Here is a 49214-nt window from a genome sequence, read left to right as displayed (position 1 = left end):
TACATGTAACGTTATTCAATAGGAATTGACGTTTTTTTGCGTAATAACTAGACTTGTCCGCTCTGGAAAAACAGTTGTGTTCATCAGGCAATACACCTGATATAACCAAGTACTTTTCCTTGACAGTCTAAATATCGCTTTGCTAAGATGGCAATAATAAATTTTTCAGAAAACGTATTTTCGGCGTAAAATACAGCCTGGAATCTTCGGGTTTTGGACCGTAAAGCTGAGCAAACATAAGGAGGAACACTTGCGTGTGGGAAGATAAATTTGGTAAGGAAGGCCTCACCTTTGATGATGTATTGCTAGTGCCACGGAAATCCGAGACACTGCCTAAAGAAGTAGATGTATCTATTCGTTTGAGCGATACTGTAAAGCTAAATATTCCTTTGATCAGTGCGGGTATGGATACGGTAACTGAAGCGACATTGGCTATTGCCATTGCACGTGAAGGCGGTATCGGTATTATTCATAAAAATATGTCGGTTGAACAACAGGCAGAAGAAGTAGATCGTGTTAAGCGTTCGGAGAGTGGTGTTATTACGAATCCATTCTCACTGACGGCAGATCATCTGGTATCTGATGCGGAAGCAGTAATGGCGAAATATCGGATCTCCGGTGTACCTATTATTGAAGGAGATCAGAAGTTGGTTGGTATTTTGACCAACCGCGATTTGCGTTTTATCCATGATTACGGCATCAAAATTAGCGAAGTCATGACTCGTGAGAATCTGGTTACCGCTCCTGTAGGTACTACACTGCAAGAAGCTGAAGGTATCCTTCAGAAGCACAAGATTGAAAAACTTCCATTAGTTGATGAGACAAACACGTTAAAAGGTCTTATCACGATTAAAGATATCGAGAAAGCCATTCAATTCCCTCATGCAGCCAAAGATGCTCAAGGACGTTTGTTGGTTGGTGCAGCGATTGGTATTTCAAAAGATACATTTGAACGTGCAGATGCTTTGGTACAAGCTGGTGTCGACCTGATTACGGTAGACTCGGCTCACGGACATCACATCAATATCATTGAAGCTGTACGTCAGCTTCGTGAACGTTTCCCTAGCCTGACCATCGTTGCAGGTAACGTCGCTACTGGTGCAGCCACTCGTGACCTGATCGAAGCAGGGGCTTCGGTAGTCAAAGTGGGTATTGGTCCAGGTTCGATTTGTACAACACGTGTTATCGCTGGTATTGGTGTACCTCAAGTAACTGCAGTCTACGATTGTGCAACGGTGGCACGTGAATATGGAGTTCCGATTATCGCGGACGGCGGAATTAAATATTCTGGTGAAATTACGAAGGCACTGGCTGCAGGCGCACACGCGGTGATGCTGGGAAGTTTGTTTGCCGGCACAGCAGAAAGCCCGGGAGAAACTGAAATCTTCCAAGGACGTAGCTACAAAGTATACCGCGGTATGGGTTCAATGGCTGCAATGAAACAAGGTAGTAAAGATCGTTACTTCCAAGATGATGACAAGAAACTGGTTCCGGAAGGAATCGAAGGTCGTGTCGCTTACAAAGGACCATTGTCTGATACGATCCACCAACTGATTGGTGGTCTGCGTTCGGGTATGGGATACTGTGGTACAAGTAACTTGGAGCAACTTCGTAACGATACAGGCTTTATCCGAATTACAGGTGCGGGACTGCGCGAAAGTCATCCCCATGATGTACAGATTACGAAAGAAGCACCTAACTACTCGTTGTAATCTGAAGAGAGTTAATCATTTCCAGGACAGGCTCGGTGATTTTCACCGGGTCTGTCTTTTTTTGCAGATACCCCTGTGATAGAATAGAACAAGCGGTGACGATCCATGGATGGATTAAGGCGTTGCGGCGGCTTTTTGACGTGAATCTATGAATATGGTTTTGAAAAGCAAATGCAGTGCCAGAAAAGGCTGCCAGTTAAACAGAAGCGCGGACGTCCTTTTACATAAGCATTCGCAAAATGCGGACGAAGTGACAATCGATAACGAACTTTAGGAGCAATAATATTGCTCGTTCGATACAGCGCATATAGTACACATCTCATACATTAAACACGCAGGTTAGGGAACAAGAAATTCGCAGCATAAGCTGCACTGAAGCAATTAACAATGCTTTGGAACGAAGGGAGTATTCATCAATTGAAAGCCAAACACATGAATAAAAAGAAACGCCAAATGCTCAAAAAGAGCGTAGCCTCGGTAATGCTAATTAACATGCTTTGCATGTCTGCAGTCATGCCGGTCATGGCTGCTGCGGACAACTCCGGTCAGGTTCTGACTGCTGCAGCAACAACAACGAAGACGGAGAAAGCTGTACAGGTGCCTGGGGTAGACTCGCTTGGGCTTGAGGTTAGATCAGCGGTGCTAATGGAGGCTTCAACAGGGCAGATTCTACTGTCTGTTGATGCGGATAAAGCGATGCCACCTGCCAGTATGACCAAGATGATGACAGAGTACATTGTCGCAGAGCAAGTCAAACAAGGAAAATTTGGCTGGGACGATATTGTACCTGTTAAAAAGAATGCTGCACAAAGTGTCGGATCACGTATTTTCCTGGCAGAAGGTGACGAGCACACAGTTAAGGATCTTTATATTGCTATGGCTGTTGGCTCTGCTAATGATGCTACGGTTGCTTTGGCAGAGTATGTTGCGGGTTCGGAAGAAGCTTTCGTGAAAATGATGAATGATGAAGCGAAGCGCATGGGCATGAAGGATACGTTCTTCATCAACTCTTCAGGTCTCGACCGAGCAGATATGCCTGCCGACTTCCGTCCGGCGGAAGATAAAGAAACAGTAATGTCCGCTCTGGATGCTGCGATTCTGTGCAGATATATCATTATGGATCACCCGGACTACACAGAATTTACAACTATTCAATCTTATAAGTTCCGTCCCAATGATAAAGCTCCAATTATCAATTACAACTGGATGCTGGAAGCGAATAAAAATATAACCAATTTCAAAAGCTATGCCTATGAAGGTCTGGATGGAATGAAAACAGGCCACACCACGAACGCAGGTAATAACTTTACAGGTACAGCAGAACGTAACGGTATGCGTCTAATTAGTGTTGTTATGGGCACAGATTCGGAATCCGCACGTTTCAGAGAAACTAAAAAGGTATTGGACTATGGATTTAACAACTTTGAAGTGAAACAGGCTGTCGCAGGCAAGACCAAAGTGACGGGCTGGGAAGCAGTACCTTTGAAAAAAGGGAAAGAAACAACCGTTCCTGTTGTAACAGATAATGCGGTAAGTTTTGTTGTTCCCAAAGGTACTCAGAACCTGGATGTGACGTTCAAAGCTAACGTAACTGAGGCTGACAAGCTGGTAGCACCAATCAAAGCAGGTACGAAGGTTGGTACAGTAACGTACACGTATAAAGCAGATGGAATTGAGCCACAGGAAAAAACAGTGAACTTGATCACTGCGGAAGAGGCTGAAAAAGGTGGATGGTTCCGTTTGTTCTTCCGTGCTGTGAAGGATTTCTTCGTGGATCTTTTTGACGGGATCAAAAATCTCTTTTAGTCCATAGCGTATTTCATGAAAAACGTATGATTATCAATTTAATGCTGATTTGGTCATATCATTGACAAAATACAAGTTATTCCGACTGGATGGATTGTATATTTACAATTTTTCCGGTAAAATATCAAGTTAGAATTCACGTATGATGAAGTAAAAAAGTACAATGTTCGTTTACCATATGCAAGATCGTGGCTGGTAAGAGAAGGGGAATGAGCGTATGAGGATCGGCGTTTTAGCACTTCAAGGAGCTGTCACAGAGCATATTCGAAGTATTGAACGTGCTGGAGCAGAAGGTATAGCTATCAAACAGGTTCAGCAATTGGAGGACTTGGATGGTCTTATCCTTCCTGGCGGGGAAAGCACGACGATCGGTAAACTGATGCGCAAGTATGGGTTTATGGATGCCATTAGGGCGTTTGCTGCTGAGGGCAAACCGGTATTTGGTACCTGTGCTGGCTTGATCGTTATGGCTAAACACATTGCAGGGCAAGAAGAAGCTCATTTGGAGCTAATGGATATGACTGTATCCCGAAATGCATTTGGACGGCAGAGAGAGAGTTTTGAGACGGATTTGCCAGTCAAAGGTATTGAGGAAACGGTAAGGGCTGTGTTTATACGGGCGCCTTTGATCGAGAGTGTTGGAGACCAGGTGGAGGTTCTCTCCACATACAAGGATGAGATTGTTACCGCTCGTCAGGGGCATTTGCTGGCTTGCTCCTACCATCCGGAATTGACGGATGACTATCGTCTGCATACTTATTTTGTAGACATGGCCAGATCCTACAAACACACGGTAGACTCTAAATAATGCATGATGTACAACCTATGATCTCCCGGTCATCGGATCACTTCCCCAGAAGCCGTGTAAGGCCGCTGGAGGGCAGTTGCATCTGAACGGATGCCTAATGTTGCCTGTATCTGCTTCATAGCGGGAATCGCAGCAGAGGGTGACACCGGGGATATAGGTTGTTTTTTGGGTTACAGGTTCCGATAAGTATATAGTAAGGTATATACAGTAGATTTTTGATAATGGATTTAACATAAGGCTTCACGTTGTGAGGTTATTTAGGAGGGGTATATCGTGCTTGATGTGAAAATATTGCGGAATGAGTATGCGCGTGTAGAAGAAGCATTGACTAAACGTGGCAAATCGCTGGATCTTATCGCTGGATTTACCGAGATGGATGCCAAGCGTCGGGAATTGCTTCAAGAGAGTGAAACGCTGAAGAGTCGTAGGAATACGGTCTCTGCGGAAGTTGCTAGACTGAAGAAGAATCGTGAGAATGCTGATGATCTGATTGTGGAGATGCGCGAAGTCTCTGATCGAATCAAAGCCATGGACGAAGAAGTTCGGGAACTGGAAGTGAAGATCAATGATCTCACAATGGCGATTCCGAACATTCCTAACGAAAGCGTACCTATTGGAGCTTCTGAAGACGACAATGTTGAGATTCGTCGTTGGGAAGAGCCGAAGTCATTTACTTTTGCACCAAAAGCACACTGGGAAATTGCGCAGGATCTCGATATTCTTGATTTTGAAGCGGCTGCCAAAGTAACGGGTTCCCGTTTTACCTTTTATAAAGGTCTGGGTGCGCGCCTGGAACGTGCATTGATCAACTTCATGATGGATCTGCACAGCGATCAACATGGATATGAAGAGATTCTACCTCCATACATCGTTAATCGGGACAGCTTGTTTGGAACAGGTCAACTGCCTAAGTTCGAAGAAGATCTGTTTAAGTTGAAAGATACTGAGTATTATCTGATTCCTACTGCTGAAGTTCCGGTAACGAACTACCATCGCGAAGAGATTCTGAATGTAGATCAATTGCCTAAGCACTTTGTGGCATACAGCTCTTGTTTCCGCTCTGAAGCCGGTTCGGCTGGACGGGATACACGCGGATTGATTCGTCAGCATCAATTCAACAAAGTAGAGCTTCTCAAGCTCTCTACTCCGGAGACTTCGTATGAAGAGCTGGAGCAAATGACTCAAAATGCGGAGCGTGTGCTTCAATTGTTGGGCTTGCCGTATCGCGTCCTGACATTGTGCACGGCAGATATGGGCTTCACCTCAGCTAAAACGTATGATATTGAAGTATGGTTACCTGAGAGCAATACCTATCGTGAGATTTCTTCGTGCTCCAACTGTGAGGACTTCCAGGCACGTCGTGCCAATATCCGTTTCCGCAGAGAGCCAAAAGCCAAACCGGAATTTGTTCATACATTGAACGGGTCAGGATTGGCTGTTGGACGGACGGTAGCCGCTATCCTGGAGAACTATCAACAGGAAGATGGTACGGTTGTTATTCCTGAAGCATTGCGTCCTTATATGGGCGGTGCAAGTGTGATTGCACGTCGCTCTTAAGTAAGAGTTAGCTAACCATCCTCATCAAGGGGAATACAAATTCAATCCGTCATTTTGGAATGGCGGATTGGAGTGTTTTGTATAACGGAGGCAGTTGTCTGATACGGGATCATCAATTTTAATATAAAAAGGTTGCATTATAATGTCGAGATGTGGTATGATACTTTTCGTGGCAAGTTTATAAAAGTTAATTTCCCTGGAGAGGTACCGAAGCGGTCATAACGGGGCGGTCTTGAAAACCGTTAGGGGGCAACTCCACGTGGGTTCGAATCCCACCCTCTCCGCCATACTACACTTATAACAAGGATTCGAGCGTTCTCGCTCGGGTCCTTTTTTGCGTTTATGCGTGCGAAATGTCTGAACTTACAGGTTCGTGGCCGATGTATACGTTGCACAGTACAACGTTATATTTTTAATAAGGTTAATATGTATAAAAACATCTTCATCGCCGCACTTTATAGGAGTGGAGGTGGTAAGATGAACCGCGAGTTAGACATCGATCAGACAGAGCTTGTAGGGGCTTGGCAAGAACGTTTGCCTCAAGTCCTGAATGTTGGAGATCAGGCTCATGTAATGGCCGATGAAGCCGATCAGCAGGCGATTCGGATACACATTGCTACAGCAGGGCACGAGATGTACTCTTTTGATTTCAAATGTGCATATGTCGATTCCCGTGAAGTCAGCGTACAGCTGATTGATGTGGAACGGGATGGACGAACGACGGATGAGCGTACAGAACCGATTCAGGAACTGGCTCACGATTATACACGGCACATTCATGAATGCGCCCAGTCGTTACAATCCCAGACGAGATAATAGCCTGAAATCTGAAGGAGTGAACTCAATTGACTAAAGCCAAAGCGGGAGTAGACAAAAACCTGCAAAATGTAGTCGATGATCTGGAGCAGCCTGCCGTAAACAGTCATCATGCCCAGCAAATTCAGCAAGATATTAATGATCGCCGTCATCAGGATGCACTGAATCATGACAAAACGGAAGATAGGGACCCATCCCATTCCTAACAATGATGAGGGGGCAATAATATGAGCAAACCAAAAACAATTCCCGTACCGGAAGCGGAAGCATCCGAACAGCATCGTCATTCATCCAAACGCTCTTCCATGCAGGAACCATTATCCGGTTCCAAAAAAGTAAAAAATCAAAATCATGTGGATCATTTGAATCCCCAAGGTTAATAGAAGAAACAGATTCACGCAAAAGTCCCTTGTTACCTAACAGGGGGCTTTTGCGTATTCATACATATATAAAGACAGGCACATGCTTATTCCCAAAGCTGTCATAGGTCTTTGTAGCCATTTTAAAGAGGAAAGATCACATTTTTCCCAAATTAGGTTTCGGTATCTGGTGATATGGTATATCATTGATATTGAATTACTTTTTTTTGGGGTTATCACGAGAGGAGAGAAACAAATGACTAAACGTATGGGGGCGCTTCTTCTCACGTTGCTGTTGACCGTATCTATGGCATTGACAGCATGTAGCAGCAAGCAGGAACCAAAAGAGGCATTGAAGACGGCTGCGGCCAATGCTTCCAAATTGACTTCGTATGAAATGAGTTCTAATTTCACTATTAATGAATTGAGCTATAAACCTGGGGATGCTTCACAAACTGATCCTACTATGACTCAGTTTATGAGCATGCTGAAGGATGCTCAGTTGAATGTAACGGGTGTATACCAAAGTGAGCCAATGCAGACCGAGATGACTCTTGGAATTGAGCTTAAAGGCGACATGGGTATGACCTTTAACATCCCAATGGTGATGACGGCAGAGAAACTCTATGTGAAAGTGCCGAATATTCCGTTCTTCCCGATTCCGGAGAATGTTGTTAACAAGTTCCTGGAACTTGACCTGAAAGAACTGGCTGAGCAAGAGGGTACAGAATGGAACCCTGATGCTATGGACGCAGCCAAAACGCAAAAGCTGAGCAACGAAGTCATGGACGCAGTGCTGAGCGAGTACGATCAAGCTAAATTCTTCAAAAATCTAGACACCAAAGATGCACAACTTCCTGAAGGTGTAGATGCGAAGCAGGTTGTACAATTCTCGGTGAATAATGACAATGTTAAAGAAGCAGTTACTGTACTGGTAACAAAAGCTATGCCTAAAGTATTGGATATTCTGTCCAAAGAGGAATATCGTGAAATGCTGCAAATGGATCAGGCTGATATCGACAAAGCTAAAGAAGATCTGAAGATCACTGAAGCAGATCAGGCTGAAATGGCTAAAGACTTGGATAAATTGAAAGATGTTCTGACAATCAACCAATTCAACATCGATTTCGCATTGGACAAAAACGACTTCCCTGTATATCAAAAGATGGTCGCTGATGTGCTGATCAAGCCAGAAGGTACAAAAGACGAGGTGAAATTGGCATTTACCGGTTCCAATACGTACACCAAGATTAACGAAAAAGCAGCATTCAAAATCAACATCCCTACTGGCGATGACGTAATTACTATGCAAGAGTTCGAAGAACTGATGAACGCTTCATACGGATACTAATCTCGCTGAGTTCAAACCGTCTGTGATTCAAGTGAAGGATAATCTCCTTCCGCTTGGGTACAGGCGTTTTTTTTTGCTACACAGCGCAAGAGGGGATATCCGCAAAATAATTGATCTTTGAAGTTGAATCGTGGCTGGTAATCTATACAAATAAAACCGCACTCTCTCCTACATAACTAGGGTAGTGCGGTTTTGAATATTAAATTTGTATATTGTTGAATTGGAAATACAGACGGTCGTGAGGATACGTTTCTTCTTAATTAGTTTGCAAGTTCGTCCAAGTCTTCAGCAAGTACAGCATAGATCTGATGATCCTGATATTTGCCGTTGATCTTGAGGTATTTGCGAGCAGTACCTTCAAACTGGAATCCGTTCTTCTCCAGTACGCGCTGTGAGCCTTTGTTGGAGGGTAATACCGCAGCCTGAACCCGATTTAACTTCAATGCACGGAAGCCATAAGCTACGGCCAGTTTAACCGCTGCTGTCATTCGTCCGCCACCCTGATAATCCGGATGGATAAAGTAACCCATATCCGCATAATTGGCAACGCCCAATACGACATTGTTGATACTTACTTGTCCAATCAACAGGCTGTCTTTAATGGTATAGATTCCAAATTGATATCCTGTACCATCTTCTGCTGCCTTGACCCGATCCTCAATCCGCCGAGTCTGAGCATTCAGTGTATAAAATTCATCGTCTCGCACGGGTTCTACAGCCTGGTATGGGACGCGTGTGATCTGAATCAGGTCCAAATAGGACTGTGTATCCTGGGGTGTGAGCAACCGAAGGCTTATGCCATTGGCTGTATCATAGAGTGTTAGTGCCATTACAGCACACTTCCTTTCTAATTGGGATGTTTGTAGTCGGTGACTACTTTAACTTTTGGCGCAGACTTCTGAAAAATTGAGTTAGCATCGTGGAGCATTCAGGCTGAAGGATATCCGGAATCACCTCGGTGCGATGGTTAAAACGAGGCTCCTGTAACAGGTTCATCAGTGTACCTGCACAGCCTGCCTTGGGATCAGCCGTACCATAGATTACGCGGGGGACCCTGGATTGTACAATTGCACCTGCACACATTGGACAAGGTTCCAGTGTGACGTACAGAGAACAATCCAACAAACGCCAAGCTCCGATGGTCTCGCTGGCCTGACGAATAGCCACCATCTCTGCATGGGCGGTGGAATCCAGTGTAGTTTCACGCAGATTGTATCCCCGACCAATAATTTGGTTATTTTGTACGATTACAGCTCCAATCGGCACTTCCCCAAGAGCCTCAGCTTTGTAGGCCTCGGCAATGGCCTCTCGCATCCAGTGCTCATGTTGAGCCTCTTCAGATAAATGCGCAAGATCGGTCTGAAGAAAATGGTCAGTCATTACTATATAACTCCTTCCAAAATCGTTTATTCAGCGAACAAATATTCGGGTTGTTAACATGTTGTGTATAGAATTGTGGATAACCGTGTAGTTGCTCACATAGTTATAAACAAACTATCCACAAGCCTGTGGGTATGTGGATAAATATAGTGATTAATTTCATTGTAGAGTTCGAAAATGCAAAAAACAACGAATTTCGAGCTTTTCAGTCATTCGGTAACTTTTGGACACAGGTCAATTATCCTTTTCAAAAAGACATACAAGCGTTATGATGGAGATAGGTTTTGCCATATATCGCCAGAGGGTACAAGCCGAGAGGTGAACAAAAAAACTTGTCTATTAAAACGAAATTATCCATGATTATGTCGTGCTCAGTGCTCGTTATTTTAGTGTTGAATATCGCACTGAGTTATTATACTACAGAAGAGAATCTAAGGCAGGACAGTGAAACCAAGATGGTGCTCACTGCAAAGCAGATTGCAATTGCTGTCGAACAGAATCAATACAGTTCGGATTATGTAAAACGGCAGATTGGAAACAATCTGTGGCTTGCTGCTGTCATGGCAGCGGAAGAATTGGACCCGGATATTAATAATATCACAAATGAAGAACTTGTACGCTTGAGCCAAAAGGTCGGCGTCTCACATATTTCGTTAATGGAGCAGACGGATGATGACATCGTTGTTAGCCGCTCCTCAGATCCGAGAGAAATCGGGCTGTCCACCAAATCCATGACTTATTGGTATCAGGCATTTAAGCAGTTGTTTGAAAAACAACAGGTGACGATTCCCCAAGGGCAGAAGTTGGAGCATTTCTGGTCAGATGGATTCGAATATTCGACATCCAGTCCTTCGGATATTGATATCTGGGGTTACTACCATGATGGAAAGAGAAACTACATAATCAATCCCTTCTATAATAATACGGAAGTTGATGACTATGTGAAAATCTCTAGTCCGGATGAGATTTTAAATAAAATTCGTGAGGTCAATCCCTCCATTCTGGAGATTACAGGCATCAATCCGTTGACTTTTGGCAGCCCGAACATGGGTGATGACGGAAGAGATTCGAACTTTAGCAAGTTGAATAACAGACCGATTCGTTTTGGTACATACCAGTATGGTTCTACGGATGAGGATCATCGTGCTGTGGTGCGCGCCATTCGAACAGGACAAAATGTATCTTTTGTCAGTGAAACGCACGAACAGAAGGTACTGAAGAGTTTTATTCCCATTTTCACACCCAATCAGTCTTCCTATGTGATCAGTATTGTCATGGACTATAAGCAAATATCCTCCATGGTATCTGAGCAGTTGGTGAGCCATGCCTCCATATCGTTGGTTTTGCTGGAGATTGTGATCTTTGGCAGCTATTTGCTCGCAGGGTATATTACACGTCCGATCCAATCCATACTGGGCAAAGTGAATGATGTAGCGGATGGGCACTTTGATTTCCGGCTGAAAGTCCGGAGGAAGGATGAACTTGGCCAGCTGGCCAATCGTATTAATGCCATGATTCGTAATCTGGGCCATTATACGAGCCGTCTGAAACAGATGTATGAAGAGAATCGGGCGGTGAAAGAACATCTGGAGTCCATTATCAATCAGACAGCGGATGCCATTCACATTACGGATCTTGAAGGAAAAGTGCTGCGGGTTAACCGCGCATTTGAACAATTATATGGCTTTCGAAGTCGTGAGGTGGAAGGTCGTAATCTCAAGATCATCCCGCCAGAGGCAGAAGAAGAAATGAAACGTCAGCATGCCCAACTCGTTGAGGGGATGTCCATTACGTCCAACGAAACCACCTGGATGAAGAAAGACGGGACCCGAGTTGAGGTCAGTGTCAGTACGGCTCCGGTACGAGACGAGGCTGGAGAGATTACCGCGCTCATTAGTGTCTCCAGGGACATTACAAGCCGTAATCGGATGGAAGAGCTGCTCAGACGTTCTGAGAAGCTAACAACCGTGGGCCAGCTTGCAGCAGGTGTGGCACATGAGATTCGTAATCCACTGACCACGCTGCGCGGATTCCTGCAGTTACAGCAAGAGAGCAACAAGCTGAATCATCGTCATCTGGATCTGATGTTATCGGAGCTGGATCGCATCAACCTTATCGTTGGTGAATTTCTGATTCTGGCGAAACCGCAGGCGGTTCATTTTCAAAATCGGGACATTCGTTTTATTCTTGGCGATGTCATCTCGTTACTGGATAGTCAGGCGCATCTGCATGGTGTAGAATTTGTACTGCGTGCCTCATCCGATTCGGCTATGGTACACTGTGAAGAGAACCAATTGAAGCAGGTATTCATCAATTTGCTGAAAAATGGTATGGAGGCCATGCCAAATGGAGGAAGCATCCATATCAAGCTCAAGCACGACGAGCAGTCGAAACGCGTCAGAATTGAGATCAGGGATGAAGGGATCGGTATCCCGGAAGAGATGATGCCCAAGCTTGGGGAGCCTTTCTTTACGAATAAAGAGTCTGGAACAGGGCTTGGCCTGATGGTCAGTCAGCGCATTATTCAATCACATAAGGGCATGATGGATATTAAAAGCGTCATGAACAAGGGAACAACGGTTATCATTGAACTGCCTGCATCCGAGCAACAACCGGAAGTCATTGAGGTAGATCAGGTAACGGATGAACCACTTACAGATGAAGAGAAATAGATGAGGTGAGATTACCTTTTGCGTATTAATAAATTTATTAGTGAAACAGGTTATTGCTCCCGGCGTGAAGCCGACAAGTTGGTGGATAGTGGTCAGGTAACCATTAATGGAGTTAAGGCTGAACTGGGCAGTCAGGCAGAAGAAGGCGACGATGTAAGAATTAATGGCAAACCGATCAAGGAAAAGAGAAAACACGTATATATCGCGCTGAATAAACCGATCGGGATCACAAGTACAACCGAGCAGCATATTCAGGGCAATATCGTTGATTTTGTCGGGCACGATGAACGTATCTTTCCAATCGGACGTCTGGATAAGGACTCGGAAGGTTTGATCCTGATGACCAATGATGGTGATATCGTTAACCGGATTCTTAGATCAGAAGGACGCCATGAGAAAGAGTATATCGTTACTGTTGATCGATCTGTAACCCCGAGTTTCCTTAGAGGCATGAGCACCGGGGTTAAGATTTTGGGTGAAATGACACGGCCTTGTACCGTGACCCGGATGACGGATCGTGTATTCCGTATTATCCTGACTGAAGGAAAGAACCGTCAGATTCGGCGGATGTGTAGTGCCTTTGGTTACGAGGTTCGTAAGTTGAAGCGTATTCGGATCATGAACATTCATCTTGGAGAAATGGCGACAGGTTCTTGGAGAGAGCTTACCGCTGCTGAAAAAACGGAGTTGGGCGGTCTGTTGGACTATTCACTGGAATAGTTGATTGGACTTTGACTAATTTAACCGATTTAAGCTCTGCTTTCCGTAAGGGAGTGCAGGGCTTTTTGGTATAGGTTCAATGACGACAGGTGAATCTCGCAAATAGTGTGAAAAATGTAGAGATAAACCAAGCATAAGCCTTATATAAACCAAAAAGACCGTTCTCCTTGTACCTGGAGAACGGTCTTTGGTTAATGAATCGCTGCAGGCCTCTAGTTTCCTCCGCCAACGGCTTTTACATTTGTATTGTTACTTTGATACTTCCGAATGATAGATACCTCTACACGGCGATTCTGTGCCCGTCCGGTATTGGTGTCATTGCTGGCAATCGGGTGATACTCTCCATAACCACTTGGTGTGAATTTGGAAGGGTCCAATCGCGAGTTCAGCAACAGGATTTTCAGGAAGTTGAGCGCACGATCTGCGCTTAGATCCCAGTTATCCTTATATTGGTTGTTCGAAATGGGAATATTATCGGTATGACCGGATACAACCACTTCATATTCAGGGAACTCCTGCAGCATGCTTGAGATTGCTTTGGCCAGGGATCGTGATTCAGGCTTCACATCTGCTCGGCCTGAGGAGAACAGGGCGTTATCACTGATGGTGATCTTCAATTCAGACTGATTCAGCTTAGTGTTCAGCTGATCCGAAAGTCCGTTCTTCGAGATATATTTGTCGAGTCGCTCTTTGAGTTTCTCCAGGTCTTCTTGTTCTTTTTGAGCCATCTGTGCATCCGTAATCTGAGCTGGTGTTTTCTTGGTGATTTCTGTAGGTTCCTGTTTGTTCTTACCCAGATCGGCACCTGGCGTATCCGGATTCATGGACGTATGATCCAGAACACCGGAGCCTCCATTCAATGCACTGCTTAGCGCGGAAGCCATCTGCTCGAACTTGGCTGCATCGATTGAACTCATGGAGAACAACGTGATAAACAGGGCAAGCAACAAGGTCATCAAGTCAGAATAGGGAAGCAACCAGCTCTCGTCTATATGTTCTTCATGTGGTTCGTGCTTTTTAGCCTTTTTCACCTGATGATCCCTCCTTCTCTTCCAGTTGTTTACGTTCGGAAGGTGTCAGGAATACGGATAACTTTTGGTTGATGGCGATGGTGGATACACCAGACTGTATGGATAACAATCCTTCAACCATCATCAGCTTGATCTCCATTTCTTGCTTGGACATCCGCTTCAGCTTGTTAGACATCGGGTGCCATAACACGTAACCACTAAATATACCAAGGAGTGTTGCGATAAATGCTGCCGCAATCGCATGGGAGAGTTTCTCCATGTCACTGAGATCGGCAAGTGCTGCGATGAGACCTACAACGGCCCCGAGAACCCCGAGCGTTGGCGCGTACATCCCCGCCTGAGCGAAGATCAAGGCACCGCCACGGTGGCGCTCCTCTGTAGCATGAATATCTTCCATCAGTACATCACTTACAAATTCCTGATCGTTGCCGTCGATAATCATACGCATACCGCCACGAAGGAACTGATCGTCGATCTCTTCTACTTTTGATTCCAGTGCAAGCAAACCTTCACGACGGGTAGTGGAAGCCCAGTCCATAAACGTGCCGATCAGAGACACTCGATCAATAAGTACTTGATTTTTGAAAATAATCCCGAAAAGCTTAGGGATTTTCTTAACTTCGGACATTGGAAATGCGATAAAGATAGTTCCTGCCGTACCAACAAAGATAATAACGTAGGCTGCCGGATTGTTAACCAGGTTGATTAAGGGCGCACCCTTCAGGAACATACCGAGTACAAGGGAGACCAGTCCAAAAACTAGTCCAATAATCGTTGAAATGTTCATCATACACCTCATCCATGAGATAAAATTGAATCCTTTCAAGCGGCTGTATTCGGGCTTCCGGACGAATTTTTGGCCGCAATCCGTTCAATGTTAGGCATTCCTTACGGTTGCTAAAACAGTTAAAACGGTCATATATGTATTTATCGACCAGAAGGCCTTTTTTTTTAAGGGCTATTTTCAGGTATAATAAGATCAAATCCGCTCCTTAGGGGCCGAATAGGAGTGAAAAGCCAATGGGCGTAAAGCATGGACGGGATTATGAAGGAATTTTGACAGATCTGACAACGGCAATCGGACGCATACCGGATCGGTATGTTTTCTTTGAAATGGACGCTGAAGAGTGGGAGAGACTGGCTGCATCTGACCAACTTGAAGTGGATGAGGCGCTGGCGGAGGATTTGTTTTATGCGCTGGGCGAGGATTCTGTTATTCCGGTTGGAAGTGGCGTGGTCATCCATGATAAGGAACAGCACCGCATTCATATTTTGATCGGGGAAGAAGAGTTGACATTTGTACCTTTAATTTAGTGTGTTTACATGTATTTTCAGGGGTATGAATGGAACTGGAATTGTCCTCAAAGCCTTATGGTTAGTGGTTCTATGCCATGTAGTTGATTGGATTTTGAATCTTGTCCGTGGTAAGATGTTAGTCGTGAAATGGGCCAACCGCATGGCGGTGAGCCTGGCCTTTGAGGTTGCGTTGATAGCGCCGAAGGTGTCGGTGGTTATACGGACTCACGTCTGTAATGTACCATCCTATGGGGAGGAAGATAACGCATGGTTTTTTCGCAAGAGGAAGTCGAAGCTCATCTGGGAAGGCTGGAAGGCTGGGAACTGGAAGAGGGACGGTGGATTGTACGTAAATTCGTGTTCTCCAACTACATGAAAGGGATTGCATTTGTGGATGAGGTCGCTGCGATCTCGGAAGCATTCAATCATCATCCTTTTATTACGATTGATTATACAACGGTTACGCTGCGTCTCACATCATGGGATGCGGGTGGTATTACATCTGTAGATATCAAGGAAGCAGGGCAATATAACGAAGCTTATGACAAAATGAGGTCGCAATAACGAGGTCGGTTATTATCGCGCGGCCAGAAGTGAGTGAACCATACATGCCAGACTATAATCAGAAACAACCTCTTATTGCTGTCGTAGGCAGTCTCAATATGGATCTTGTGGTGAAGACAGACACGATTCCGGAAGAGGGAGAGACGGTGAGCGGTGAGGAGATGCATTATCTCGCTGGTGGCAAAGGGGCGAACCAGGCTGTTGCTGCTGCGCGTCTGGGTGGACAGACGACGATGATTGGTGCGGTGGGATCGGACGGTTTTGGCGAACGTCTACTGCAGAGTCTGACGGAAAGTGGTGCAGATGCCTCGCAGGTTCGCATATTGGAAGACACGGTTACAGGGACGGCTTCCATCTGGCTCTCTCGGGGAGACAACCGGATTATCGTTATTCCTGGTGCGAATGGGCAAGTGGTGCCTGAGATGCTGGAAGAGGCGGATACGGTAAAAAGCCTGACTGCAGCCGCAGCGGTGCTGCTACAGCTGGAGATCCCGCTGCCAGCGGTTACCCGCGCCGCCCAACTGGCGGCTGAAGGCAGCGCACTGGTGGTGCTCAACCCGGCTCCCGCGGTGCCGGGTCTGCCCCAGGAGCTCCTGCGGTGCGTCGACGTTGTCACGCCGAACCGCAGTGAGCTTGCCGTGCTTACCGGCCGGGATCATCTCCGGCCGGAAGACCTGGATGCGGCGGTCGCAGAGCTCGCCGCATCCCTCGGGGCCGCTGTCGTCACGACGCTCGGCCCCGAGGGGGCTGTGTACGCGGCGGCGCCTGGTGGCCGCGTACAAGCAGGGCGTGCCGGCGCTTGCCGTGCGCCCGGCTACGCCGTAAGCGCCGTCGATACGACCGGCGCTGGCGATTGCTTCAACGGCGCGCTGGCGGTAGCAATCGCGCGCGGTGAGACTTTGGACGCGGCCGTAGGCTTCGCCATGGGTGCGGCCGCGTTATCCGTGACGAAGCTCGGCGCCCAGTCCGGGATGCCGTCCGCACGTGAAGTTGAGGCCTTTCTGGCTGAGCATGCCGCAGAGGCCTGATAATTGGTATAACGAAGAGGCTCTTATTCTCCCAAAAGGGGATTAAGGGCCTCTTCGTATATGTTATGCGCGTGCAGAGATTATTTCTTCTCTGACAGCCACATGGCGATATTTGCAATCTCTTCGTCCTGCAGTTTACCCTTGAAGGAAGGCATACCACCTTTACCTTTGACAATCGTAGAATAGATCTTCTCCAGATCATCCTGGCTGCCGATGTTGGCCAGAGCAGGTCCTACGCCACCTTGAAGCTGATCCCCGTGACAGGAGATACAATTGGCTTTGACCAGTGCTTCAGCCTGTCCGGCATCCAATGTTACTTCCGGCATGCTTGGCTTGGCTTCTTCAGCTACTTCTTCTTTCCCTGGAAGCGTAAACATTAAAACAATAGCTAAAGCGCATGCTGCAAAAAATACTCCGCTCATGATCCATTTGTGCATCCCTTATGTCCCCTCCAGAATGAAAGATCATCTAACCTGAAACTATCCATATCATTATAACGGAACCTGTACTGACATCATAGCATTTTGTGGGAATTTTTTGAACTAATCACATAACAAGGGGCAAATTTGGTTGTTTTGCAATGGATTCTAACCGCGAGGCCCTTCATAAACCATACAGTGAAAGGGCTTCAAGCCGCTTGGGGTCTGTCGTTCGTATGTATCCTGGGTGACAAATCCACTCTTCAGATAGACTTGAATGGCACGAGCATTCCAAGTGAGTACTTCCAGATCAATCGCATTCGTGGGATTTCGGCGAATAGCTTCTTGTACAATGGCAGTGACAAAAGCTGTCCCTTGACCCTGACCACACAGCTCTGGATGCATGCCAAGGCCAATCCGGGTTACCCCTTGAAGTGGGAAGTATTGAGCAAACCCACATATACGATCGTTCTGATCCAGGACGATCGCATATTGCTCCTGCCGCAGCTGTGCATCTCCGAATTCCACTTCCAGAGCTTTCATCTGCTCCCAGGGGAGCCAGCTGTAGATATTGTAAGGCGGATCATACTGCCAACTGCAGATAAGCTCCGCATGTTCTTCTCGCATGGGTACAACGTGAAACGTCACAGGGGTTTCCTTCATACACCTGCATGCTCCTTTCCTTGAAACAGAACTCTTTGTCCACTCTACAAAAGTGATGTTCATTTAGCAAGTCTTCCTTCCCAAGAAAAAAAATGAAACAAAAGTTCCGGTAATTTCGTTTATATTATAACGGGATGGGTAAAAACATCATAAGGGCACGGACGAACGAACGCAAAATGAACCTGTTGATGTCGCAGGATATGCCCCGAGTATAACTTGCAACATGAATAAGGATTGAAGCACAAAAAAACCGCCGGATACATTCCTGCGGAGAATGTACCGGGCGGTTCTGTTATGCTTCTTGCTTCGTTCCAGTATGTTTAATGGTTACAGCATCATGTTGCTCAGCTTGTCCCTAGTCAAGGGCCAGTGATTCATATGCGTCCGTGCTCATAATCCGTTTTGCGCCAACATAACGATTGGCCCAATAGTTTTCACTCAATGCACTGATCGTAACGCCTTTGGAAGAAGAGGAGTGTGCGAACTTTCCATCCCCTACAAAGATTCCTACATGGGATACGCCTTTACCTGTTGTATTAAAGAACACCAGATCGCCAGCTCTCATCTCCATGCGGGATACGGAATCGCCCATGTCGAATTGGGAACTGGATTGGCGTGCCAAATCAATACCCAACTTGTCGAATACATACCGTGTAAATCCGGAGCAGTCAAAGCCGTTGAGCGTTGTTCCTCCACTTTGATATGTAGTTCCCATTGCTGAATCAATTACTTTGTCCATCTTTGAATCTGCGAATGCGCTACCTGCACCAAGCGATAAAGCGAATGTGATGCTAAGTACAGCTGCGGTTAATTTCTTCTTGAACAAGAGATATTCCCCTTCCAACGCCTGCGAGGTTAGCTTAAGGATTCGGTTGAAGGTCCCCTATGATCCCTCTGTAGCAAGATCAATTCACCCATAACTGGTTCCCCCGCTTCCCAGGTGCCAGGAATTTGGCTATGCTAGTTATGCACCTGCGAAATCAAGAAATGACGATTTAATTTTAAGTAGTTACAAATATGAATGTAAATATTACAAAGTTGTTACTAAAAACTCACTGCGATTATTGTAACAGAGGAGTACGGCTTTGGCAACGTTTAGCAACAAATTTAGCAAAAAAAACCTCGACCTTTGACGGGGAAAGGTTGAGGTTTGCCTATTTATAAGTACATATTAGGCCATGAGTTTAACATGTGATGGTAACAATTTTTAAACTATCTGCTCTCACCTTTGGATATTTTGGACTGCCATAATCGGAAATGGCTGCATATTTTCCACAGACTCAATAGACATCTGGCAAGTGGATACGTCTGTTGTAGTATAAGTCCGGTAAGTCCCGTTAATAACCATGAGGCTGAAGTGAATGCCCCGAAGATAAGCAGGTGTACTCCGCCCAGCAGGAGTGCAATGCCGATTACAGTGATGAGATGGCGCAGTGCAATCCAGACTGCTTTGAGGGTGCCGTGAGCCCCGCCTTCTCCTTCTGGTGCCGAAACACCGAACTGCATGTAGAGTATGACATGGTGGATGATCCAACCATATACAATCCAGGCAGCAACATAAGGTATACCAGGCAAAAGTAATTGAAGGGAATGAAATCCGTCCATGAGAATCGAGTAGAGCTTCGGTATGAGCCAGTAGGCGGGCAGAAGTATCAATAATGTACGTATGGTGTGGAGCAGCAGCATCGGTTTCCACAGATTTTTGATTCCGCGGACGAAGGGGATGCGCTCTTCTGTAGAATTAAAGTGCTGAAGTGAGTAGAGCAGTCCTGCCTGAATGAGGGGGCTGATCAACATGCGAACTAGCAGCATGCCCCCTAGAATCCAAAGATAACGATGAACCTCCGGATGGGTAGACAGGTTAAGTTGACTTTCCATTTTGAACAAAAATGTACTCAGCTCACCGGCATCAGCATCTGGATAGCGAAGGAGTAGTGGGATGACCGCCGATTGTACCATTCGATAGAAGAAATATCCCCAAATGAGTTGATAAAGAAATAAGAGTGCGGCAATGAACATATGCTGACGGACGAGAAACCAGCCTTCACGTATTTTCGCTTTCACCGTTTCCACCTCACCATGACAGACCTCCGAATATGGCTTCTATTAGTTTGGTTACACTCATGCTCCAGCGGGACTTCGCCTGCTCATCCAGTCCGGATTTCAGGAAATTGTTCATATGGCGGTTCTCCAGCACGATCGAGTACAGGGGATCGGTCATGGCCCAGGATACGGGTGATGTGTGAGTTAATTTATACGTGATGCGATCTTCTTTGCCATTCCATTGCTTGGTGAGGATATGCCCGTCTTCAAAAGCAATGCGAACAGGAACGGCGCTGTAATCACTCCCTTTTTTTGCGATCGTCACGGATGACTCGTACAATGTTTGACCGTCTTTCTGTACGGGCGTAACACGAATCTTCTCTACAGCAAAGTCAGCCATCCCGTCACTATAGACGTATTGATCAAAATAATCAGACCAGGAAGTGCGGGTCACTTGTTCCACAATTTTCTGAAAATCAGCCGAAGTGGGATGTTTGAAACGGTACTTCTTCACATAGGTAGAGAGGATACGTTCCATCTTTTTGGCACCGACTTGATGTTCGATACCAAGCAATACAAGTTTGCCACGTGTATAGACATTGGCTGCATACTCATTCTGTGAATCGAACTTCCAGGATTCTTGTGTTAAAGATGAAGGAGATGTAATCAGTCCCGATTGTACTGGCAGGTTCGGAATCAGTCCGTATTCCTGCTCCATCAGTTTATCTTCCGCATAAGAGGTGAATCCCTCATCTAGCCAGGCTTCCTCGAATTCGTTGCTGGCAACCATGCCATAGAAGTACTGGTGTCCGATCTCGTGGACTACGGTACGTTCCAGGTCATAACCTGGCGTAGTATCATCGGCTCCAAAGGCTGTAACTAGCGTAGGATATTCCATGCCTCCGGCACCGTTCCCCGTTTTGGGTGGAACAACGATGGATAAGGTAGCGTAAGGATATGGGCCAAACCATTTGCTATAATTGGCTAGTGCGGCCTTCGCGGCGTAAAAATAACGTTCTTTCAGATCCTGATGAGCAGGGTCCAGATATAACTTGATTCGTACACCAGGCACATTGGGTGCAGAGAAGGGTTCCTCGGCGTAGACAAAATCCGGTGAGGCTGCCCAGGCGAAGTCATGCACATCATCGGCGTAAAATTGATAGACCTTTTCTCCATTCTTCACCACGGCTTGCTGCGTCGGAAATCCGGTAGCAGCTACTTTGTATGTTTCAGGCACCCGAATACGCACACTATATATACCGAAGTCGGCATAAAACTCTGAATTGCCATGGTATTGGTGCAGATTCCAGCCTTCCGTTGTTCGTCCACGCCTGCCTACAGGTTCATAGGCACTGATTTTGGGAAACCATTGACCCGCCATGACAAAGTCATCGGCTGTGCCCATCCGGGCAAAAATCTTAGGCAGATTCACTACAAATCGGGTGTGGAGTGTAATGCTCTCTCCACCTTTGACAGGTTTGGGTAATCGTACTTTAATGAGAGTAGTGTCTTTGATATTTCCGTCATCTGGTTGCACATACTGCATCCGGTGTAGCAGAGAGAGCCCGTCCTCCGTTTTCATTTCGGTAATGTTCATGGAGCCGTAGCCATTGGTAGGCATGACATCACCCCGAAGCTTTCCACCGGATTCCTTCATAAAGGTGGTGTCAGCAGAAGAGAAGGCGTTGGGATACATATGAAAGTAAAGCTCGCTGACGGTTTTTTTACCTGGATGTGTCCAGGTAATCGTCTGAGTCCCTTCCAGTACATTCCCTTCGACCAGTTTTACATTCATGTGATATTCCACAACACGGTTGCTGTACACTTCGGCGGTAGGGGTCTGTACACTTTCTGGAGGTGCTGGCGTTGGGGCTATTGCCTTGGGCTTGCCCGATTCCGGGGCGAGTACTGGCAATTCGGAATGAGTTGAGCGATTATAACCCAGAGTGATCCATATCCCTCCGGCAAGTACACACAGGGCCAGGGATGCAGTGAGCCAGCTCTTGGCGCGTCGTGGAATCATCGTTAAATACCTCCCGTTGACAAGCATCTACAGCATGTATATGTTTGCAATGGGGCAATTATTAGTTAAAATATTTGTATCAACCCTTGGAGGTTATAAACATGGACCAAAACGAGCAAAACGGCAAAAAACAGATTGCCTTGAATATCGTTAGTGCAAAAAGCAAGCATAAAGGCTTCGGTGCAGGCTCCATTGAGCTGAATAACCTTTCCCCGGTCATTATTGATAATGGCGAAGCCAAAATCGATATCGGTGCGATGCATGCGAAGAGCAAAGTGGAACGCAATATCAAGTTCTCAACCAATCGTGAAGATGTACCCAACGGACGCCAGGTATGGCTGGTATGGGTAGCTGTAGATCGCACGGAGGAAGGCCAACTGTATGGTGGAGCAACGGCATGTGAGATGTGGATTGATACAGAAGCAAGACGTGGATGGAAACTGCTGGCGGAACATGTGAATCGCATGGATTATGCCTTGAAGCGTCGCTTCATGTTGGATGAGCTTGGACCTGAAGCTCGGGCCGCACTCAAGACACTGTTGATCTCACACAACGAAGACTGGTGGAATGCTTCTCCAGATGTATTGAAGGAAGCACTCGCCTAAGGCAGATCATTTTCAACAAAGTATAAAAGCAAAAAAGCAAAAGGCCCCTTGACCGGAAAGTTCGGTTGGGGGTGTTTTGCTTGTGCATTAATCGTATTCATCGATCTGAATAATTATGAGTTTTCATCCGAAGTGAATTTCCAATTGTTCAATATAACCAGGGGTTATAGGTGACGCAACTAAGTCATCGCCCATTTGCGTCATTCTACCCACCAACGTTTGAAATCTCCCCACCATGAATGTTTCTCTTCCTGTATGCCTTGTTGATTCTGTACCTGACGGGTTTTCTCATCTTCTCCAGAATCCGAATCATCCGTCGTACCATGACATACCTCTGTCGGTTCAGTACCATCAATAAAAACTTCCAGCCGTTTCTCTTCACAACCGTTGCCTGCCAGCTTGCCGGATTCCGGGTCGATATAGACACTTACGACATGATCAGGTACGGTAAAAATTTTGGGTGGTACGCTCGCAAGAGCCTGCTCTGTGAACTGGGCAAAGATCGGCGCTGCCCGGCGGCCATCCGAAGTCGAGATGGCTTTGCCTTGGTCGTACCCAACCCATACCGCGGTGGAGAGCTCCGGTGTGAATCCAACGAGCCAGGCATCCATGTTGGTTGTTCCCGTTTTTCCCGCTACCGGACGTTTGATCGCCTTAGACACCCGGTTTCCCGTTCCTCCATTTTCGAAGACACTTTCCATTAAACGAGTCAGTACATAAGCTGCCGCAGGTTCCACAACGGTCTCAGCCTTCGTCTGAGGCGATTCATAGAGCACACGTCCTGCGGCATCCGTCACTTGCAGAATGGCTACAGGTGGCGTCCGTTGTCCAGCGGCAGCAATGACGGAAAAGGCCGACGCCATCTCCAGCGGGCTGACAGGTGACGTTCCCAGTGCAAGAGAAGGTACAGCGCTCAGGTTGCTTGTAATGCCGAGATTTTTTGCCATACTCACAACCTGCTCAGGACCGATCTGCATAATGGTGTTCACCGCATAAATATTGTCTGAAGCGGCGATCGCCTGTCTTAGATCAATCTCTCCCAGATACTTGTCTCCAAAGTTGCCGGGTTTATAGGTTTTGCGGTCATTGTCATAGTGAAACAGGGTAGGTTCACTGTTAAATATGGATGCACTGGTGAGCTGCTTGGATTCCAGGGCTGCCAGATACATAATGGGTTTAAACGCCGAACCTGGCTGGCGCGTTGTCGCCAGTACATGGTTAATCTGATTGGCGCGGTAATTCTTGCCGCCCACCATAGCTTTGATGTAGCCCGTGCGAGGGTCGATGGACACTAGAGCCGTCTCCAGCTCGCTTTTGGCATCCATACCCTTCGCTATGGCATCTTCAGCAGCTTTTTGCACACGCAGATCCAGGGTGGTGTAGATATTCAATCCCCCATGATCCAGCATCGCTTCACTGATTCCCAGCTCTTGGATGGCCAGATTCCGGATATAGTCACGGAAATACGGGGCACTTTCCACCGTTTTACGCTCACTTTCCGGTTTGAACGAAAGCATTTTCTCATAGGCCTTATCCGCTTCGGCCTGGGTGATCTTGCCGATATCAGCCATGGCATTCAGCACAATCTTCTGTCGGTCTTTGGCATTCTTCATATGGTTATAGGGTGAATAGTAGGTAGGTCCTTTCGGGATTCCTGCCAGCATGGCACTCTCTGCAAGATCCAGCTGTTTGGCTGATTTGCCAAAATACATTCGTGAAGCCGCTTCGATTCCGTACGCACCATGCCCATAATAGATTTCGTTCAGATACATCTGCAAAATTTCATCCTTGCTGTATTTCATCTCCAATTGCGCCGTGTACATGGCTTCCTTGGCTTTGCGAGTCCATGTTTTCTCATGAGATAGATATAGGTTACGCGCCAGCTGTTGAGTCAATGTACTCGCACCCTGCGACATCTGCATATGTTCGAGGTTAACGAGCACAGCCCGTCCCATCCCTTGCACGTCGAACCCGTAGTGATTATAGAATTTGCGGTCCTCTACAGCCAGAGTGGCATTGACCAGATCTGGAGCGATATCCTCCAGTTGAACGGGTACAGAGTCTTTGCCACCTGCGGAGAAGGTAGCGATGACTTCACCCTGACTGTCCAGTAATCTGGAATTCCGGTCAGAGTCTGCGAGAGGCAGGCTGGTTGCGTATAGATAGACCAATCCTGCAGCGGTAGCAAGTATAGCGAGCACGGCGAGCAGAGACAGGTTTTTAATGAATTTTTGTACAGGGAACCCGCGTTTGCGGGTCTTTTGATTTGGCTTGGTCATGGAACGGGCTCCTCTCTTTTCTTCCAGTATGGGACTTGATTGGCAGGGATATTCAATCGGGTGCATAAGCGAACAAAATGTAGCATTTCCGCCTTGAAAACCGTTTTGCAGTATAAACGTCAATCGCGTATAATGCAAAAGGGTAATGAAAAGGTAAGATTCGGCACAAGATACTATCTATATAATGAAGTGAACCGCGGACCTTTCCCGCAGGCCAGCAATGATAACGCGATATGGCGCCGAACGCTGGACGTGCTTGGGCGAACCGATTATAGTGCACAGCGCTTGATCGGGTATGGCTGATCATTAACTTTACGGAAAGAAGGTAGAGATTATGGAATTGTGGTTTACGGAGAAACAGACCCCGGTATTCGGGATCACCGCGAAGATTAAGCAGACCTATGTTACAGAGAAAACGGATTTTCAAGATTTGGCCATGGTAGAGACCGAAGAATTCGGTAACATGTTGCTTCTTGATGGCATGGTGATGACGACTGTAAAAGACGAATTCGTATATCACGAAATGGCGGCACACCCTGCGCTGAACACTCACCCGAATCCGAAAAAAGTTCTGGTTGTCGGTGGCGGCGATGGCGGAGTCATTCGTGAAGTCATTAAACATGCTGCTGTAGAAAAAGCAGTTCTCGTCGAAATTGACGGTAAAGTTATTGAATACTCTAAAAAATATTTGCCTGAAATCGCCGGCAAGTTGGACGAGCCTAATGTTGAAGTGCTCGTAAACGACGGCTACATGCATATTATTGAACATAAAAATGAATACGATGTGATCATCGTAGACTCCACGGAGCCTGTAGGCCCGGCTGCGCCATTGTTTGAGCGTGGGTTCTACCAAGGCATCTACGAAGCATTGAAAGAAGACGGAATCTTCGTTGCCCAAACGGACAACCCTTGGTTCAAGGCGGATCTGATCCAGAAGGTGAACAAAGACGTCAAAGAAATCTTCCCGATCGTACATGTGTACGGCTGTAATATTCCAACCTATCCAAGTGGTTTGTGGACATTCACCATGGGTAGCAAGAAACATGACCCGCTTGAAGTGGATGAGACTCAAATCCCGGAGATGGATACCAAGTATTACTCTCCGCGTCTGCACAAAGCAGCATTTGTACTTCCTAAATTCGTGGAAGATTTAACGAAATAAAAGGGGAAATCATTAATGAAACTGGATCAAGCTTATTCAGGAAACGTATTTATTTGCAGCTCTGAGGATTACGAGAACTCCAAAGCAGTTATCTATGGCATGCCGATGGATTACACCGTCAGCTTCCGCCCGGGTTCCCGTTTCGGCCCATCTCATATCCGTCAGGCATCGGTTGGACTTGAAGAGTACAGCCCATATCTCGACAAAAGCATTGTAGACATGACATACTTTGACGCTGGAGACCTGCTCTTGCCTTTCGGTAACGCGGGACGCAGCCTTGAGGTAATTCATGAATACATCGGCAGTCTGCTCGCTGACGACAAATTCCCAGTTGGTCTCGGTGGCGAGCATCTGGTTACTTGGCCAGTCATCCAACAGATGTACAAGAAATACCCGGATCTTATCCTGATTCATATTGATGCACACGCTGACCTTCGTGAAAACTATGAAGGCGAGCCATTGTCCCACTCCACACCAGTGCGTAAAGCGGCTGAGTTGATGGGTGGCCAAAACATCTATCAGTTCGGTATCCGTTCCGGTTCCCGTGAGGAGTTCCAGTATGGGCGCGAGAACATCAACTTCTATCCATTTGAAGTGGCAGCTCCGATGAAGGAAGCTCTTCCGAAGATGGGCAACCGTCCGGTGTATGTGACCATCGACATCGATGTGCTTGATCCGTCAGCAGCACCAGGAACAGGTACAGCAGAAGCGGGCGGCATTACGTCCAAGGAACTGCTGGAAGCCATTCATATGATCGCAGGATCGGATGTAAATGTAGTTGGTTGTGACTTGGTTGAAGTTGCACCAATCTATGATCCAACACAACAGACACAGATTGTAGCTGCGAAGCTGATTCGTGAAATGCTGCTTGGATTCGTGAAATAATTACAGAATAATCGATAAGTATAACGCTCTCTGTCTGCGCGGTTTCAAATTTGCGCAGGGGAGGGCGTTTTGTATTGTTAACTTTTGTACAGAGCTGTGCTATACTGACTACATAAGTATTCAGTAGTATATTAATTGATATATTACATTCGTGAAGTATATGGTGATTGGGTTCGGTCATATACTAAAAAGAGCCTTTACCGTTGGAGCGGTAAAGACTCTTAGGACCCGAAAGGCTGTGGATTGCCACGGCGCGCATGAACTAAATAATGCTATTCAAGCAAAACCCACCGTTAGGCGCCAACCTTATGAGGTGGGTTTTCGCTTGCTACGAAACTTTTTGCGCAACCAACGGTAAAGCTTTCGCCCACTCAGTACAATACTGAGGATCGCAGCAATCCATCGGATTACATCAAGCAACGCCACAAGTTTGACCATCGACGTCACCCCCTTTCGGGAAGCGGCGCCGTGGTCTGAAAAACATCCACCGTTATTCAAAAGTCCATAAGACTGATTATAGCACGTCTGTTCTCATTCCACTACCATTTGTTGTATATGTTAGTACCGGCATTGTTATGTAAATGACCATGCTTTAGGGTTCCTTCTATCTTAATATTTGTTTATAATATGGAAATAGAGGAAGGGAAAGGTGAATATGAATGCGTGTGATTCGGGCTCAATTGAGTATGTATCCCAGGTGGCTAACTGCAGTTTTTATAGTGTTTGTCATCAATTTTGTATTAGCAGTGACGATATTTCTCAACTTCACGTTGATGGTGGCTGATCTGGCCATGCTTTTTGCTGCATATAGTATTCGTGAATATAAATACAACAAAATATATTTTAGTTTATGCCTTTTATTAAGTATCAGTTTTGTTATCCTTGCTGTGGTGACGTATCCCCTTTAACTTAGAGTACACAACGTTTGGTGATGAACCACCCTTGCCTACATGATCCAATCATGGGTAAAGGTGGTTTTTTTCTTGCGAAATTGTCATCAGGGTTCATCAGATTGTTACGTTAGAACCATCATATTTGGGTAAAACCATAGAAGGAGGTGTTACGATGACAACCAAAAGTACAATGACATGGAAACGGATTGGTGCACTCGCATTATCGTTAACACTGGCTTGGGGGATGGGACCGGTACATACGCTATCAGGTGCTAACGCTGCATCTTCACAGGCATGTGGAAAGGGAGATCATGGACTATCTGTTACATTGAAAAAGGGCAGCGGTGTGGAAGAGCAACACCTGCAATTTACTGACATTGATTTTCTTAATGATACGACTGGACGAGCTGGGGGTGAAGGCTTCCTGATCGGTACCTCGAATGCAGGATGTACGTGGCAGTCCATATATACCGGGCAGTGGCAATTCACACAGCTTGATTTTCCGAATAATGTGAACGGATATGCGCTGGCGCGAGTGAAGGATTCACCTGCAACCTATCTGATCCGTACCCATGATGGGGGATCGCACTGGACGCGGCTCGATACGCCGGGCATTCAATTCAAGCGAATCGATTTTCGCAATAAAGATGTAGGTTATGGTTACACCTATAATGGTGCATATCAGACGAAGGATGGCGGTGTAACCTGGAGTAAAATGAATACGCCTGCCAACACGCGTGCAGCTGCCTTTGCAACAGAGAAACAAGGGTATGCCGTCGTGGTTGTACCTGGATCGGGATATCATTTGAAGCAAACGAGTGATGGCGGCAAGAACTGGACAACCTCTCTTCGAGTTGTCTCAGACACATGGAGCGGAGCGGATCTGTATGCACATGGCCAACAAGTATGGGCCCTTCTATATGGTGATGCAGGCATGTCCCAACAATCGTACTCCCTCTATGCGAGCGGTAATCAAGGCAAGAACTGGACCCAAGTATTTGCGCAATCCACAGCAGGGGGCGGTCCTGCACCAGGTACAAACAGTACGGGCAAAGGAAACGGACCAGCCAACCCGGGTGGTCATCCCGGCAACATGGCGTTGATTGGTAATCAGACGGCGTATCTGTCTGCAGGTTCACCCGCAGCTGGCAAAGTGGGCATTGGACGTTCATATGATACTGGTTCCACGTGGAAAAATATTGACCTGAAAGATCCGGGGTATAGTTCCCGTATCTCGTTCCCATCTGCCAAGACAGGATGGCTCGTAGTAACAAGTGATAACTCTCCTGCAATTTATCAAACTACAGATGGTGGAACGACGTGGACACAAAAAATGTTGTTGCCTTCAGAGCAGGATTAAATAGCCTGTGAATCTGAAATAACAACGGAGCAAATCCAAATTAGAAATGAATGAAAATCAATATAGTAAGTCTCTGCATGAATTTCTATAACAAACAAGCCTCTTCCTAATCAATTACACAGGAAGAGGCTTGTTTGTGTAGAAATAAAAACGGTTGAAACCTACTCTAAAACGAGTTATTGTAAGCGATAACAATATAATTTATGGGGGTTGAAATAATGGTTGATGTTATTTTAAAGGAAAATTCAGATCAAGGATTAATAAATCGCAATATATATGGTCACTTTTCCGAACACTTGGGACGTTGTATTTATGAGGGTCTGTGGGTAGGAGAAGATTCACCCATTCCGAATACGGATGGGCTTCGAAATGATGTATTAACGGCCTTACAGAAGCTTCATATTCCAGTACTTCGCTGGCCAGGCGGTTGTTTTGCCGATGAATATCACTGGAAAGATGGTGTAGGCCCGAAGAGTGAGCGTGCTCGTATGATCAATACACACTGGGGCGGTGTGGAAGAGAACAATCACTTTGGTACACATGAATTCTTGAGATTATGTGAGTTGCTCGGCACGGAACCATATATTAGTGGCAACCTGGGTAGCGGTACAGTGCAGGAGATGCAGGAATGGGTGGAGTACATCACGTTTGACGGCGAATCCCCGATGGCGAACTGGCGTAAGAGTAACGGTAGGGAAGAACCGTGGAAAATGAAGTATTTTGGCGTGGGAAATGAGAACTGGGGATGCGGCGGCAATATGCGTCCTGAATATTATGCGGATGAATATCGTCGGTATGCTACATATGTACGTAACTATTCCGGGAACGAGATTTATAAAATCGCTTGTGGACCCAACGAAGGCAACTATGAGTGGATGGAAGTCCTGATGCGAGAGGCTGCTCGTTTTATGGACGGAATTAGTCTTCATTATTACACCATCCCTACAGGAGAGTGGAATGATAAAGGCGCAGCTACAGGATTTGGCGAGTCTGAATGGTTCACCACCTTGAAAAAGACGCTCCATATGGATGAATTACTGGTGAAACACTCCGAGATTATGGACAAATATGATCCAGAGGGCAGAGTCGGCATTATTGTGGATGAATGGGGCACGTGGTATAACGTTGAACCGGGAACCAATCCAGGGTTCCTGTATCAACAGAATACGATGCGGGACGCTGTGCTTGCAGGCGTTAACCTGAATATTTTCAACCAACATAATAAACGGGTACACATGGCAAATCTTGCGCAGATCGTCAATGTGCTTCAATCGCTTGTGCTCACGGAAGGGGACAAAATGCTCCTGACCCCTACGTATCATGTATTTGATATGTATCAGGTTCATATGGATGCGCAGCGACTGGATTTGAATTATGAAAGCCCGGGATACACATTCGGAGAAGAGACCATTCCGCAGCTCAGCTTATCAGCTTCCCGCAACAAGGATGGGGTCATTCATGTGACAGCTTGTAATCTGAGCCATACCGATGAGTTGGAAGTTGTGTGTCAACTGGACGCAGCTCAAGCGGCCAAAGTATCTGGGCAGATTCTGCACCATACTGATTTTGGTGCATTCAATACCTTTGAACAGCCGAATCGTGTTCAGCCTGTGGCTTGGGAAGGACTCACACTGGAAAATAACACCTTGCGTTTTGTTCTTCCTCCAGCATCGGTTGGGGTCATCGCTGTCGAGGGTTAATGATGAAAAGGCAGGAACCTTGCAAGGGCTGTAATGATCAGTACGATGTGAAGATTAGCGATGCCAAAATGGCTAGACTTGTGGAGATTGTCTCGCGTTCGCGTCCGACGGTACAGGATGAGGAATATGAACGTCGGCTATCCATATGCTCTGCTTGTCCGGAATTGCAATATGGCACAACTTGTCGGCATTGTGGTTGTCTCGTACAGGTGCGAGCGAAGCTTAGTGAGTCGACATGTCCTTTTCCTTATGAATCGCAATGGGCCTGATCGGATGAACAAATCTTATTATAATGAAGCAAAAGGGAGTTGCACTTTACAGGTGCGGCTCTTCTTTTTTGGCTTGATGAGGAAAAAACTCTGAATTTGGATTTGAATTGAGCGAGGGAACTGGATATAGTTATACAGTAGAGTGTAGGATAGCGAGCTATCCGGGAATATGAGCGCGTATAGCGACACAACAATACGGGAAGGGCTGTTCTCACCAGCCGTGCCTGATTTTGCGTCGCCTCGAATATAATGGAGGTTAACATTCATGTCGAACATGCGACCGGTACACATCCGGCTGCACAGCCGTTATGAAGGTGAAGATGTGCTGCAGGAAATGCAGGGTGAAGCCGTGTTAAAAGGGTCTGTTCTTTATGTTCGTTATGAAGAACCGCAGGTTGGACCTGAGGGAGGTACTACCCGTACAACATTGAAGCTGGGCGGACAATCCATCAAGATTATACGTCATGGTGAGGTGGAATCGGAGCAGACTTTTGAATTGAATCGGAAGCTTCCTGGTTTCTATCGATCACCATACATGTCGTTTGCCCTGTCCACGCATACACAGAAGCTGGAACTTTCCATTCAGGGATTGAGCGCACGCGCAGCGTGGAGCTACGACTTTTACCGCTTTGATGAAGAATCTGGACATTTCGCGATTAGTTTGCATATACAGGAGGAACCAATTTCATGACACGTAATCCACTAGATACGATTAACGAACGGGTAAGCACGGCCATCGGCAACGCCATTGTGACGGCCGGAATTGTTACGCAGGACGAATTGCCAGCCATCACATTGGAAGTGCCGCGTGAGAAGACACACGGGGACTTGGCGACCAATGCTGCCATGCAGCTGACCAAGATTGCCAAGCGCAATCCGCGTCAGATTGCTGAAGAGATCATTGCCAATCTGAATCTGGCTGAAGCCGGAATCGAGAAGGCTGAGATTGCGGGCCCAGGATTCATTAACTTCAAATTGGACAAGAGTTACCTTTATCCAGTACTTGCGCTTGTGCAGGAGCAGGGTAAAGATTACGGAAGAATTAACATCGGAGAAGGACGCAAAGTCGAGATGGAGTTTGTCAGTGCCAACCCGACAGGCAGCCTGCATCTGGGCCATGCCCGTGGAGCAGCTGTAGGTGATGCACTATGTAACATCCTTGACTACGCAGGATATGATGTAACCCGTGAATACTACATTAATGATGCAGGTAATCAGGTGTTTAATCTGGCTCGTTCCATTGAAGCTCGTTATCTGCAAGAGCTGGGTCAGGATGCTGAGATGCCTGAAGACGGTTATCACGGTGAAGATATTAAAGGTTTCGCCAAGCAGCTTGTTGCTGAAAAGGGTGACGAATTGCTGTCCATGCATCCGGGTGACCGTGCGGCTTATTTCCGTGACTTTGGCCTGGAGAAGGAACTGGACAAGATCAAACGTGACTTGAATCGCTTCCGTGTTAACTTTGACATCTGGTTCAGCGAAACTTCCCTGTACGACAACGGAGAAGTGCTACGAGTGCTTGATGAATTGCGTGACCGCAATGAGATCTATGAGCAAGATGGAGCAACTTGGTTGAAAACGATGCAGTACGGTGACGACAAAGAACGTGTATTGATCAAGAACGATGGCACGTATACTTACCTGACGCCAGATATTGCGTATCACCGCGACAAATATGCTCGTGGATACGACACGATGATTAACATCTGGGGTGCCGATCACCATGGATATATTCCACGGATGAAAGCCGCGATGCAAGCACTGGGTAATGACCCTGAGAAACTGGTGGTCTTGATTGCACAGATGGTGAGCTTGTTCCAGAACGGTGAAAAAGTGAAGATGTCCAAGCGTACAGGTAAAGCTGTAACGATGGAAGACCTGATGGATGAAGTCGGCATTGATGCGATCCGTTACTTCTTCACAATGCGCAGCATGGACTCCCATCTGGACTTTGACATGGACCTTGCGATCTCGACATCCAATGAGAATCCGGTATTCTACGTACAATACGCGCATGCACGTGTATGCAGCGTATACCGTCAGGCTGAAGAACAAGGTATTGAACTGCTGCCACTGGCACAGATTGACCTGTCCAAGCTGACAACAGAGCACGAGTATGACCTTCTTCGCAAAATGGGAGAGCTGCCTGAGGAAATCTCGGCAGCAGCAATAGGATATGCGCCTCATCGTATCATCCGTTATGTATACGAGCTGGCATCCCTGTTCCACAGCTACTACCGTGCAGAACGTGTCATTACGGAAGACGCGCAGCAAACTCAAGCACGCCTGGTACTGATCGGTGCTGTACGTACCGTTATCGCAACGGCGCTTCGTCTGGTAGGCGTAACCGCTCCTGACAAAATGTAAATTCCAGGCTCGCGGCCTGCCGCCGCTCTGCCTAAGGAAAAAAGTCTCCATGTCCACGTTGCAACTTCAACGTGGTACATGGAGACTTTTTTTGTTGTGTACCCTAGCTGCAGAAAACGAAATGCCTGGTCCAAGGCACACTAGCCTGCCCTGACATCACAGCGGGCGTAACCTAGAGTCTCAGCAACTACATAATACTCCCTCGTGCGTACTGCCTGGGCTGGCTACTGTGTTTCGCCACGAGCCTCAATCAAGTTCTGCTGACGGCTGGTAGAGCTGGCTCACTCCCCGCCCTCCTGCATTAGCTTCAGGGCATCAATCTCACCACCACGCACCTTGCTCTTTGCGGTGGTGGTCTTGCGGGCGCGCAACGGGATCGTAGCACGTTTGACGAGTGTCTTGATTTCACTAGGGGATAACCCCGGATGTTTGGAGAGCAGCAAGGCGATAGCGCCACTCACATGGGACGTCGCCATGGAGGTGCCGCTCATCTCGTGATGCTTGCCTTGTACCCAGGAGGAGACGATTTTATCACCGGGTGCATAGACATCCACATATGCGCCACGATTGCTGAAGGACGCAATACGTCTGTTTTTGTCGGTTGCCCCAACAGATATGGTCTGGGGATACCGTGCCGGGTAATCAATACTGCGGCGTTTGCCGTCATTTCCTGACGAAGCAACAATAACGATTCCAGCATGGTACGCACGGTTGACAACGTCAAGAAGCGCCTTGCTACGTGTTTTCATGCCAAAGCTCATATTGATGATATCGACCTTGTTGCGCACACACCAGTCGATGCCAAGTACAATGTCGGATACATAAGCCGATCCGTTGTGGTCAAATGCTTTCACCGGATAGATCAGGGAGCGTGGAGCTACACCAATCATGCCTGCGGTACTGTTGGCAGCAGCGATAGTCCCTGCAATGTGGGTGCCGTGTCCGTTATCATCATGAGGGAGCAGGCTCCGGTTTAACAGATTGATTCCGCGTGCCAGGGAATAACGAAGATCAGGATGATGATAATCAGCACCTGTATCAATCACACCGATTTTGATCCGGTGTCCGGTAGACACAGACCATACTTTGGGCGCCCGAATCTGCTTCACTCCCCAGGGTATGCCTTGAGCATTGCTCGGTTTGCTGTGGAGTGCGGTGGCATGAAGGGAGATGGGTACGTCTGCTTCAATCGTAATCTCATCCCCATAGCGGTATAGGTCCTCCGGGCGTTGGACTGGAGCGATAATGGAACGAGCCAGTCGCGAGGAACGGACAGCCCCAAGGTCAGTAAATTCATTCCGCATTCGAGACAATTCTACGAGGCAGGCCTCGTACTGTTGCGGTTTGGCAAATCGGATCAAATATCGCCCTCCCTGTTCTGGTTCAGGGCGTCGCATTCCGTCAATCAATTGATGCAATAAACCAGTATAGTCCATAATGGGCAGCCCCCTTCGGGATGAACATGCTGAGGTATTCTATGAATGCGCTCATCCCGCCGCATGGGGAACTTGCCCTTTTTTTACAAAAACACATTCTCTTCGTGTCAAAACGGGCGCAGGGACATATGATGGATGGAGAGCTAGAGGGCTCTTGCGGGGAACCTGGTGAGGAGCAATCCTTCAAGGGTATACAGTCAGAAGGCGGAGGGGACTCCGTCTTTTTTATTATGGAGTTGTCTCTTTGACAAAAGAGCATATTCCTGTGGGTTCGATGTCAATTCACGTTGAATATATGGACATATTGTTGCTGCTCTCCGCATTTGCGTCACATCCGTACATAAAAACTTGCTTTTTAACGCTAAATAGGTTTTACTTAGGTTTGTTAATGGATATGTTATACGTAACAGTCCAGTTCGTAGGGGTTAAAAAGTGAATTTTGTGTGAGAGGAAGTGTCTGCAGTGAGTACCTCGCTCAATTTGAAAATTGATAAAGAAAAGGTAAAAGAGATCCCTTTGGTGGACCTTGCCTTTATGGTGCTGAAAGCGGCTAATACGCCGTATTACTATCGTGACTTAATGAATGAGGTAGCGAAGCAGCGCGGAATGACTGATGAAGAAATCAACGAGTTTATCGCCCAGCTATATACCGAGATTAATATCGATGGCCGTTTTGCTTGCGTCGGTACAAGTCTGTGGGGCTTGAAGCGCTGGTATCCGGTAGCTGGAACAGAAGATTCCATGACGGGTGCGAAGCGTCCGCGTATCATCAACGATGAAGACGATGATCTGGAAGATGAAGACTTCGGTGAAGAAGAAGACAGCTATAGCAGCGATGAAGGCTTCGACAGCACGGATAAAGAAGAAGAAGAAGACGAAGAAGAAGAAGAAGAAGAAGACATCTTTGACGAAGAAGACAGCGAAGAAGAAGTGCTGGTTGAAGATGACGATCTGGAAGATGAAGACCTCGAAGAAGACGAAGAAGAGTCCGAAAACGAGGATGAATTTGACGACGATTCTGATAATCGGTAGTCATTTTTGACGTCTATAATTTACCCGTTTCCTCGGAATAGTCAGCCTTGACAGCAGACGGGGGTAACGGGTAAACTATTGCATGGGCTTATGAATGAGCGACAATATATTTATGTTTTTTATAGAAGGTGCCCCGTCCTGCGGGAGTACTTTTTTTTGTATTTTTAGAGGCATAATTTTGCAAAATGATTTTTTCCGTATGCTCCCGGCCAACATTTCGTGGCCCGTTTTTGTATATCAAAAACACCAAATGGAATGGAGGCTACCGGAATATTTGCACCATTTTTTGCTGTAGAACAACGTGTATTTAAACCGTCTTCGCAAAAAAGAGCAGTTCGCAGATGCAGGGAATTTCTGCCATTGCTCTTTTTAACGATGATTACCTGGGAAACAGGTTACGATAACACCATATATCGCCTGAATTTCTGTACTTATATTAGGAGGGTAATAACAGTGACAAAGTATATTTTCGTGACGGGCGGAGTTGTGTCCTCCCTGGGCAAAGGGATTACGGCTGCTTCTCTGGGCAGATTGCTGAAAAACAGAGGGCTTAAGGTAACGATCCAGAAATTTGATCCATATATTAACATCGACCCGGGAACAATGAGTCCTTATCAGCACGGCGAGGTTTTTGTAACGGATGATGGCGCGGAAACGGATCTGGACCTTGGCCACTATGAACGTTTTATTGATATCAATCTCTCCAAAAACAGCAACGTCACGACTGGTAAAGTATACTCTTCCGTCATCAGCAAAGAGCGGCGCGGGGAATATCTGGGCGGAACGGTACAAGTTATTCCACACATTACGAACGAGATCAAAGAGCGTGTATTCCGCGCTGGACGTGAAGCGGGTTCGGATGTGGTTATTACGGAAATTGGTGGAACAGTGGGCGACATTGAGAGTTTGCCTTTCCTGGAAGCTATCCGTCAGATCAAGAGTGATGTAGGTCGCGACAATGTGATGTACATCCACGTAACACTTATTCCTTATATCAAAGCAGCTGGTGAAGTGAAAACAAAACCAACGCAACATAGTGTTAAAGAATTACGCAGCATCGGTATTCAACCGAATGTGATTGTATGCCGTACGGAGTATGAATTGTCTAAAGACATGAAAGCCAAGATCGCTCTCTTCTGCGACATTGATGAGAATGCCGTGGTTGAATGTCGTGATGCAGACACCTTGTATCAAGTACCTCTGAACCTGCGTGAAGAAGGCTTGGATGAGATCGTGGTAAATCACCTAAAACTGACTACTCCTGCACCGGATATGAGCGAGTGGGAAGGGCTGGTTGACCGGATCAACAAGTTGGAGCATACAGTTGAGATCGCTATTGTTGGTAAATATGTAGCGTTGCATGATGCATACCTGAGTGTTGTTGAGTCGTTGTCTCATGCAGGATTTGCGTCCAATGCCGATGTCAAAATTCGCTGGGTTCCTTCTGAAGATATTACGGATGAGAATGTAGGCGACCTGTTACATGGTATTGGTGGTATCCTTGTTCCTGGTGGATTCGGAGATCGTGGTATTGAAGGTAAAGTATCGGCAATCCGTTATGCTCGTGAGAAACAAATTCCGTTCTTCGGTATTTGCCTGGGTATGCAGGTTTCCGTTATTGAGTATGCACGTTCCATCGTTGGTTTGAATGGTGCGAACAGTTCCGAGATTAATCCGGCTACCGAATTCCCGGTGATCGATCTGTTGCCTGAGCAAAAAGATATCGAGAATCTGGGTGGCACGATGCGTCTGGGTCTGTATCCTTGTAAGCTTCAGGAAGGTTCTTTGGCGATGGCTTGTTATGATGACGAGCTGGTGTATGAGAGACACCGTCACCGGTATGAGTTCAACAATGAATACCGTGAAACGATCGAAAAAGCAGGGCTGGTTATCTCGGGTACATCTCCGGATGGACGTCTGGTTGAGATCGTGGAACTTCCAGGACACCCATGGTTCCTGGCGGTACAATTCCATCCGGAATTTACTTCCCGTCCGAACCGCCCGCAACCATTGTTCCGTGAATTCGTGAAAGCTTCTCTGGAGAATACACAGAAATAATACATGGTATTAGTGTTAACGTAATAGATATTGGGGATGTTCCTGGCAACCAGAGCGGATGCCGGAACATCCCTTTTTTTTGCGTAAAAAGCAGGATGAAATGCTTTTTGTCATTTTGTGAAGGTAGCAGGATTTTAATGGAAGAGGTAGAATACTTATCATGACGACTATGGGATAGTTATCCAGATTCGAAGATGTACATGCTTTCCTAATTCTAGGGGGTTACAGAGTGGAAGATAAAAAAGTTTTGATTGTTGATGACCAGAATGGTATTCGAATCTTGTTAATGGAAGTGTTCAGCAGTGAGGGGTATAACACGTTTCAAGCACCCAACGGCAAGGTTGCTCTGGAGATTGTGAATAATGACAAGCCTGACCTGGTATTGCTCGATATGAAGATTCCTGGGATGGACGGTCTGGAAATCCTGAAGCATATTAAAGAAATTGATCCGGGTATCAAGGTGATCATGATGACCGCTTATGGTGAACTTGACATGATTAAGGAAGCCACGGATCTCGGAGCGCTCATGCACTTTACGAAACCGTTTGATATCGACGAGATGCGAGTGGCTGTGAATATGCAACTTCGCAATGGTACTGCCAATAAATGCAGCTGAATCCTGTTGATACAGGATTTTTTTGCGTGTGGAGAACATAGAAGGTACTTGGTGGGAAAATGGGGTATTTCACTCCTTCATCCGGGGAATATTGGAAATGGGGAAGTTATAAAGCGGTGTCTATGAAAACTGTGCTGCAAAGCACAGCATTTTTGCAAATGCTTGTTTAGTATTTGACATGGGATGTGGTATAATAAGCCCGTATGTGATTTCGGCTAAAAACCATAGACACAACCCAAACCCCTAGGAGGATTGAAACCATGCCATTAGTATCTATGACAGACATGTTGAACAAAGCACTTGAAGGAAAATATGCAGTTGGTCAATACAATATCAATAACCTTGAGTGGACTCAAGCGATTCTTGGTGCTGCTGAAGAAGAGAAATCCCCAGTAATCTTGGGTGTATCCGAAGGCGCAGCACGTCACATTGGTGGCTTCTACACTGTAGTTAAAATGGTAGAAGGACTTATCCACGACATGAAAATCACTGTTCCAGTTGCAATTCACCTGGACCACGGTTCAAGCTTCGACAAGTGTAAAGAAGCGATCGACGCTGGATTCACATCCGTTATGATCGACGGTTCCCACCACTCTATCGATGAGAACATCGAAATGACTAAAAAAGTTGTTGAATATGCACACGCTAAAGGCGTTTCTGTAGAAGCTGAAGTAGGTACTGTAGGCGGACAAGAAGACGACGTTATCGGCGGTATCATGTACGCTGACCTGAATGAGTGTATCCGTATCGTTAAAGAAACAGGTATCGATACATTGGCACCAGCTCTTGGTTCCGTACACGGTCCTTACCATGGCGAGCCTAACCTGGGCTTCAAAGAAATGGAAGAAGTTTGCAACGCGGTACAAGTTCCACTCGTATTGCACGGTGGTACAGGTATTCCTAAACACGACATCGACAAAGCCATTTCCCTGGGTACATCCAAAATTAATGTAAACACAGAGAACCAAATTGCTTTCGCAAGAGTGGTTCGTGAAGTGCTTGCAGCTAAACCAGATGCTTACGATCCACGTACATTCATCGTACCAGGCCGTGACGCAATCAAAGAAACCGTTAAAGGTAAAATCCGCGAGTTTGGTTCTAACAACAAAGCGTAATTTATCTTTACCAGTTCCATACTGTGAAATGGAAAAACACCGCCTAGCCGGTGTCTTTCCATTTTCACACCTTATTTCTACATCGGAAGCCAACAGCACGTATTGCCGTTCATCGGCTGCAAAACACGTAGGGGGACATTAAGCTTTATGGAAAAATTGATGATTAGTGGCGGACGTCCGTTACAGGGAACTGTAACTATAAGCGGCGCCAAGAACAGCGCCATTGCGCTTATTCCTGCAGCATTGCTTGCCGAGTCAGAAGTCGTGTTGGACAACCTGCCGCTTTTGAGTGACGTGGCGGTTTATGCAGAAATTTTGGAGGAACTCGGAGCACGTGTGACTTGGGAAGGCAGTCAGATGAAGATTGACCCTTCTGACATCAAATCCATTCCTATGCCGAATGGTCCCGTGAAGAAGCTTCGCGCTTCGTATTATATGATGGGTGCATTGCTAGGGCGTTTCAAAGAAGCGACCATAGGTTTACCAGGGGGCTGTAATTTTGAGCCTCGTCCAATTGATCAACATATCAAAGGGTTTGAAGCGCTTGGTGCAACCGTAACAAACGAACATGGCTCCATTCATTTGCATGCCAAAGAGCTGCGCGGCGCAAAAATCTATCTTGATGTAAGCAGTGTCGGCGCAACCATTAATATCATGCTGGCGGCTACTCGTGCCAAAGGCTCTACAATTATCGAAAACGCGGCTAAAGAGCCTGAGATTATAGATGTAGCAACACTTCTGAATTCCATGGGTGCCAGCATCAAGGGTGCAGGTACCGAAACGATCCGTATCGAAGGGGTCTCGGAGCTTAAAGGCTGCCGTCATTCCATCATTCCGGACCGTATCCAAGCAGGTACGTATATGATCGCTGCAGCGGCGACGCGCGGAGATGTTCTGATTGACAATGTGATTCCCAAACATCTGGAAGCTTTAACGGCAAAGCTGCTGGAGATGGGTGTTGGCATTGAGGAATTGGATGAAAGTATACGTGTCATTGGTAAACCAAGCTATAACCACGTTGACGTGAAGGCACTTGTATATCCTGGTTTCCCAACGGATCTACAGTCACCCATGACCAGTGTTTTAACACAGGCAACCGGTGTGAGTGTCCTGAGCGACTTTGTATACAGTAATCGGTTCAAGCATGTGCCTGAGTTGGTGCGGATGGGTGCAAAGATTCGAGTAGAAGGACGGTCAGCGATTATTGAAGGTAGTGCATTAAATGCGGCCAAAGTAAAAGCGTCCGATCTTCGCGCTGGAGCAGCGCTGGTGATTGCAGGTCTCACTGTCAGTGAAGGTGTGACTGAAGTAACGGGGGTCGAATATATCGACCGCGGTTATGATCATCTGGTGACTAATCTGCGCCTGCTCGGTGCAGATGTATGGCGGGAAACTGATTAATAGGAAGCATTATGCATGATTCAGTCATACACATGTTTTTTTAATTGAACTGCATATCTTTTTGTAGATTAGGTAAACCTGTTTTAATAGAGTTCTCAGTCTCTCCGGCATAAGACGAAATGTTTCTGTTTCCTTTACCGGAGGGTCTTTTTTTGAAATAAACTTCATATGGCTGTAAGAACATCATTTCTCATCCCCAACCCCCGGTTTTGTTTGAACTGCGCTCCATAGCCGGTCTATCCGGATTGATCGCCTCAATGCATCGTTCACTCAATAGCGGATCTTGCCGAATGTTGGCCATCCCACCCGGAAACTTACACTCAAAGACAAGTATTTGCATTATAACGGTTACATTCCGTACAATGGACAGAAGGGATTGTGGCAGACGCCGCTCTCTATAGCCGGAACATCTAGCGAAACTATCCATTTCACACGGACTTATTAATTGAATAGGTGGTTATTATATGGATCTACAAATTTCCGATTTGGAAGAAATGAAACTAACGGACCTCTACAAACTGGCCAAAAAATATCAGATACCTTACTATGGTACGTTAAAAAAGAAAGAATTAATCTTTGCTATACTACGTGCACAAGCTGAACAGAGCGGCCTGATGTTCATGCAAGGCGTACTCGAGATTTTACCTGAAGGTTACGGATTCTTAAGACCTATCAACTACTTGCCAAGTACGGAAGACATCTACATCTCAGCTTCTCAGATTCGCAAGTTTGACCTAAGAACAGGTGACCTCGTATCAGGTAAGTGTAGAACGCCTAAGGAAAACGAGAGATACTTCGGTTTGTTGCAAGTCAACGCTGTAAATGGTGAGAATCCATCGGCGGCTGCAGAGCGACTTCACTTCCCAGCACTAACCCCACTGTATCCGCAGAAAAAACTGGTTCTCGAAACATCCCCCGACCATTTGTCCACACGAATTATGGATGTGCTCGCCCCGGTAGGATTGGGACAGCGCGGATTGATCGTAGCACCTCCCAAAGCGGGTAAAACGCTTCTCCTCAAAGAAATTGCCAACAGCATCTCAACTAACAATCCTGAAATTGAACTGTTTGTCCTGTTGATTGATGAACGTCCAGAGGAAGTAACGGATATGTCGCGTTCGGTAAAAGGGGAAGTTGTGGCTTCGACATTTGATGAACTGCCTGAGAATCATATCAAGGTGGCGGAATTGGTGCTTGAGCGTGCGCTTCGTCTGGTTGAGGCCAAAAAAGATGTTGTTATCCTGCTGGATAGCATTACGCGTCTTGCCCGTGCATATAACCTGGTTATTCCACCATCCGGTCGTACACTTAGTGGTGGTATTGATCCAGCTGCATTCCATCGTCCGAAACGTTTCTTCGGTTCTGCCCGGAATGTGGAAGAAGGCGGAAGCCTGACCATCCTGGCAACTGCATTAATTGATACCGGATCACGTATGGATGACGTCATTTATGAAGAGTTTAAGGGTACAGGTAATATGGAACTGCACCTGGACCGTCGTCTGGCAGAGCGTCGTATATTCCCGGCAATCGACATTCGTCGTTCCGGTACACGTCGTGAAGAAGTATTGCTCAGCAAGGAAGAGTTGGATACAATCTGGGCAATTCGTAAAAACATGAATGATTCCCATGACTTTGTTGAAGGATTCCTGAAAAAACTTCGTAACAGCAAGACAAATGCAGAGTTTTTGGCGGCATTTGATTCGGCTGGTAATAGCCCGACAAGCAATTCGGGTACAACAACAACCCGTCGCTCACCTAGACAGACAGCAACGTCAGGTACATCGACGTAAGTTCGTTCGACTAATCACTTTCTTTTTGCAGCATTGCTGTAAATGTTACAATACAACTCGTCGTTAGGTTTAACCCATTAGATGTGAGGAGAACATCATGTATTTAGTATACGCAGATGAAAAAGGTAATGTATTTGATCATCCTTCCCTGTACGGGCTTGCCCGCAGTGGAGATATGATCGTTGAGATTATGGAAGACGAACTCATCCCTTTGCCAGAGGGTGCAACGTTGGTTGGACTCCCGAGTACCCGGCCCATTGGTATGGACCCGGACACAGGTGAGATGCTTCCAATGCCAACGGACACACAGGCTGTAGGTGCTTTGCTTCCACAGGGGTTCACTCGTTTGTGTCTCCCTGGTTATGTGAAGACGGATAAGGAGTATAAATTACCTTTGTTCGGCTATTCCGCAGTGGTCTGGAAAGATGGCGGTTTCTACGTCACGGCTTCGAAGTCAGATAGTCCTGACCAATGGAATCCGCTCAACTGTGATCGTGACGATGTGCGTTCCGGGGTTAAGCGATTGACGGAGCAATATCCTGAAAACCGTCTTTATACCCATCTGTCCAATTGTGCGCTCGGATATGAATGTCTAACTTCGTCGAACACGTTCCTGAATCGCTGGGAAGGTGGAGTACCGGTATCCTATTCCTGTAATGCGGGATGTTTCGGATGTATCTCCGAGCAACCGGATGACAGTGGCTTTGTTTCCCCACAGACGCGCATGAACTTCCGCCCGCGTGTGGATGAGATTGTCCAGGTCATGATGGAACACCTGAAGACACCGGAATCCATCATTAGTTTTGGACAAGGTTGTGAAGGCGAGCCTTCCACGCAGGCCAAGCTGATTATTGAAGCGATTCGCGAAGTGCGTTCCGTAACGGACATGGGGTATATCAACATTAATACCAATGCCGGTCTGAATGATCACATTAGAGGTATTGTAGATGCTGGATTGGATCTGATGCGCGTAAGTACAATTAGTGCACTGGATGACCATTATAACGCCTACTATAAACCACGTGGTTATACCTTAGCCAATGTTGAGAAGTCGATGAAGTACGCAGCGCAACAGGGTGTATACACCTCCATTAACTATCTGATCTTCCCGGGCGTAACAGATCGTGAAGAAGAGATTGAGGCGATGATTGAGTTTGCGCGAAGAACCGATCTACGCTTGATTCAGATGCGTAATCTCAATATTGATCCGGAGAGCTATCTGGAATTAATACCTCCAGCTCAAGGTGATATCTTGGGCATGAAGCAGATGATTGAGATTTTTGAAGACGAGTTGCCTGGTGTTGTGATCGGATCGTATACTCATGTTCCACCCGCTGGAATGGCACGTCCAAAACGGTTGATTACCTCTTGATAATAATGGATTGCAACCGGCATTAGGCCGTGTTATAATTTCTGAGTTATGCCATTTACTCTGGGTCCGCTTGAGGCTCAGGGCGGAAAGAGGTGAAAGGTAATGAAAGAAGCAATTCATCCTAATTACACGATTGGTCAAGTATCTTGCGCTTGCGGGAATACTTTTGAGACAGGTTCGGTTAAAGACGGACTTCGTGTAGAGATTTGCTCCGCGTGCCACCCGTTCTTCACAGGTAAACAGAAGTTTATCGATGTTGGCGGCCGTGTTGATCGTTTCAAGAAGAAATACGGAATCTAATAGGACAATTCTTGGAGTTGTCTGCTAATTGCATCCAACACACCCCTGCTGATTTGGCAGGGGTTTTTATATGTTATATGTAAGCATAATCGCATTCGCGTTCCTCTGGTTGCAATTTGGATAACCTTACGTTATACTATTTCTTACCGTGCTAGATGGGGAGGTAGCGGTGCCCTGTAACTCGCAATCCGCTATAGCGAGGTTGAATTCCTGCTAGAGGTTTTGTCGATGTGAGGTTTGGTCCCTGAACGTGGTGTTGACGGTTGGGTCCTCCGCAATGAGTGCTCATGAACCTGGTCAGGTCCGGAAGGAAGCAGCCATAAGTGAGATTACTCTTGTGCCGGAGGGTCGCCTAGCCCGAGCTATTGTTCAGGGGTGCCGCTTGGATCGCAAGTATCGATAGCAGGTGCACGGCTTACCATTTAAATGTAGAGACCTTTGCAGTTGTAACTTTGCAGAGGTCTTTTTGATATGTCTTAATAAACCACGCATGAATGAGTCAGATAAAGTTTGGATTCACCCTAGAATATAGTATAATAGGGGAACGACAAAGGACTCGAATGCGAAGTGGAAGGAAGGTAACGCATCATGGAGCATATCGCGTTATACCGGGCTTGGCGTCCCCAGTCGTTTCAAGATATGGTGGGGCAACAGCATATTATTCAGACCTTGCAGAACGCGATTCGTGAACAGCGGACTTCCCATGCCTACTTATTTAGCGGGCCCAGAGGAACGGGAAAGACAAGTGCCGCCAAGATTTTGGCCAAAGCTGTGAACTGCGAACGTGGGCCTGCGCCTGAACCTTGTAACGAGTGTGAAGCTTGCCGCAGAATTACGACTGGCGCTGTGATGGATGTGCAGGAGATTGATGCTGCATCCAATCGGGGCGTTGAAGAAATCCGTGACCTTCGGGAAAAGGTTAAATATGCGCCAACCGAAGTCCGGCAGAAAGTCTATATTATTGATGAAGTGCACATGCTGACAACGGAGGCATTCAATGCTTTGCTCAAAACATTGGAAGAGCCACCACCACATGTGATGTTTATTTTGGCAACAACGGAACCGCACCGCCTTCCGGCTACCATTATATCGCGCTGTCAGCGATTTGATTTTCGCCGGGTATCCCTGGAAGAGCAGACAGCAAGACTTACACTGATTTGTGAACAGGAAGGCATGGAAGCTGACCAGGATGCGCTCCAATACATTGCCCGTTTATCGGACGGTGGAATGAGGGATGCACTTAGTGTGCTGGATCAGATCTCTTCATTTACGGATGGACGAGTAACGTACCAGCAGGTTATGGACATGACCGGGGGTATTGCATCAGAGCAATTCGCCAAGCTGGCTGCTTCGCTGCTCAAGGGTGATGTTGGTCATATTTTGCAGATGATTGAAGGCTTCATGCATGAAGGAAAGAGCGCAGACAAGTGCATGGAGAATCTACTGTATTATTTCCGTGATTTGCTTATGATTAAGATGGTGCCTGATGCAGACAAATTGACGGACCGGGTGCTTGATCCGGAATCTTTCCGTGATATGGCGGAGTCATTCACTAAGGAACAACTGTTCCACATGATCGATACCCTTAATCGGTACCAGAGTGAAATGAAATATGCGGTGCAGCCACAGACATTATTTGAGGTCGCGTTGCTTAAACTGTGTAGTATTCCAGCGCAAGAGGGGGCTTCTGTTTCGGTTGGAGCTTCATCCCATGCAGCGCCTGCTGATGGAGAGATCAACCGCCTGAAGCAACAGCTTGCCGAGCTGGAAAAGAAATTGGATCGTGCACTAAAGAGTGGGTTGTCTGGTGGAGAAGGTGCATCGAGTGCTCCGTCGCGTCCAGCAACACGAGCCCCTGTATCGAGAGGAAACTCACCTGCGAAGCTTCCTGCACAGCTGGATCAGTATGTTGCACGCAAGGGAGCCCCTGAGTTCGCGGAGATCAGCAAAAAATGGAGTCAGATCCTGCAACGAGTGAAAGAAGAGAGAGTTACCGTCCACGCCTGGTTTGTGGATGGCGAGCCGGTATCATTGCTTGAAGACAATGTTCTGGTTGCTTTTAAAAATAACATCCACCGTGAAACAACGGAGAAGCAGGCTAACCGCGAAGTCATTGAGCGGGTGTTGTCGGAACATCTTGGGCGTTCGGCACGACTGGTGACGATGATGCTCAAAGATTGGACTGGAGCAATGGAAGGAGCTTCTGAAGCGCCGAAGGAGGACTTTAAGCTTGAACCTGAGCATGAAGACGGCGGTTCAGGCAACAAGCAGCCTTGGATTGATGAAGCCATCCAGCTCTTTGGTGAGGACCTTGTAGTGATCAAAGAATAATGCGCATTGCGCGATAACTATAACAAAGGAGATGAACAATTATGAACAACATGAACCAAATGATGAAACAAGTGAAAAAAATGCAGGAGCAAATGCTGAAAGCACAAGAGGAATTGGCGGACAAAACAGTCCAAGGTACTTCTGGTGGCGGTGTTGTGACGGCTGAAGTTAACGGGCACAAGAAATTGCTTGCTATCACGATCAAACCTGAAGCGGTAGATCCGGAAGATGTTGAAATGTTGCAGGATCTCGTTATGACAGCTGTTAATGATGCAATGTCCAAAGCGGATGAGATTGCCAACAAGGATATGGGCAAATTCACAGGCGGAATGAATATTCCGGGATTATTTTAGTTAAAAATTGATCCTGTCAAAGGAGACAAAATCGATTGTATTATCCCGAACCAATAGCCAAGCTGATTGATGCCTTCACCCGGTTGCCGGGTGTGGGTCCCAAGACGGCAGCGCGTTTAGCTTTTCATGTACTTAAAATGAAGGAAGATGACGTTATCGATTTTGCCAAAGCACTCGTGAGTGTGAAGCGTAACCTTCATTACTGTTCTGTGTGTTGTAATATCACCGATACGGATCCGTGTCGCATCTGTCAGGATAAGTCCAGGGATGTCTCTGTAATCTGTGTAGTTCAGGATTCGAAAGATCTGGTGGCCATGGAGCGCACCAAGGAATTCGATGGATACTATCATGTGTTACAGGGTGCGATTTCACCTATGGAGGGAATTGGACCGGACGATATTCGTTTGAAGGAACTCCTGATTCGATTAAGTGATGAACGTATAAAAGAGATCATCTTGGCGACGAACCCCAATATTGAGGGGGAGGCTACAGCAATGTACATCTCCCGCTTGGTGCGTCCGTTTGAGATCAGTGTGACTCGAATTGCCCATGGATTGCCTGTAGGTGGCGATCTGGAGTATGCGGATGAAGTAACCCTTTCCAAAGCGCTGGAAGGGCGCAGGGAGATGCGTTAGTGTGCTCATTTTGTATTACGCAGTGCACTTCCTTGGAAATTTTGGATGCTAAATAAGTTTCGATATGCAAAGAGAGCCTTAGGGCTCTCTTTTTTTGTGAAGAAAATGAATACCTGAGTTCTAAGTTTGTCCTTTCCCTGATAAGTATGAGAATATGCTGTGCTGATCAGGAGGGGGAGAGTTTATGTTTTTGTGGCGAAATACACGGAACTCGGTAGAGAAACACAACAGAATGTTGAAGGAGCTTGAGGCGGATCAGATCTATGCAGATATTCAGATGGCTAAGCAGGAATGGGAATGGGCTATGAGACAGTTCGAAGATGCACAGGGGCAGGATGAGATTGATTATGCCATTTATGTATTGGAGGCAGCTGAGCGGAAGTACCAGATTCACTTGAGAAGAGCAAAGCGAGCCAGAGCTAATGATGATGTTACATCACAGCGAGGGATTAGTATGTAGTCACGTTTACATTAAACACGGAGGTGTAACATATGAAGAGTATCATACTGGGAACTGTATTGGTTATATCATTATTGGGGCTTGTCGTTGTTTTGCTCAGAAAGCGGATAGGGTTATCGTTTTTCACGTCATTCGGAATTCATCTGGTGCTGGCTGCAGTAGGGATATATATCGTGAATTATTCCGGCTGGATTACAGGAACCTACATCCCGCTGAACCCTGCAACGATAGGGACTGTAACTGTTTTGGGATTGCCAGGTGTGGGGCTATTATTAGGGTTGAAAATTTCTTTGTTCGGATAGTTGACTCGTAGGATATATATATGGTACATTATATCTCGTTGCTTTGCTTGCTTGGTTAGATGCTTTAGATGAAATGAAGGAGTTCATTACGAACTTCGAAAAAGAATTTCAAAAAAACGCTTGACCAAAACAAACGAAGTATGATATATTATAAAAGTCGCCGCTGAGAGAAAATGGTGACGAAAAAACGAGTTTGATCTTTGAAAACTGAACAACGAGTGAGTAAACATTCTGCTTGCAGAATG

General features: G+C 46.5%; 47 protein-coding genes, 1 tRNA gene, 1 other RNA gene and 1 riboswitch. Of the genes, 37 read left to right on the top strand and 12 right to left on the bottom strand.

Translation table 11 applies throughout. The features are described from left to right. Positions 1 to 254 precede the first annotated feature (254 nt). From guaB to D829_RS0123305, 9 genes are all read left to right on the top strand, one after another. The gene (gene guaB, locus D829_RS0123345) at positions 255 to 1712 is read left to right on the top strand and encodes an IMP dehydrogenase (protein ID WP_017691330.1); all 1458 of its coding nucleotides are present in this window, start codon (positions 255 to 257) and stop codon (positions 1710 to 1712) included. Between the two features lie 417 nt (positions 1713 to 2129). Beyond that, the gene (locus D829_RS0123340) at positions 2130 to 3518 is read left to right on the top strand and encodes a D-alanyl-D-alanine carboxypeptidase family protein (RefSeq protein WP_017691329.1); all 1389 of its coding nucleotides are present in this window, start codon (positions 2130 to 2132) and stop codon (positions 3516 to 3518) included. A gap of 217 nt (positions 3519 to 3735) precedes the next feature. Then, positions 3736 to 4326: a pyridoxal 5'-phosphate synthase glutaminase subunit PdxT gene (gene pdxT / locus D829_RS0123335; protein WP_017691328.1), complete on the top strand. Its 591-nt coding sequence runs from the start codon at positions 3736 to 3738 to the stop codon at positions 4324 to 4326. Positions 4327 to 4599: 273 nt separating this feature from the next. Beyond that, complete coding sequence (gene serS, locus D829_RS0123330; RefSeq protein ID WP_017691327.1) at positions 4600 to 5883, top strand: serine--tRNA ligase; 1284 nt, start codon at positions 4600 to 4602, stop codon at positions 5881 to 5883. A gap of 198 nt (positions 5884 to 6081) precedes the next feature. Next, positions 6082 to 6170: transfer RNA gene (locus D829_RS0123325), tRNA-Ser, on the top strand. 190 nt (positions 6171 to 6360) lie between these two features. Further along, a complete protein-coding gene (locus D829_RS0123320; protein ID WP_017691326.1) occupies positions 6361 to 6699 on the top strand; it encodes a hypothetical protein in 339 nt (112 codons plus the stop codon). Between the two features lie 29 nt (positions 6700 to 6728). Beyond that, positions 6729 to 6905: a hypothetical protein gene (locus D829_RS33820; RefSeq protein ID WP_017691325.1), complete on the top strand. Its 177-nt coding sequence runs from the start codon at positions 6729 to 6731 to the stop codon at positions 6903 to 6905. 21 nt (positions 6906 to 6926) lie between these two features. After that, positions 6927 to 7079 (top strand): small acid-soluble spore protein P, encoded by a 153-nt coding sequence (locus D829_RS0123310; RefSeq protein ID WP_017691324.1) that lies wholly within the window; start codon positions 6927 to 6929, stop codon positions 7077 to 7079. 235 nt (positions 7080 to 7314) lie between these two features. Then, positions 7315 to 8409 carry a hypothetical protein gene (locus D829_RS0123305; protein ID WP_017691323.1) on the top strand — a complete coding sequence of 365 codons (1095 nt, stop codon included), beginning with the start codon at positions 7315 to 7317 and terminating at the stop codon, positions 8407 to 8409. A 260-nt stretch (positions 8410 to 8669) separates the two neighbouring features. Here D829_RS0123305 and D829_RS0123300 read toward each other — a convergent pair whose 3' ends face one another. Then, a complete protein-coding gene (locus tag D829_RS0123300; protein ID WP_017691322.1) occupies positions 8670 to 9239 on the bottom strand; it encodes a GNAT family protein in 570 nt (189 codons plus the stop codon). A gap of 43 nt (positions 9240 to 9282) precedes the next feature. Then, entirely contained in the window at positions 9283 to 9789 is a 507-nt protein-coding gene (gene tadA, locus D829_RS0123295; RefSeq protein ID WP_017691321.1) for a tRNA adenosine(34) deaminase TadA, read from the bottom strand. Between the two features lie 332 nt (positions 9790 to 10121). Between tadA and D829_RS31745 the strand changes: the two genes are divergently transcribed. Continuing rightward, positions 10122 to 12461, top strand: coding sequence for an ATP-binding protein (locus D829_RS31745; protein ID WP_051154057.1), 2340 nt, complete (start codon positions 10122 to 10124; stop codon positions 12459 to 12461). Between the two features lie 18 nt (positions 12462 to 12479). Then, positions 12480 to 13181, top strand: coding sequence for a 23S rRNA pseudouridine(2604) synthase RluF (gene rluF, locus D829_RS0123285; protein ID WP_017691319.1), 702 nt, complete (start codon positions 12480 to 12482; stop codon positions 13179 to 13181). Positions 13182 to 13393: 212 nt separating this feature from the next. Here rluF and motB read toward each other — a convergent pair whose 3' ends face one another. Both motB and motA read right to left on the bottom strand, forming a co-directional pair. Beyond that, entirely contained in the window at positions 13394 to 14212 is an 819-nt protein-coding gene (gene motB / locus D829_RS0123280) for a flagellar motor protein MotB (protein WP_017691318.1), read from the bottom strand. Further along, positions 14199 to 14999: a flagellar motor stator protein MotA gene (gene motA / locus D829_RS0123275; protein ID WP_017691317.1), complete on the bottom strand. Its 801-nt coding sequence runs from the start codon at positions 14997 to 14999 to the stop codon at positions 14199 to 14201. Before motA ends, motB begins: the two co-directional genes overlap by 14 nt. A gap of 233 nt (positions 15000 to 15232) precedes the next feature. Between motA and D829_RS0123270 the strand changes: the two genes are divergently transcribed. The 3 genes from D829_RS0123270 (at position 15233) to rbsK (ending at position 17100) form a co-directional block, all read left to right on the top strand. Then, on the top strand, positions 15233 to 15526 hold the full coding sequence (locus D829_RS0123270; RefSeq protein ID WP_017691316.1) for a hypothetical protein: 294 nt from the start codon (positions 15233 to 15235) through the stop codon (positions 15524 to 15526). 249 nt (positions 15527 to 15775) lie between these two features. Further along, positions 15776 to 16072, top strand: a complete 297-nt coding sequence (locus D829_RS0123265) for a 4a-hydroxytetrahydrobiopterin dehydratase (protein ID WP_017691315.1) — start codon at positions 15776 to 15778, stop codon at positions 16070 to 16072. Positions 16073 to 16116: 44 nt separating this feature from the next. Next, entirely contained in the window at positions 16117 to 17100 is a 984-nt protein-coding gene (gene rbsK, locus D829_RS0123260; protein ID WP_017691314.1) for a ribokinase, read from the top strand. 80 nt (positions 17101 to 17180) lie between these two features. Here rbsK and D829_RS0123255 read toward each other — a convergent pair whose 3' ends face one another. From D829_RS0123255 to D829_RS0123235, 5 genes are all read right to left on the bottom strand, one after another. After that, entirely contained in the window at positions 17181 to 17537 is a 357-nt protein-coding gene (locus tag D829_RS0123255; protein WP_017691313.1) for a cytochrome c, read from the bottom strand. A gap of 150 nt (positions 17538 to 17687) precedes the next feature. Next, positions 17688 to 18182, bottom strand: a complete 495-nt coding sequence (locus D829_RS0123250; RefSeq protein ID WP_017691312.1) for a GNAT family protein — start codon at positions 18180 to 18182, stop codon at positions 17688 to 17690. A 355-nt stretch (positions 18183 to 18537) separates the two neighbouring features. After that, a complete protein-coding gene (locus tag D829_RS0123245; RefSeq protein ID WP_241230808.1) occupies positions 18538 to 18972 on the bottom strand; it encodes a C40 family peptidase in 435 nt (144 codons plus the stop codon). Positions 18973 to 19011: 39 nt separating this feature from the next. Continuing rightward, positions 19012 to 19149: riboswitch (cyclic di-AMP (ydaO/yuaA leader) on the bottom strand. A 245-nt stretch (positions 19150 to 19394) separates the two neighbouring features. Next, on the bottom strand, positions 19395 to 20246 hold the full coding sequence (locus tag D829_RS0123240) for a hypothetical protein (protein ID WP_026081368.1): 852 nt from the start codon (positions 20244 to 20246) through the stop codon (positions 19395 to 19397). Between the two features lie 10 nt (positions 20247 to 20256). After that, positions 20257 to 22248: a M1 family metallopeptidase gene (locus tag D829_RS0123235; RefSeq protein ID WP_017691309.1), complete on the bottom strand. Its 1992-nt coding sequence runs from the start codon at positions 22246 to 22248 to the stop codon at positions 20257 to 20259. Between the two features lie 101 nt (positions 22249 to 22349). Here D829_RS0123235 and D829_RS0123230 point away from each other — a divergent pair, with 101 nt between their 5' ends. Next, entirely contained in the window at positions 22350 to 22853 is a 504-nt protein-coding gene (locus D829_RS0123230) for a YwhD family protein (protein ID WP_017691308.1), read from the top strand. 200 nt (positions 22854 to 23053) lie between these two features. On the opposite strand, the gene D829_RS0123225 is transcribed toward D829_RS0123230, so the two are convergent. Next, positions 23054 to 25132 carry a PBP1A family penicillin-binding protein gene (locus D829_RS0123225; RefSeq protein ID WP_017691307.1) on the bottom strand — a complete coding sequence of 693 codons (2079 nt, stop codon included), beginning with the start codon at positions 25130 to 25132 and terminating at the stop codon, positions 23054 to 23056. Between the two features lie 60 nt (positions 25133 to 25192). On the opposite strand from D829_RS0123225, the gene D829_RS33815 reads away from it, so the two are divergent. From D829_RS33815 to speB, 3 genes are read left to right on the top strand one after another with little or no spacing between them, the layout of a single operon-like run. Next, entirely contained in the window at positions 25193 to 25435 is a 243-nt protein-coding gene (locus D829_RS33815; RefSeq protein ID WP_193748501.1) for a hypothetical protein, read from the top strand. A gap of 31 nt (positions 25436 to 25466) precedes the next feature. Then, positions 25467 to 26294 (top strand): polyamine aminopropyltransferase, encoded by an 828-nt coding sequence (gene speE, locus D829_RS0123220; RefSeq protein ID WP_017691306.1) that lies wholly within the window; start codon positions 25467 to 25469, stop codon positions 26292 to 26294. Positions 26295 to 26309: 15 nt separating this feature from the next. Next, positions 26310 to 27179, top strand: coding sequence for an agmatinase (speB, locus tag D829_RS0123215; RefSeq protein WP_017691305.1), 870 nt, complete (start codon positions 26310 to 26312; stop codon positions 27177 to 27179). Positions 27180 to 27485: 306 nt separating this feature from the next. On the opposite strand, the gene D829_RS34315 is transcribed toward speB, so the two are convergent. Beyond that, positions 27486 to 27617, bottom strand: a complete 132-nt coding sequence (locus tag D829_RS34315; protein WP_017691304.1) for a hypothetical protein — start codon at positions 27615 to 27617, stop codon at positions 27486 to 27488. Positions 27618 to 28244: 627 nt separating this feature from the next. Here D829_RS34315 and D829_RS0123200 point away from each other — a divergent pair. The 5 genes from D829_RS0123200 to argS all read left to right on the top strand — a co-directional run bounded on the left by D829_RS0123200 (position 28245) and on the right by argS (position 33768). After that, the gene (locus tag D829_RS0123200) at positions 28245 to 29432 is read left to right on the top strand and encodes a hypothetical protein (RefSeq protein ID WP_017691302.1); all 1188 of its coding nucleotides are present in this window, start codon (positions 28245 to 28247) and stop codon (positions 29430 to 29432) included. A 218-nt stretch (positions 29433 to 29650) separates the two neighbouring features. Further along, complete coding sequence (locus D829_RS0123195) at positions 29651 to 31132, top strand: alpha-N-arabinofuranosidase (protein WP_017691301.1); 1482 nt, start codon at positions 29651 to 29653, stop codon at positions 31130 to 31132. After that, the gene (locus D829_RS33060; protein WP_241230807.1) at positions 31132 to 31401 is read left to right on the top strand and encodes a DUF6171 family protein; all 270 of its coding nucleotides are present in this window, start codon (positions 31132 to 31134) and stop codon (positions 31399 to 31401) included. Before D829_RS0123195 ends, D829_RS33060 begins: the two co-directional genes overlap by 1 nt. Positions 31402 to 31666: 265 nt before the next feature. After that, positions 31667 to 32092, top strand: a complete 426-nt coding sequence (locus tag D829_RS0123185) for a DUF1934 domain-containing protein (RefSeq protein ID WP_017691299.1) — start codon at positions 31667 to 31669, stop codon at positions 32090 to 32092. Continuing rightward, positions 32089 to 33768, top strand: coding sequence for an arginine--tRNA ligase (argS, locus tag D829_RS0123180; RefSeq protein ID WP_017691298.1), 1680 nt, complete (start codon positions 32089 to 32091; stop codon positions 33766 to 33768). The genes D829_RS0123185 and argS overlap by 4 nt, the downstream gene beginning before the upstream one ends. A gap of 281 nt (positions 33769 to 34049) precedes the next feature. Here argS and D829_RS0123175 read toward each other — a convergent pair whose 3' ends face one another. Beyond that, on the bottom strand, positions 34050 to 35204 hold the full coding sequence (locus tag D829_RS0123175; RefSeq protein WP_017691297.1) for a S8 family peptidase: 1155 nt from the start codon (positions 35202 to 35204) through the stop codon (positions 34050 to 34052). 462 nt (positions 35205 to 35666) lie between these two features. On the opposite strand from D829_RS0123175, the gene rpoE reads away from it, so the two are divergent. From rpoE to D829_RS0123095, 14 genes are all read left to right on the top strand, one after another. Next, on the top strand, positions 35667 to 36236 hold the full coding sequence (gene rpoE, locus D829_RS0123160) for a DNA-directed RNA polymerase subunit delta (protein ID WP_017691294.1): 570 nt from the start codon (positions 35667 to 35669) through the stop codon (positions 36234 to 36236). A gap of 453 nt (positions 36237 to 36689) precedes the next feature. Then, complete coding sequence (locus D829_RS0123155) at positions 36690 to 38294, top strand: CTP synthase (protein WP_017691293.1); 1605 nt, start codon at positions 36690 to 36692, stop codon at positions 38292 to 38294. Between the two features lie 229 nt (positions 38295 to 38523). After that, positions 38524 to 38910: a response regulator gene (locus D829_RS0123150; RefSeq protein WP_017691292.1), complete on the top strand. Its 387-nt coding sequence runs from the start codon at positions 38524 to 38526 to the stop codon at positions 38908 to 38910. Positions 38911 to 39170: 260 nt separating this feature from the next. Beyond that, a complete protein-coding gene (gene fba / locus D829_RS0123145) occupies positions 39171 to 40025 on the top strand; it encodes a class II fructose-1,6-bisphosphate aldolase (protein ID WP_017691291.1) in 855 nt (284 codons plus the stop codon). Positions 40026 to 40172: 147 nt separating this feature from the next. Continuing rightward, the gene (locus tag D829_RS0123140; protein WP_017691290.1) at positions 40173 to 41426 is read left to right on the top strand and encodes a UDP-N-acetylglucosamine 1-carboxyvinyltransferase; all 1254 of its coding nucleotides are present in this window, start codon (positions 40173 to 40175) and stop codon (positions 41424 to 41426) included. Positions 41427 to 41890: 464 nt separating this feature from the next. Then, the gene (gene rho, locus D829_RS0123130) at positions 41891 to 43216 is read left to right on the top strand and encodes a transcription termination factor Rho (protein ID WP_017691288.1); all 1326 of its coding nucleotides are present in this window, start codon (positions 41891 to 41893) and stop codon (positions 43214 to 43216) included. Between the two features lie 97 nt (positions 43217 to 43313). Continuing rightward, positions 43314 to 44588: a radical SAM protein gene (locus D829_RS0123125; protein WP_017691287.1), complete on the top strand. Its 1275-nt coding sequence runs from the start codon at positions 43314 to 43316 to the stop codon at positions 44586 to 44588. A gap of 102 nt (positions 44589 to 44690) precedes the next feature. Then, a complete protein-coding gene (gene rpmE, locus D829_RS0123120; RefSeq protein WP_017691286.1) occupies positions 44691 to 44888 on the top strand; it encodes a 50S ribosomal protein L31 in 198 nt (65 codons plus the stop codon). Between the two features lie 146 nt (positions 44889 to 45034). Further along, positions 45035 to 45302, top strand: an RNA gene (gene ffs / locus D829_RS33055) — signal recognition particle sRNA large type. A 174-nt stretch (positions 45303 to 45476) separates the two neighbouring features. After that, positions 45477 to 47219 (top strand): DNA polymerase III subunit gamma/tau, encoded by a 1743-nt coding sequence (dnaX, locus tag D829_RS0123115; protein ID WP_017691285.1) that lies wholly within the window; start codon positions 45477 to 45479, stop codon positions 47217 to 47219. 41 nt (positions 47220 to 47260) lie between these two features. Further along, the gene (locus D829_RS0123110; RefSeq protein ID WP_017691284.1) at positions 47261 to 47572 is read left to right on the top strand and encodes a YbaB/EbfC family nucleoid-associated protein; all 312 of its coding nucleotides are present in this window, start codon (positions 47261 to 47263) and stop codon (positions 47570 to 47572) included. A gap of 35 nt (positions 47573 to 47607) precedes the next feature. Then, positions 47608 to 48207, top strand: coding sequence for a recombination mediator RecR (recR, locus tag D829_RS0123105; protein ID WP_017691283.1), 600 nt, complete (start codon positions 47608 to 47610; stop codon positions 48205 to 48207). A gap of 184 nt (positions 48208 to 48391) precedes the next feature. After that, complete coding sequence (locus D829_RS0123100; RefSeq protein WP_017691282.1) at positions 48392 to 48667, top strand: DUF2508 family protein; 276 nt, start codon at positions 48392 to 48394, stop codon at positions 48665 to 48667. A gap of 32 nt (positions 48668 to 48699) precedes the next feature. After that, the gene (locus D829_RS0123095; RefSeq protein WP_017691281.1) at positions 48700 to 48969 is read left to right on the top strand and encodes a pro-sigmaK processing inhibitor BofA family protein; all 270 of its coding nucleotides are present in this window, start codon (positions 48700 to 48702) and stop codon (positions 48967 to 48969) included. Positions 48970 to 49214: the final 245 nt, after the last annotated feature.

Origin of the sequence: Paenibacillus sp. PAMC 26794 (genome assembly GCF_000316035.1) — a bacterium.
Taxonomy (GTDB): Bacteria; Bacillota; Bacilli; order Paenibacillales; family Paenibacillaceae; genus Paenibacillus.
This window is presented reverse-complemented; position numbering and strand designations above follow the sequence as displayed.

Excerpts from the sequence above, each read along its gene's own strand:
- D829_RS0123255 (WP_017691313.1), bottom strand. The coding sequence starts at position 17,537 with ATGCACAAATGGATCATGAGCGGAGTATTTTTTGCAGCATGCGCTTTA.
- pdxT (WP_017691328.1), top strand. The coding sequence starts at position 3,736 with ATGAGGATCGGCGTTTTAGCACTTCAAGGAGCTGTCACAGAGCATATT.
- D829_RS0123175 (WP_017691297.1), bottom strand. The coding sequence starts at position 35,204 with ATGGACTATACTGGTTTATTGCATCAATTGATTGACGGAATGCGACGC.
- D829_RS0123235 (WP_017691309.1), bottom strand. The coding sequence starts at position 22,248 with ATGATTCCACGACGCGCCAAGAGCTGGCTCACTGCATCCCTGGCCCTG.
- speE (WP_017691306.1), top strand. The coding sequence starts at position 25,467 with ATGGAATTGTGGTTTACGGAGAAACAGACCCCGGTATTCGGGATCACC.
- D829_RS0123140 (WP_017691290.1), top strand. The coding sequence starts at position 40,173 with ATGGAAAAATTGATGATTAGTGGCGGACGTCCGTTACAGGGAACTGTA.
- D829_RS0123265 (WP_017691315.1), top strand. The coding sequence starts at position 15,776 with ATGGTTTTTTCGCAAGAGGAAGTCGAAGCTCATCTGGGAAGGCTGGAA.
- rpmE (WP_017691286.1), top strand. The coding sequence starts at position 44,691 with ATGAAAGAAGCAATTCATCCTAATTACACGATTGGTCAAGTATCTTGC.
- speB (WP_017691305.1), top strand. The coding sequence starts at position 26,310 with ATGAAACTGGATCAAGCTTATTCAGGAAACGTATTTATTTGCAGCTCT.
- D829_RS0123110 (WP_017691284.1), top strand. The coding sequence starts at position 47,261 with ATGAACAACATGAACCAAATGATGAAACAAGTGAAAAAAATGCAGGAG.
- D829_RS0123305 (WP_017691323.1), top strand. The coding sequence starts at position 7,315 with ATGACTAAACGTATGGGGGCGCTTCTTCTCACGTTGCTGTTGACCGTA.
- D829_RS0123195 (WP_017691301.1), top strand. The coding sequence starts at position 29,651 with ATGGTTGATGTTATTTTAAAGGAAAATTCAGATCAAGGATTAATAAAT.
- D829_RS0123270 (WP_017691316.1), top strand. The coding sequence starts at position 15,233 with ATGGGCGTAAAGCATGGACGGGATTATGAAGGAATTTTGACAGATCTG.
- motA (WP_017691317.1), bottom strand. The coding sequence starts at position 14,999 with ATGAACATTTCAACGATTATTGGACTAGTTTTTGGACTGGTCTCCCTT.
- D829_RS0123250 (WP_017691312.1), bottom strand. The coding sequence starts at position 18,182 with ATGAAGGAAACCCCTGTGACGTTTCACGTTGTACCCATGCGAGAAGAA.
- rho (WP_017691288.1), top strand. The coding sequence starts at position 41,891 with ATGGATCTACAAATTTCCGATTTGGAAGAAATGAAACTAACGGACCTC.
- tadA (WP_017691321.1), bottom strand. The coding sequence starts at position 9,789 with ATGACTGACCATTTTCTTCAGACCGATCTTGCGCATTTATCTGAAGAG.
- fba (WP_017691291.1), top strand. The coding sequence starts at position 39,171 with ATGCCATTAGTATCTATGACAGACATGTTGAACAAAGCACTTGAAGGA.
- D829_RS0123100 (WP_017691282.1), top strand. The coding sequence starts at position 48,392 with ATGTTTTTGTGGCGAAATACACGGAACTCGGTAGAGAAACACAACAGA.
- dnaX (WP_017691285.1), top strand. The coding sequence starts at position 45,477 with ATGGAGCATATCGCGTTATACCGGGCTTGGCGTCCCCAGTCGTTTCAA.
- D829_RS0123225 (WP_017691307.1), bottom strand. The coding sequence starts at position 25,132 with ATGACCAAGCCAAATCAAAAGACCCGCAAACGCGGGTTCCCTGTACAA.
- D829_RS0123125 (WP_017691287.1), top strand. The coding sequence starts at position 43,314 with ATGTATTTAGTATACGCAGATGAAAAAGGTAATGTATTTGATCATCCT.
- D829_RS0123230 (WP_017691308.1), top strand. The coding sequence starts at position 22,350 with ATGGACCAAAACGAGCAAAACGGCAAAAAACAGATTGCCTTGAATATC.
- D829_RS0123200 (WP_017691302.1), top strand. The coding sequence starts at position 28,245 with ATGACAACCAAAAGTACAATGACATGGAAACGGATTGGTGCACTCGCA.
- D829_RS0123320 (WP_017691326.1), top strand. The coding sequence starts at position 6,361 with ATGAACCGCGAGTTAGACATCGATCAGACAGAGCTTGTAGGGGCTTGG.
- argS (WP_017691298.1), top strand. The coding sequence starts at position 32,089 with ATGACACGTAATCCACTAGATACGATTAACGAACGGGTAAGCACGGCC.
- D829_RS34315 (WP_017691304.1), bottom strand. The coding sequence starts at position 27,617 with ATGGTCAAACTTGTGGCGTTGCTTGATGTAATCCGATGGATTGCTGCG.
- D829_RS0123300 (WP_017691322.1), bottom strand. The coding sequence starts at position 9,239 with ATGGCACTAACACTCTATGATACAGCCAATGGCATAAGCCTTCGGTTG.
- D829_RS0123095 (WP_017691281.1), top strand. The coding sequence starts at position 48,700 with ATGAAGAGTATCATACTGGGAACTGTATTGGTTATATCATTATTGGGG.
- D829_RS0123185 (WP_017691299.1), top strand. The coding sequence starts at position 31,667 with ATGTCGAACATGCGACCGGTACACATCCGGCTGCACAGCCGTTATGAA.
- D829_RS0123310 (WP_017691324.1), top strand. The coding sequence starts at position 6,927 with ATGAGCAAACCAAAAACAATTCCCGTACCGGAAGCGGAAGCATCCGAA.
- rbsK (WP_017691314.1), top strand. The coding sequence starts at position 16,117 with ATGCCAGACTATAATCAGAAACAACCTCTTATTGCTGTCGTAGGCAGT.
- D829_RS33060 (WP_241230807.1), top strand. The coding sequence starts at position 31,132 with ATGATGAAAAGGCAGGAACCTTGCAAGGGCTGTAATGATCAGTACGAT.